Here is a 56,401-nt window from a genome sequence, read left to right as displayed (position 1 = left end):
TCCGCGAGGCAAAGGCAAAGAATGTCGGGGTGATTGTCCGTGTGCCGCTGGCGTCAGGCCTTTTGACCGGCAAGATGACCAAGGACACCGCCTTTGCTGCAGACGACCACCGTGCGTTTAACCGCAATGGCGAGGCGTTTGACAAAGGCGAAACATTCGCCGGTGTGCCGTTTGATGTTGCGCTTGAAGCTGTTGAGGAAATCCGCCGGCTGGTTCCCGACAATATCACCATGGCGCAGTTTGCCCTGCGCTGGATTTTGATGGAAGAAGCCGTTGGTGTTGTGATCCCGGGGGCAAAGAATGCAGCCCAGGCCGCGGCAAATGCGGCGGCAAGTGATGTGGCACCGCTGCCCTCAGAGGTGATCGGTGAATTGCGCAACATCTATGAGCAGCGCATCGCCCCGCACGTTCATCATTTGTGGTGATCACACGTTTCCATCGGCCTTAAACGGCGATCATACAGAAAAAGGGGCACCATACCGTTGGTGCCTCTTTTTGCGTTTCAGGCGGATTTGCGGACTTCGCTTACGATTTCCGGGCGGCTTTTGCGTTCGATCTTATAGACTGACGAGGGCGGGACATTGCGCACCGTGGTGCCGATGCGTGTTGCCTGAAGATCAAGGCGGGCCAGGATGGCCTCAGGAACCGGGCAGCGCGGGCCATAGGTGAACTGGTAAAACGCACCATCTTCGCGCAGATATTCAAAACTGCCCGACAAGATTCCCATGATCTGGCGCGGTGACATCGACAGAAGCGGCAGGCCGCTAATCGCGCTTGCCAGTTCGCCGGCGCCAAACAGGCCCTTTTTACCCAAACGGCAGGCATCCATTTGCAGGATGCGGGCCTTTGGATAGCGTTCGGAAAGCAGGCGGGAGAAACCCGGTCCGGCTTCGATCAATGTCAGGTCATCTTCACGCAAGCCGCGATCAAGAAGTGCACGGGTAAACACACCTGTCCCCGGTCCGAGTTCCAGAACCGGGGTGCTTTGGGTGTTGATTTCGGATGTGATCAGCCGCGCCAGCGCCGGGCTTGAGGGCGAAATGGCGGATATTTTTCTGGGATCGGTGACCCAGGCGCGAATGAAAGGCAAAAAGTCCGACATCGAATGAAATGCCCCACTTGGTAAAGGGATGGCGCTTAAACTGCCTACCCTTTATGTCGCTTCGGGCTCTTATTTGTGTTCATTTTGCGAAATGCCACCCGGCAATTTGTCCATATGGGAACGTGCAAGGTGGCGTTCAACGCAATTGGTTACGCAGCCCGATTACGGCGCAGAACATCAATGATTTCGGCCTTGTGCGGATCGGCATGAAATGCATCGGCCATGATCATCACACCCTTGGTGCCATCATTGGCCTCGATCATGAACAGGGTTGCCTCGTCACCCGGATCGGTGCCTTGGTCGGTACTGTTGGAATGGACAAGGCGCAGCTCGTCCGGGGTATAAAGCTTGCCGGTGCCGTCACTGCGTACACCGCCCTCCTCGGCCATGAAATGATGTTCAAAACCGTGTTCTTTGGCGTTTGCCTGAAGATCAGCCAAGGTCATTGCGGGCCTCCTCGATCAAAAATTGTCTGATAAAGGCAAAACGCAAATCCTGGCTGCTTGTTCCGAAATCAGCTGTGCTTGCGGCGAAGACTGTCGATCAGATCGGCCTTGTTGCGGTCGGTATCAAAGCTGTTGGGCACAATCAGCATGCCGCGCGTGCCATCGCTGGCCTCGATCATGTAAAGGGTGGCGTCATCGCCCGGGTCGGTTCCGGCATCGACAGAACGGGAATCGATGATCGTCAAATCATCGGCGCTATATTTCGCCTGTTTGCCATCGCATGTGACATGGTTGTCCGATGCGCTGAACACATGCGAAAAGCCGCGTTCACGGGCCAAATCCTGTAATTCGCTCAAGTTCATGATGGTCCTCCGTTCGATGGATGCAGCCGTAAGGCCAACAATCATCAGACCCTATCACGAAATGCGCCCGGCGTATTTGCGTGTGCGCAATCTGGCAGAAATCCGGGGCCTATTTGGGGTCAAGAGCCATCTTCATGCCCTCGTGGCTGGCGACAAATCCAAGCCGTTCATAGAAGCGATGAGCATCCTTGCGGGTTTTATCCGTGGTGAACTGTATCAACGCCGCGCCAAGTGATTTCGAAATCGAAATGGATTGCTTGATCAGTTTTTCGCCGATCTTCTGGCCGCGGGTACGGCTTGCCACCCGCACCCCTTCGATCTGGGCGCGCAGTTGGCCACGGCGCGACAAACCGGCAATCAGGGTCAGCTGCAAACAGCCGACAATATCCGTGCCCTGAAGGGCAAGCAGATACTTGTTGGGCAGCGCATCGGTTGACTGGGACGCCATGGCATCAAATGCGGCGTAATAGGCATCCGGAAGCGGATCGCCAAGTTCCTCGCGGGTTTTGCCTTTTTCATCATCGGCCAGAAGGGTAACGATGGCAGGCAAATCATCGCGGGTGGCATAGCGAAACGTGATGTCATCGGATTTTGTGGTGGTGGTAGTGGTGGCGGCGGCGTTCGACATTGCGGGATCCCTTTGCTGATGGCGGGCCATCATGGGCAAAGCCGGGGATCAAGGCAATATGGCAATGACGCCGCCGTTTGTGCACCAGGCGGCGTCATTGCCGGTAATGCGGGGCCCAAGGCCAAAGACCGGCACGGGGATGGGGGAAATCATGCCAATATCAAACCAGGAACCCCGGCAAGCAGGGTTTGTGGAGGTCAGGCAAGGCCGCCATTGGCACGGATGGTCTGACCATCGACCCAGCCGGAATCCGGCCCGGCGAGGAAGGACACCACACCGGCGATGTCATCAGGTTCACCAAGCCGTTCGAGCGGGGGCATCTTTGCGAAATTGGCAATCTGTTCGTCGGTCTTACCGTTCAGGAACAGTTCGGTTGCCACCGGGCCCGGCGCAACGGCATTGACCGTGATCTGGCGACCGCGCAGTTCCTTGGCGAAAACGCCAGTCATTGCCTCGACCGCGGCCTTGGTGGCGTTATAGACGGCATAGCCCGGCAGTTTGAGGTGAAGTGCGGTAGTCGAGAAATTGATCACCCGACCATGGTCACGCAGGTGTTTTGCACCTTCGCGCAACATGTTGAAGGTGCCGCGCACATTGATGTCCATCATCGCGTCATAGGTGGCATCATCCATGTCGGCAATCGGGGTGGTCGTCATGACACCGGCGTTATTGACGATGACATCAACGCCGCCAAACTCGGCGATGGTTTTGTCAAACAGGGCCTTAACCGCATCCGGCCGGGCAATATCCGCCTTGATTGCGAGGGCCTTGTGGCCCTGGGATTTCAGGGTTTCAGCCAGTTCTTCTGCCGGGGCGGCAGAGCTGGCATAGTTGATGACAACGTTAAAGCCATCCGCCGCCAGACGTTTGGCAAGCGCCACGCCAATGCCGCGTGATGCGCCGGTGATGATGGCAGTTTTGTTTTCAGGGACAGACATAAAAAGTCTCCTTGGTGGTTAAGGGGGCCTCAAGGGCATGGGCCCACTATGCCCAAGATGACTTTTTGGATAATTAGGTTATATTCGACATCATTATTCGAAATTGAATAACAATCAGGATGGCGAATGGACCGGTTTGAGGAAATGCGCAACTTCGTGCGCGTGGTGGAGCGCAAAAGCTTCACCAAGGCGGCGAGTGATCTTTTGATTCCGCGTGCGACCATGACCAATTCCATTCAGCGGTTGGAAGAACGGCTGGGCACCCGGTTGCTGGAACGCACAACGCGCACCGTCAACCCGACCCGCGACGGGGATGCCTACTACCAACGCTGTGTGCGGATCCTGGCCGATCTGGAAGAGGCCGATGGCAGCTTTACCAATGCCGATCCCAAAGGGTTGCTCAGGGTTAATTTGCAAGGCACGCTGGCGCGGACCTTTATCATCCCGGCACTCTCGGAATTTCGCGATCGCTATCCGGGGATTGAGCTGGTGCTGGCCGATGGTGACCGGTTTGTTGATTTGGTGCATGAAGGGTTTGATTGCGTGTTGCGCAGTGGTGATCTTGCCAGTTCATCGATGATTGGGCGCAGGCTTGCCCTTCTGCACGAGGCCACCGTTGCCAGCCCCGATTACATTGCGCGCATCGGTATGCCCGAAACCCTTTCCGACCTTAAAAGCCAGGGCCACCAGATGGTTTGTTTTTTATCCGGTGCGGATGACAAGCCGATCCCGCTTGATTTCAGGGTCGATGGCAAACTTTGCGAGATCATGCTGCCGGCCAGTATTTCAGTGACCGGAGCGGACAGCTATGCCGCCTGTGCCACGGCAGGTTTGGGGATTGTCCAGGTGCCGCGCTATCGCGTGGCCGATGACCTTAAATCCGGCAAACTGATTGAAATCCTGCCCGATTTCCCGCCCGATCCGATGCCGGTTTCGGTGCTGTATCCGCAAAACCGGCAGCTTTCGGCGCGTGTGCGGGTGTTTGTCGACTGGCTGACTGAATTGCTGGCCGGGCTTGATTTTGCCGGGTCAGGCTAGGTTTGAGCCGCGTGAAAGCAGTTTGATCCGGTTTCGTAATGATACTAGATGCGCCTGCCAGTAATGGGTCATCATCGGCTTGAAACGGTTGTCATTCAGGCCATTGCGCCCGGGATGGGCTATCGAAAGCTTTTCAAGGCTAAGATGTTCAAGCGTGATGCGGGTGTAATCGCCAAGCCCGCTAAAGCGGATATCGACCAATGTTGCCGGTTCTTTTGGGTCGGCCATAGGCCATTGCCATTCAAAGGCAAGGCGTTTGGCGGGCTCCCATTTGGTGACCTTACCGGCGCGCACGATGAAATCCGGACGGCGTTTATCGACTTCCTGCAAATAGCGCACGCCATTTTCCGTCCCAAATTCCATGATGCCCGGACGATTGCCAAGCAGGCGGTTGCGCGGCCCCTGTTTCCACCACTGATCAATGTCGCCTGTGAACTGTTCAAAGGCGGTGGCGGCATCGCATTCAACACGAAGCGCAACAAAGGTTTTGGCTGACATCGAAAATCCCGTTTAACAGCAATGACGCCGACCTCGCGGGTGGCTGTTCCTGTTTTGCAGAAAGCCCGTGGGCGGACAAGCAAAACCCGATCCGGCAGGCATAATGCGCCGGATCGGGTTTGAAGGGTGTGTGGTTTGACGTCTAGCGGCTTAGTAGCCGACCTCGCGGTTCACAAGCCCGCGCGGGGTTTCGCCGCGGGCCAGACGATCAAGGTTTTCGGCAATCTGATCGACCGATTCTTCAAACCGGGTGGCGGCCGCGATGTGCGGCGTAATGCGGATTTTGGCATGGTCCCAGAACGGGTGGCTTTCAGGCAGCGGTTCGGTTGCCGCAACATCCAGAAACGCGCCACGCAGATGGCCGGTATCAATGGCACGCAGCAAGTCGGCCTCATTGATCATCGCCCCACGGGCGGCATTGATGATCGCGGCCCCCTTGGGCAGGAAGGATAGCGTGCTGCTATTAAGCACATTTTCGGTTTCCGATGTGCGTGGCAGAAGGCAGATCAGGATATCGGACTGACCGAGGAATTCGGCCAGCGTTTCCTTGCCGGCATAGGTTGAAATGCCTTCAATCGCCTTCATCGAGCGGCTCCAGCCCGAAACGGTAAAGCCGAGATTGGAAAGGGATGTCGCAACCGCCGAGCCCAGTGCGCCAAGCCCCATGACACCGACCCGGCACCGCGAAATGCGTGCGACGTCATGCTGGGTCCAGTCGGCCTTGGCCTGCTGGGCGCTATAAACATCAAAGTCGCGCATGAAATGAAGCGCGGCATAAAGGTGATATTGCACCATCTGATCGGCCATCCCGGCATCTTCCAGACGAATGACCGGCAGTTCCTTGGGCAGGCTGGGGGAGGAAACAACATGATCGACCCCGGCACCGAGCGAGAAGATGGCCTTAAGGTTCGGAAGCGTCTTGATCAGACCCTGCGGCTGTTTCCAGAACAGGGCATAGTCAATCGTTTCAGGATCGTAATCGTCTTCCTCGGTCACGATATTGGCGTCCGGCAGGCGGTCAACCATCACGCTTTTCCACTTTTGATCGTCGCCGGCAGCGGAAATCAGAATATTGAGCGGGGCGTTGGTGGTTGCCATCGGGGTCTCCTGGTCAAAACGTCGAAAGTTGGGGCGATGAAAAAGGTTTGCACATATCAAACGCGCCAGAGCGCAAAGCGTTCCGGCGCGTCAATTAGGCGCTTAATTCACAGTCTGTCACGGACCGGCCTGCTTTCACAAGGCCGGGTCGGCACTGGGTTTGTGCAGACTAAAGCGTTTTGCATTTAATCTGCACCATTTTGCCGGAGATAACCTTTTGTCCAGCTAGGAAGGGGCCGCCGGACGTAGCGGGGCTACGTTCAAGGGCCTTGACGCTGCGGGGGGAGAAGGTTATCCCGGCCCGAAGGGTTTGATTTTGGCGGCGTTTCGCAGCGTTACACCGTTTGACCGATGCGCCGCATCGCTCTGCACGTTGTGCCTTGCCAAACGGTACGCCAAAAACAAACATAATGGAGCAGATTAAACGCAAAACGCTTTAATGGGCAAAGATCATCGCCGGATCGCGGAAGGTTTTGAATTCAAGACCATTTCCCGCCGGGTCTTCGACAAAGAAGGTGCCCTGCTCGCCCGGTTCACCCTTGAAGCGGATCTTGGGTTCCAGCAGGAATTTGACATTGGCCGCCTTCAGCTTGTCGGCCAATTCGTGCCATTTTTTCCATTCCAGAACCGCCCCGAAATGCGGGATCGGCACTGCATCACCATCGACATTACCGGCGCCGCTGTTCTGACCCGCTTCCGGGCGGACATGGGCAGAAAGCTGATGTCCGAAGAAATCAAAATCAATCCAGGCCTCGGTCGAGCGGCCCTCATCACAGCCGAGGATATCGATATAGAACGCGCGGGTGTCAGCTATCGATTTGATCAGGAAGGCCAGATGGAACGGGGGCAGCGACATGGGTGTCTCCTAGATAATCTAATGCTGTGTTGTTAGAGACAGTCTAAATCAGCATAATACCGGGCGTAAAATCAGAAGTTCTGAATTTAGGATCAGGAAAACTATCGATATGGCGCTGCGCCCGACCACCCCACCGCTCAATGCCCTGCGTGCGTTCGAAGCCGCTGCCCGGCTTGGCAGTTTTGCCCGTGCGGCCGAGGAGCTTTCTGTGACATCGGGCGCGATCAGCCAGCAGGTCGCCAATCTGGAAGCCAGCCTTGGCATGACTTTGTTCGAGCGAAATGGCCCGAAACTTACCTTGCGCGAAGCCGGACGGGCGTACTTGCCCAGTCTGCGCCGGGCGCTGGACGAGATTGAGGCCGCCACCCTTGATCTGGTCACCCATGGCGCGGGGGAGCGGAAACTTGTCATTGGTGCACTGCATACCTTGGCCAGCAGCTGGTTGATTCCCAGATTAAATCGATTTCAAAACGAACATCCCGATATCCGCCCAGTGATCGAAACCCTGGCGCTTAATTTCGCCACCCCGGAACGCAGCCCGGACCTAGGTGCGCGCCAGATGGATGTCGGGCTTTATTTCGGTGATGGTCGCTGGCCCGGGATGATCTGCGACAAGCTTTTTGATGAAATTCAAGTGGTTGTTGGCAAACCCGGATATGTTGCCTTAGGTGATGCGACAGGCGAAAACCGCCCTGTTGATCCGTCAGAATTGATCGGTCGCTACCCGCGACTGGTCCACACCACCCGGCCCAAGGCATGGCATGACTGGGCGCAGGCCAATGGTGTTGCCATCACCGGTGCCCCCGGTCCCGCGTTCGAGCACTTCTTCATGCTGATCGAAGCCGCCAAGGCTGGCATGGGAATCGCCCTGTTACCAAGGGTTTTGATTGAAGGACCTCTTGCCAAAGGCAGTCTTGAAATCGTCAGCGAGGCACGGCTGAGATCCAGCGGCGCATATTATCTGATCACGCCGGAAAACCGTCAGGACGTGCCGGAAGTCCGCGCCTTTCGCCACTGGGTGCTCGGTTTGGAAAGTCAATCTGGATTGTCAGAATAAAGCGGCAAGTATTTGAAATTATGGACAAATATTCCGTATTTCTGGATGCTAGGCGCGGCGATAGATGCTGTGCAGCAGGTGATCCTTCTTCGGACCGGTGATTTTTATTTTTGTTTCGAAATGATCTGGCCCGTTCCAGATCATGCAATGGTGATAGAAGTCCTCCCCACAGGGGTGAATGTCGCGGGCACAAACACCCTCTTCTCCCTCTTCGCCAAATTGCAGCAGCACATAGCGATTGCCGAAACTCAAAGGGTCGCGAAACAGAAGTTCGATTGCTGCGGGGTCCTCGTGCAGGACAAAGTCATATTCCCGATAGCCATCAAACCGCTTGCCGTCCGGGCGGGTCAGAAACCCTTCCTCACGATAGCGCAGCACATTGGGTTGGGCCGGATCGGCGGCATGAAACGTGACATCGCCGGTAAACTGCCCGGCTTCGCCCAGATCGCGCACAAGCTTCCAGTTGCCCGGAATGGCTTGGAAAATCTCGGATGCGTTGGGGATGTTGGATGCCATCGGTGATTTCAGATACATGTCAGGACAAAAAAGGCAGGGCGCGGAATGCGGAGCCCTGCCTTTTTAACGGGTTTCCAGTCGCTTAGGCGCCCGGCAGCATCCGCGGGAGTTTCTCACCGCCAAGGATATGCACATGCAGGTGCGGGACGTCCTGGCGGCCGTGTTCGCGGGTGTTGGCGATCAGGCGGTAGCCGTCTTCAACGACGCCAGCTTCCTTGGAGATTTTACCAATCGCGCGGGTATAGGCGACGATTTCGGCGTCCGAGGCATTAAGCGCAAAGTCGTCATAGCTGGTGTAGGACCCTTTGGGGATGACCAGCACATGGGTCGGGGCCTGCGGCGCGATATCGTTAAACGCCAGCACATGGTCATCTTCATAGACCTTGGTGCACGGGATTTCACCGCGCAGGATTTTGGCAAAGATGTTTTCCGGATCGTAGGGCTGAACGGCCATGGTGATGCTCCTGATACCTTGTCGGGACATTGCCCGGATAGTTGAGGCTTTATGCCTTAATCTTTGCTGCGCGATGCCTTTTCGGCAATACCTGAAATGCCCTGCCGTTCCGCCAGGATCTTCCAGACGTCTTCGGGCGTCACCCCCTGATCGGCCCAAAGTACGGTCAGATGATAAAGCAGGTCTGCACTTTCGGATGCGACCTTTTCCGGGGTTTCGGCAAGGGCGGCAATCACGGTTTCAAAGCCCTCTTCGCCGACTTTCTGGGCGATTTTGGCGGTACCCTTGGCAAACAGCTTGGCGGTATAGCTGGTGTCCGGATCGGCCCCCTTGCGGGCAGAAACGGTTGCGTAAAGCGCATCAAGGATGTGTTGGCCTTTATCGGTGTCAGCCATTTTTCAGTCCTCTCTGACCGGGATACCGGCGGCTTTCATGTGGTCTTTGACCTCGCGAATGCGGTAGGTGCCGAAATGGAAGATCGAGGCAGCAAGAACCGCTGATGCATGCGCATCGCGCACGCCTTCGACCATGTGATCAAGCGTCCCCACCCCGCCCGAGGCAATGACGGGCACATGCACGGCATCGGCAATGGTTTTGGTCAGCGGGATGTTAAAGCCCGACTGGGTGCCATCGCGATCCATCGAGGTGACAAGAAGCTCACCCGCACCGTATTCCACCATTTGTTTCGCAAATGCAACGGCATCAATCCCGGTCGGTTCACGCCCGCCATGGGTAAAGATTTCAAACGTGTCCGGGCCGGTTGATTTGGCATCAATCGAGACCACAATGCATTGCGATCCGAACTTGCGCGCGGCTTCGCGCACGAAATCGGGGTTTTTGACGGCGGCCGTGTTGATCGAAACCTTGTCCGCACCGGCCAGAAGCAGTTTGCGGATGTCTTCAAGGGTGCGCACGCCGCCACCCACCGTGACCGGCATAAAGCAGGCCTCGGCAGTGCGGGCGACCACGTCAAAGATAGTATCGCGGTTATCGCTTGATGCGGTGATATCAAGGAAGCAGAGCTCGTCCGCGCCCTCGGCATCGTAAATCCGGGCCTGTTCGACCGGATCGCCGGCATCGATCAGATCGACGAAATTGACCCCTTTGACGACGCGGCCGTCCTTGACGTCAAGACAGGGAATGACACGGGTTTTCAGCATGGTCTGTTTCCTGTTGGGTCGGTTACGAAAGGGCCGCGATGGCCTCTGCCAGATCAATGCGGCCATCATAAAGCGCACGACCGGAAATCGCGCCATCAATGCCGGCATCTGTGTGTTTTTTGACCGCGATCAGATCATCCAGCGATGAAACCCCGCCCGATACAATTACCGGGGTCGAGATTTCCGATGCTAGGGCCACGGTGCTCTCGATATTCGGGCCGCCCATCGCACCATCCCGGTCGATGTCGGTAAAGATGATGGCAGCCACACCGCAATCCTCAAATTTCTTGGCGAGCTCTAGGGCCGTGACCTCAGACGTCTCCGCCCAGCCTTCAACCGCGACATAGCCATCACGGGCATCAATGCCGACAGCCACCCGGCCCGGCCATTTTGCGCAGGCTTCCTTAACAAAATCCGGATTGCGAAGGGCGACGGTACCCAGGATCACACGCGTGATACCTTTATTGAGCCAATAATCAACTGTTTCCATGGTGCGGATGCCGCCACCAAGCTGCGTCTGGGCCTTGCCCGACACGGCGGCAAGGATGGAGTCCACAGCCGCCCCATTAACCGGTTCACCGGCAAAGGCGCCGTTCAGATCAACGATATGAACCCAATGGCAGCCCGCTTGCACAAATTCACCGGCCTGTGCGCCCGGATCGTCGTTAAACACGGTTGCCTTGTCCATGTCGCCGCGAAGCAGGCGCACGCATGCGCCATCTTTCAGGTCAATTGCGGGATAAAGGTTCACTGATCGGTGTCCTGTATTTTCTTGGTGTAGTAATAGCCTTCGACCATCTTGCCATCGACCATCGCGTAATAGGGATTGATGCCCCAACGGACATATCCAAGCCCGTTATAGAGTGCGATGGCGGCTTCCTGGGTTTCGCGAAGGTCGAGTTTCAAAACGCTATAGCCCGCTTCACGGGCGAAATATTCAATCGAACGTACGATCGCCTTGCCGTTGCCGCGCCCACGCGCCCAAGGGGCGACGAAATGGCCGGAAATCTGGGCGGAATGACGCTGTGCTTCGAGGTTGGCCGGTGTTTCGATCAACTGGGCGGCACCGGAAATAATGCCATCAACGCGCGACACAAAAAGATGACGACCGGGCATCAGCAACACACCGCGCCAGTATTTTTCCATGTCCGGACGGTCCGGCGGTGTCAACCAGCCAAAGCCGCCACCTTCGACAATCGCCTGCGTACAGGCATCGACGATATCGGAAATGTCGCCTGCGGTCAGTTCGGTCACGCGTTCGGCAATGACGCCCGGCTGAATGGTATCAGATGGTGCGATCATGGCTTCCACCCCAGGAAGTTCCCGATGATGGTAAGCCCGGTTTTCTGGCTTTTTTCCGGGTGGAACTGGGTGCCGATCATGTTGTCACGCCCGATCATTGCGGTGATGTTCCCGCCATAGGAAACCGATGCCAGTCGCTGATCGGGGTTGGAGACATGCATGTGATAGCTGTGCACGAAATAGGCGTGATCGCCATCCGAAATGCCGTTAAGCACCGGGTGTGCTTTGCCCGCTGGATCAAGAACCAGTTCGTTCCAGCCCATATGCGGGATTTTAAGGCTCGGGTCGCTGGGCTCGATGGCCACGACTTCGCCAGAAATCCAGTCAAGGCCGTCAGTGACGACAAATTCGCGACCGACGGTCGACATCAACTGCATTCCAACACAGATGCCAAAGAACGGCTTGCCGCCTTTGATCACCTGTTCGGTGAGGACATCAACCATGCCGGTCACAGCATCAAGACCCGCACGGCAATCGGCATAGGCGCCAACGCCCGGAAGCACGATATGGCTGGCGTTGCGGACCTTTTCCGGGTCATCGGTGACAATGATCTCGTCAGAAAAGCCGGTTTCACGTGCAGCACGCTCGAACGCCTTGGCGCACGAGCGCAGATTGCCGGAACCGTAATCTATAATCGCAACACTCATGGGTAGGATGGGCTCCCGGTTGAGGGGGTGGAGGGTGCGGCTGACATGGCGTGTGGGACGCGCAGCCGTGAATTTTTTGAACGCTCAAAGCAGCGATGTTCGGCGTCAGTCTCATCATGGCCTGCGACGATATCGACCATCTTCCAGCCTTTTGCGGCCAGTTTGCGCCGACGCAGGTCATTGGCGATCAGGCCAAAGCCGATGCCGGTCACAAGGGCGAGCGCAAAGTCCATTTCAGGCCCGCCGTCAAATAGCTCGACAGCAAAGGTGCAAAGAAATGAAACCGCGACAAGGCCGAAAAAGCCCAGCCAAAGCCGATGGTACAACGCCCAAAGGCCCGAAAGCAGAAAGGCCCAGAAGTTGAAGCCTTCGCGGATCAGGATGGCGTTTTCCATCGGGTCGGCATCGCCGGGATGGGTATGGACTGTGTAAACCTTCATCGAAAACCGGTTCTCTGGACCGGTGGCAGAGTTTTGTCTGCTGTGCCACCGGTGTATTTTCGATCAGATCGAACTGACCTGCTTACAAGGAGCCGCCAAGCGTGCCCTTGGTCGAGGGGATGGCATCGGACTTGCGCGGATCAATTTCGATTGCCACGCGCAGCGACCGTGCAAGCGCCTTAAAGGCACTTTCGATGATATGGTGATTGTTCTCGCCATACAGGTTCTCGACATGCAGCGTGATGCCAGCCGCCTGGGCAAAGCCCTGGAACCATTCACGGAACAGCTCGGTATCCATATCGCCCAGCTTGTCGCGGGTGAATTCGACATTCCAGATCAGATAGGGACGGCTTGAAATATCCAGTGCGACACGGGTCAGCGCCTCGTCCATCGGCAGCAGGCAACTGCCATAACGCGTGATGCCCTTCTTGTCGCCAAGCGCCTTGGCAAAGGCTTCGCCGATTGCAATGCCGCTATCTTCGGTGGTGTGGTGGAAATCAATATGCAGGTCGCCCTTGGCCCGGACTTTAAGGTCCATCAGGCTGTGACGCGAAAGCTGTTCGAGCATGTGATCAAGGAACCCGACCCCGGTCTCGACGTCATAAACGCCGGTCCCGTCAAGGTTCAGTTCGACCATGATCTGGGTTTCGTTTGTGTTACGCTCAACGCGGGCCTTGCGCATGCAAAGCTCCTTTCCTGCAGATATTGATGCATATGACGGGTCGTATGTAGCAATAAAGTCCGACAAAAGCCAGTTCTAGGTGGCTACGCAATGGCCGCAAACAGTGGTTTTCGCGCCCGGATCAGGCCGCCAATCGGGCTGTGCGGTGATATTGGGGCTATTTACGGGTCATGTGATTGACTTCATCCCAGTTTTTTTCGGGCGGATGATCGATAAATTCCCGGCATCTTTCGATATAGATTTCAACCAGCTTTGGTGTGGTTGAAGCTTCCAGATGTGCCTTGAAGGCGTCATGTGCTTCGGCCCATTTCTGATCGTGATAGAGGTCCATGCAGGCATCCCATGCCGCGATCTCGATTTCCTGCGCGGCGATATCGACAAGGGCGTTGGTCGTATCGTCGCGATCCCCGATCAGCTCAAAGATATCAATTGGCACGCTTGTACCAAGGGGAACGACCCGGTCGACATATCTGAGCAGGAAGTTATCGGATGCGCGTTTTTCAATGGCCTCACTGACAAGGATGCGTGTGCCATAGATCTTGTTAAGCCCCTCGATCCGCGAGGCAAGGTTCACCGCCTCGCCAAGGGCAGTGTATTGCAGGCGATGTTCGGAGCCTACATTGCCGACAACCACCTGATCGGTGTGCAGGCCAAATCGGGTGTAGAGTGGAAACAGGCGTGAATCCTTTGAGATGGAATTCAGCCGTCGACCGGCCAACCGGCAGGCCAGTGCAGCCTTGCAGGCATGGTCGACATGGTCGGGATCGTCGGTTGGCGCATTCCAGAACGCCATGATGGCATCACCGATATATTTGTCGATGGTGCCATTTCCGTTGATGGTGATCTGCTGTTCCATGGCGGCAAAATAGTTCGAAAGCTCAAGCGCCAGATCGGTCGGGGAATAGTTTTCGGTCTTCGCAGTAAAGCCCTCGATATCGGTAAACATGATCGATAATTCGCGGGCCTCACCGCCGATTTCGACTGGATTGCCGGCTGACATGATTGATTTCACCACATCTGCCGGAACATAGGCGCCAAAGCTTTTGAGGCTGAGCTTCATGTTCGCCACGGCCTTGGACAGGGCATCGACCTCGTAGATGTGGGATTCCATATCGAAATCACCGCCGAGATCAAATTGACCGATCTTTTCGGCTTCTTCGGCGACGGCATTGATCTGGCGGCTTAATATCCGCGAAATGATAGCGATCAGGACGACGGTAAAGACAAGGATTGCGGTTGCGATCTGCAGCACATTGCGGGTTGTTGCCTTGATGTCGCCAACAAATTCATCCTCGGGCACGATCAGACCCAGAACCGGCGCGACGCCAAAGATTTCCGGTATCGGTGCCGCCGAGCCGAGATATTTTTTCCCGTCGGTTTCATCAATGAATTCAAAGAAGGTGCCGGGGTTATTGGTCCAGCTTACGATGGCGCGGCTGACAATCGGGTCGCTGATGGTTCGATTGTCGATCTTGAAAAGTGTCTCATTCTCATTGCCACCATAGGGGCCGTTATAGGCAAGAACCCGCTGTTGCGCATCGAGCATAAAGACCCGGCCCTGTTCGCCGATCCGGATATCGCCAAGGATCTTGTTGACGCTTTCCAGTGTCAGATCCGCACCGACGATCCCCATCAGGCTGCGATCCGGGTTCAGGACGCGCTTTGCAAAGGTTACGCCGGGCTTGTTTGTGCTGTTGAAGGTATAGAAAGGACTGACAAAAATACCGTCCTTGTCCTTTGCGCCTTCGTACCAGGCGCGGGTTCTGGGGTCATAGGTGGCAGCACTTTCTTCCTTACCGGTAATGGTGCCCCAGTCCGATTGATAGAGATAGCTGTCAGTTTTTTCGCCCGACAGGGCGTCATCAATCGTGCGATAGATGATTTTGCTGTCTTTGGGGATCGGCGCATTGCGGGGGCCAAAGGTTTTCAGGCCATCGGGAATTTTGATCACCTGAAAGAACCGGCCATCGTCTTCGAACCCGAAAAACAGGCCATAGATTTGCGGTAATCCCTTGATCTGGCTGGCCATCACTGAACCGCCGGTGGGCTCGGATATCGCACCGGGAAAGGACGTGATCATGTCGGCGGTGGTGGTAACAACCTGCCCGACCGGCAGGATGACGTTGATCAGGCCATCGACCGATTTCTGCCGGGCGCTTTCCATTTCGGCACGGGCGGTTTGCAGGGCAAGATTGCGGTTGCTGTTATACAGAAACGCAACGGTCACCCCCAGCATCACGACCGCAATCGTCGTAAACGCAGCGGTAACGCCAATCTGAAGCCTGATTTTCACCTGATCGTATATCCATCATGCCAGGCGACAGGGTGCCGGCTGTTCACAGAGCGATACTTGAAAGATTTAAGTCGCGGCCGATGAAAAACAACAATACGTTGAGTGATCAGGTAAAAAAAATCGCAATGGTTATTCGGAGTTATTCTAAACAAAGTCGAACTTATCGACATCAAACAGGCCGCGGTCGGTCATTTTCAGGTGCGGTATCACCGGCAGGGCCAGGAAGGCGACTTGCAGGAACGGTTCGGGCAAAACACATCCCAGATCCTTGGCCGCCTTGCGCAGATCAATCAGGTGTTCCTCGACGATTTCAAACGGCTCGAGGCTCATAAGGCCCGCAACCGGCAGGGCCAGTTCGGCCGTGACCTTGCCGCCATCGGCAACCGCAAAGCCGCCGCCCATTTCAATCAGGCGATTGACGGCAGCTGCCATGTCGGCATCGCTGGCACCGACCACGGTGATGTTGTGGCTGTCATGCCCGACGGAGGAGGCTATCGCCCCGCGTTTGAGGCCAAAGCCGCGCACGAAGCTGCGCCCGATATTGCCATTGATGCCGTGGCGTTCGACGACGGCGACCTTGATCACGTCATTGTCCAGATCGGGTTTGAGGCCATTTTCGCCAATTTCAAGCGTTGCTTCATCCCGGAAGGTCAGGATAAGGCCCGGTTTGACCTTGATCACCGGGGTCTGGTTCTGACCCGGTTTGGGATCGCAGGCAAAGGCCTCTGCCGTGACCGGGGTGGCCTTCATCGACGTCAAACCGACCGGTGCAATTTCTTTGCGTTTGGCAAACAGATCCTTGGTGACAAGGCGGCCACCTGCGATGACGTCGGTGACGTGGCAGGCTTCCAGATCATCAAGGATGGCGATATCGGCCCGCCAGCCCGGCCCGATTAAACCGCGATCACGCAGGCCGAAAATGCGGGCCGCCGAATGCGATGCCGCGCGATAGGCATGATGGATCGGGCAATTACGTGCCTTCAAATGACCGATTAATCGCGAAACAAGACTATCAAGATGACCTTCTTCGCCGATATCAAGCGGGTTGCGGTCATCAGTGCAGAGTGCGACGAAGCTTGAGCTGTTTTCATCAAGAATCTCTGCCAAAGCCTCTAGATCCTTGGACACCGAACCTTCGCGGATCAGGATCGCCATACCCTTGGCAAGCTTTTCGCGGGCTTCCTCGGCCGAGGTGGCTTCGTGATCGGTACGGATGCCAGCGGCCATATAGCCGTTCAGGTCCATTCCGCGCACCAGCGGCGCATGCCCATCAATATGACCATCCTGAAAGGCTTCGAGCTTGGCCATGATGCCCGGATCAAGGTTGAGTACGCCGGGATAGTTCATCATTTCCGCCAGCCCGACGACCTTTTCGTGCGACCGGAACGGCAGAAGGTCTTCGATTTCAAGCCGCGCACCGGCGGTCTCGAACGCGGTGGCCGGTACGCAGGATGACAGATTAACCCGCACATCCATCACGGTCTGCTCGGCGCAATCCAGGAAGTATTTGATGCCCTCGGACCCCAGCACATTGGCAATTTCGTGCGGGTCACACAGGACCGTGGTGACACCATGGGGCAGCACACAACGATCAAACTCGAGCGGGGTAACGAGCGAGCTTTCAATATGCAGGTGGGTATCGATAAAGCCCGGCACGGCGAACTTGCCGGTGCAATCAATCTCGGTCTCGCCAGCATAGCTGTCATGGGTGCCGACAATCCGGTCGCCGACAATGGCGATATCGGTTTCGGTGACCTTGCCGGTGATGACGTCAAGCAAGCCGATATTCCGCAGAACCAGATCGGCCTTGATTTTGCCCTGACCGGCAAGAATGCATTTGCCAAGATGGGTTTGGGTAAGATCGCTGCTCATGGGCTCTGGTCCTGTCTTCTTGAAATTCTTTTACCATCAAATTCTTTTACCATCACCAAGGGTAAAGCATGTGGCGCGGGTATGCCTTGAATTTTTTGGGTATCTCAGCGTTGAAACTGTGTTTTGGTCGACATGAAGGTCGCGCGGTCAGCGGAAGCGGCGGTTGCGGGTGGCTTCTGCCCTTGACCGGGGCGTCTGCCGTGCTAACTCTTGGGCGAAGCAATCGATGAGATTCAAGGATAATTCATGAGCGAACAACAAAGCTGGCATGGCACGACAATTCTTTCCGTGCGCAAGGGCAATGAAGTCGTGGTGGCCGGTGATGGTCAGGTCTCGCTTGGTCCGACGGTGATCAAGGGCAATGCCCGCAAGGTGCGCCGGATCGGCCAGAAGGGCGAGATCATGGTGGGCTTTGCCGGGGCAACGGCGGATGCCTTTACCCTGCTGGAACGGCTTGAAGCCAAGCTTGATCGTCATCCGGGCCAGACGATGCGCGCCTGTGTAGAGTTGGCCAAGGACTGGCGGACAGATCGTTACCTTCGCAAGCTCGAAGCCATGATGGCGGTGGCCGATAAGGACGTGTCACTGGTTCTGACTGGTCAGGGCGATGTTCTTGAACCCGAAGATGGCATCATTGCCATCGGATCGGGTGGCAACTATGCGCTTGCTGCGGCACGGGCCCTGCTTGATCAGGACCTCAGTGCCGAGGAAATTGCCCGCAAGGCCATGGCGATTGCCGGTGAGATTTGCGTTTACACCAACGGCAATGTCTTGCTTGAAAAAATTGATCTTGAGGATGCGAAATAATCAAGGTGCCAAACCGGGCCTTGCTTCTGCATTCGTCGCAAAAAGATACGGAATAAATCATGACCCAACATTACAGCCCGCGCGAAATTGTTTCCGAACTGGACCGTCACATCATCGGTCAGAAGGATGCCAAGCGCGCGGTCGCCATTGCGCTGCGCAACCGCTGGCGCCGTCAGCAGCTTGACGAAACCATGCGCAATGAGGTGCTTCCGAAAAACATCCTGATGATCGGCCCGACCGGTGTCGGTAAAACCGAAATCGCGCGTCGCCTTGCCAAATTGGCCGAGGCCCCGTTCATCAAGATCGAAGCAACCAAATTCACCGAAGTCGGCTATGTCGGACGCGATGTTGAACAGATCGTGCGTGATCTGGTGGAAGTGTCGATTGATCTGACCCGCGAAAGCATGCGCAAGAAAGTCCGCGCCAAGGCCGAAATGCAGGCCGAGGAACGCATTCTGGATGGTCTGGTCGGTGAAAATGCCTCCTCCGATACCCGTCAGAAGTTCCGCAAGATGCTGCGCGAAGGCGAACTTCAGCACAAGGAAATCGAGATTAACGTGCAGGAAAGCAGCGCGGCCTCAATGCCGACCATCGATATCCCGGGCATGCCCGGTGCACAGATGGGAATGCTGAACCTCAATGACATGTTCGGCAAGGCGTTTGGTGGCAATACCAAGCCCAAGCGCATGACGGTCGAAGAAGCCTTTGAGCGCCTGATCGATGAAGAAGGTGACAAGCTTCTTGATAATGACAAGGTCACCGCAGAGGCGATTGAAAATGTCGAACAGAACGGCATCGTGTTCCTGGATGAAATCGACAAGATCACCGCGCGGTCCGAACGTGGTGGCGACGTATCGCGCGAAGGTGTTCAGCGCGATCTGTTGCCGCTGATCGAAGGCACGAACGTTTCAACCAAGCATGGCACGGTCAAAACCGACCATATCCTGTTCATCTGTTCTGGTGCTTTCCACCTTGCAAAGCCGTCTGACCTTCTGCCGGAATTGCAGGGGCGTCTGCCGATCCGCGTTGAGCTTAAGGCGCTGACCGAGGGCGACTTCCGCCGCATCCTGATGGAACCGGAAGCATCGCTGATCAAACAGTATATTGCGCTTATGAAGACCGAGGACGTGACACTCGACTTCACCGAAGATGCGGTCGATGAAATTGCCCGTATTTCGGCCAATGTGAATGAATCGGTCGAAAATATCGGGGCGCGCCGCCTGCATACGGTGCTCGAAAAGTTGCTGGATGATATCAGCTTTACTGCCACCGACCGAGGTGGTGAGACGTTCAAGGTCGATGCCGATTATGTCCGCGAACAGGTTGAAGACCTGGCCAAGGATACCGACCTTTCGAAGTTTATTCTGTAATCGAAACGTTCAATCGGACCAGATATGCTAAAGGCCAGCACGATGTTGCTGGCCTTTTGTTTTTGCAGGTTTTCCGGTCGCTTAGGCGGAATGCAGTTTCCGGACATTGTCGCCGGTTTTGGCCGGGAGATAGACCGTAAAGACCGAACCGACACCCTGTTCGCTTTCGATCTGCATGGTACCGCGGTGGCGTTGCACCAGATGTTTGACGATGGCGAGACCGAGGCCGGTGCCGCCAACCGCGCGGGAGCGTGCAGTATCAACGCGATAGAAACGTTCCGTCAGGCGCGGCAGGTGTTCACGGGCGATGCCATCGGAATGATCACGGATGGCAACGGCCATGATGCGGTCATGGCGGAAACGGGCCAGTGCACCCGGCGGGTTTTTCGCCAGACTGATTGAAACTTCGACATCGGTATTGGCGTGGCCGTATTTGATGGCGTTTTCGACCAGATTGACAAAGACCTGGGTCAGTTCCTTTTCCTCGCCAACCATTTCCGTGTCGTCAAGCGTGCTGGTGACACGGATGTTCATGCCCTTGGATTCGGCCTTCAGGGCGAGGCTTTTGGCGACCTTGCCGATGATCTTTCCGACATCGCAATCTTCGGACGGCGGGGTATGTTCATTAAGCTCGATCCGGGCAAGCGACAGCAGGTCTTCGATCAGATGCTGCATGCGCTGTGCCTGATCGCGCATCACCGGCAGGAACTGGTTGAGCGCATCGGGATCGTCCTTGGCGGGGCCTTCAAGTGTTTCGATAAAGCCCAGCAGCACCGAAAGCGGGGTGCGCAGTTCATGCCCGGCATCGGTCGCGAAGTCGGCGCGCATCTGTTCAAGTTTGCGAAGCTCGGTCAAATCGGAGAATGTCAGAACGAAGTTCCGATCGCCGGCAGCGGCAGGCAGGCGCGCGGTCAGTACGTCAAAATGACGGTGCGCATCAGCCGCCAGCACGAATTCCGCATGCTTCATGGTTTCGCGCGCGCTTGCGACATCGTCAAAGGCATCCAGCAGGATCGGGTCACGGATAAAACGCGTCAGATCACGGCCGGTTTCAAGGTTGTGAAACAGGCCCTTGGCCGCCCGGTTAAACCCGGTAACCACGCGATGGCGATTGACCATCACCACCGGGTTGGGCAGGTGATCAAGGATTTCGGCATCGGTGCTGGTTTGTGCCTCAAGCAGGGCGATGCGATCACGAAATGCCGTGGCAATCTGGGTATAGAGCGATGAAAGCTCGGACGCGGCGGCAAAGCTGATATGTTGCGGCGGGGTGCCTTTATAGCGGTCGCGCAGATCGGTCGCGTAGCGTGCCACCCGGCGCAGATCGCCAAAATAGATGCGCAAGATCGCCGCAGCCCCGAGCCAGGCGGCGGTCGCAGACAGGATCGCTGTGCCCCAGCCAAGCTGCTCCATCGCCGCAAGGACGACAAAGACAACACCTGCCGGAAAGGCAACGGCCAAAGCCGTAAGTATCAATTGGCGGAAACCCAATTAACGCTCCTGTTTAAACGGGGTGACGGCGGTTTATCACGCGTGTGATCAAAAGTGGACCTAAAATGGTTATGGGCCAGTAAAGATCAAATAAAACTTTGATGACAGTTTTCTAAGCACTGAAGTGATTGAAAATATCTGTCGGGTGCGTGGTGATGCCGTCCTCTGCCCAACGCCTTTGGGCAAGATGCTCATGTGGGGAGCGTATCGGTTTGCGCCAACCGGCAGGCGGGTGTTTTAGCGCCCGCCGGCCAGGTTCTTGTTTGGTGTGATCAGAAGACTGATCAGATGATTTCAGCACCCTGATCGAAGCTCAGGCGCGGCTGGCGTTCAAACAGCCTGCTGCCATCGCCATAGCCGATATTGAGCAGGAAATTGCTTTTATACGGGGTTCCAGCAAAGAATTCGGCATCGACCTTGGCATTATCAAAGCCCGACATCCCGCCACAATCAAGGCCAACGGCCCGAAGGGCGAGGATGAAATAGCCTGCCTGCAGCGTGCCATTACGGAATGCGGTGGTTTTGATGGCCTCTTCCTTGCCAGCAAACCACGACCGGGCATCGGTATGCGGGAACAGGTCGGGCAGCTTTTCGTAAAATTCCATGTCATGGGCGATGATGGCTGTCACCGGTGCTGTCATGGTTTTTTCGATATTGCCCTCTGCCAGGCAGGGTTTAAGGCGTGCACGGGCCTCATCGGTGGTGACAAAGGTAATGCGCATCGGTTCGCAATTGGCACTTGTCGGTCCCAGTACGGTGAGGTCCCAAGCCTTTTTGAGAAGTGCCGGGTCAACCGGTTTGTCGTGCCAGACATTGTGAGTGCGGCCATTGTGAAAAAGAAGGTCAAGTCCATCAGAATTAAGCATGCATCCTCATCAATCAGAAGTGGTTGCCAAAAGTTCGATATGGTTACCATTAGATTTGTAATGTGGCGGACAATTGGCAAGAGCTCATATGAACTGTGGAAAAACAATCGGTTCACTGGTATTTTCGAAGTCAAAATGACCCTGCAAAACGCATTGCGTGGGGCAGGAGCCGGGTTTTCTACTGGGGGAGATCCGAGGGCGCGAATGAGTTGCGCCCCGGCGTGGGTGGATCGCAAGATACTGGAAACAGATATGGCAGTTGAGACCAAAGGGCACAGCGCAATTTCGGCAGTGATGCGGGTGAAACCGCCGCGCAGGATGCACGGCCTTATTGTCGGTGTCTCCTTCGCGGTTGGGCTTACTTTTGGTGCTACGGCGGGCTTTGCCCAGATCGCGTCGGATAGTGCACCTGCAACCGATGAAACGGTTGAGGCGACAACGGCTGAGCCAGCGGTGACGGGTGCAGATGGTGCCGAAACCCCGGAAGCCCCGACGACCGAGGCAACAGCACAGGACGCGACCCAGTCCGATGCGCCGCAAAGTGCGGATCAGGAAATGGTTGCGCAAAGCGGAGACGCGACCTCGGCCGTGGTGTTTATGTATCATCGCTTTGGCGAGGGAGAATATCCTTCGACCAACATCACGATGGAACAGTTCGACCAGCACGTCAAAGAACTGACCAGTGGCCCCTATACCGTCATGGGCGTTCCGCAGATCGTCAGTGCGCTTGCCGATGGCAAGGGGCTTCCGGATCGCACCATCGGCATTACGGTCGATGATGCCTATCGTTCAGTTTACGAAAAGGCCTGGCCGGTGTTTCGTGAACACAACCTGCCCTTCACAGTGTTTGTTTCCACCGAACAACTTGATTCGGGCTATGCCAACTACATGACCTGGGACATGGTGCGCGAATTGTCCAAGGCGGGTGTCACGATTGGCGGTCACAGCCAGAACCATGCTCATTTGCCTGATTTCGACATTGATCGCGTCAAGTCAGAGCTCGCCAATTCTGCCGCCCGGTTTGAGGAAGAGCTCGGCTATGTGCCGGAAATCTTTGCTTATCCCTATGGGGAGGCCAATGGCGAAGTGATCGCTGCGGTCAAGGAAGCCGGTTATCGCGCGGCATTTGGTCAGCAAAGCGGTGCGATGCATACAGAATCCGATTTTATGTATCTGCCACGCTATGCCCTGAACGAGCATTACGGCGCGATGGACCGGTTTAATCTGGCGGCGAATTCCCTGCCGCTTGTGGTCAGTGATGTCACACCGGCCGATTATACCCTGACCCGTAATCCGCCGGCCTTTGGCTTTACGCTGGCAGAACCGGCTCCGTCGATGAACTGTTACCCGTCCGAAGGGGAGCCGACCATGTCGCGCCTTGGCGAAGAACGGGTTGAAATCCGCCTCGATGGTCCGGTTTCAAGCGGGCGCTGGCGGATCAACTGCACCGCCATGGGGCCAGATTCACGCTGGCGCTGGTTCGGAATGCTTTATACCGTTCCATAAGCAACCACTTGATGGTGCAAAACCCGATATTCAGCGTCGGGATCTGAAATCCAAATAAAATCAACGCCATGTCCAGATACCGGGCATGGCGTTTTTCAAACTAGCCTGTGGCTTTCATCCTGTTCTTGATTGGGTTCTTGCGCCCGATTAGGGGACAATGTAGGTTAACCACACTTCTTAACCGTAATTAATTGGTAATCACAGTGCCAAGTGACTTAAATCGAAAGAGTGTCCTTCTGATCATCTCGGGCGGCATTGCCGCCTATAAGGTGCTTGAGGTGATCCGCCGGTTGCGTGATCGCGGGATCCATATCCGCGCCATCCTGACCAAGGGCGGGGCCGAGTTCGTGACACCGCTTTCGGTTGCGGCACTGACCGAAAACAAGGTCTATCAGGATCTGTTTTCCCTGACCGACGAAGCGGAAATGGGCCATATCCGCCTGTCGCGTGAGGCGGACCTTGTGCTGGTCGCCCCGGCAAGTGCCGATATTCTGGCCAAGATGGCGACCGGACAGGCAGGTGATCTGGCGACAACTGCGTTACTTGCGACCAACAAGCCGGTGATGACTGCCCCAGCGATGAATGTCGAGATGTGGAACCATCCGGCGACGCAAGCCAATATCGCCACCCTTGAAAGCCGTGGCGTGTTGCGCGTCGGCCCAGCGTCTGGCGACCTGGCCTGCGGCGAATTCGGATCGGGCCGGTTGGCCGAACCGGCCGAGATCATCGCAAGTGTTGTTGATTTCCTGGAACAGCAAGACGCGCCCAAACCCCTTGCCGGTAAAAAGGCGGTGGTCACCAGCGGCCCGACGCACGAGCCGATTGATCCGGTGCGCTATATCGCCAACCGGTCCTCGGGCAAGCAGGGCCATGCCATCGCCGAGGCGCTGGCACAGGCCGGTGCAGATGTGACGCTGGTGACGGGTCCGGTAACCCTGCCCGATCCCGCAGGGGTTAAGGTCGTGCGCATCGAAACTGCACGCGAGATGCTGGAGGCCGTGCAGGCCGCCCTTCCCGCCGATATTGCCGTGTGTGCCGCGGCGGTCGCCGATTGGCGCACGGCTGATGAAGCCGGTCAGAAGCTTAAGAAAGATGGATCGGGGGTGATCCCCGACCTGAAGCTTTCGGAAAATCCCGACATTCTGGCAACCATCAGCAAATCCGGGCCAATGCGCCCGGGGCTCGTCATTGGTTTTGCCGCCGAAACCGAAAATGTCACCGCCCATGCGCGCGCCAAACGCTTGCGCAAGGGGTGTGACTGGATCCTGGCCAATGATGTGGCGCCCGCGACCGGGACCTTTGGCGGGGATGATAACGAGATTTGCCTGATTTCAGGCGATGACGAAACCAGTGATGAACGGTGGGAACGCCAAAGCAAGACCGGGGTTGCCCGCGCGTTAAGTGCGCGCATCATCAAACATTTTTCCTGACGGGCGTATCCCGGAAGGCATACAGAACGATTAGAACGGCAGACGATCCTGCCGGGACAAGACAAGGATAGACGATGTCGCTTTTAAGCGTTGATTTAAAGCAGCTTCCGCACGGGGCGGATTTGCCGTTACCGGAATACGCAACCGCGCAGTCAGCCGCGGTTGATTTGCAGGCCGCGATTGACGGGACGCTGGTTCTGGCACCGGGCAAACGTGCCATGGTCGAAACCGGTATCGCCATCGCCCTGCCCGCCGGGTTTGAGGCACAGGTGCGTCCGCGGTCGGGTCTGGCTGCGAAAAACGGGGTCACGGTCCTGAATAGCCCCGGCACGATTGATGCCGATTATCGCGGCGAGATCAAAGTCATCCTGATCAATCATGGTGACGAGGCCTTTGAAATCGAGCGCGGCATGCGCATTGCCCAGCTGGTCGTCGCACCTGTGACGCAAGTGAAATGGAACGCCGTAGAAGACTTGAATGAAACCGCGCGCGGTGCGGGTGGTTTCGGTTCGACCGGAACAGCCAGCCCGGCCCGATAGGCCTGGAAAAGCATGCTGGTCGATCCGGTTTGACGCTATCTGGTTATGCCGTCTGGGGGGATGGCTGAACCGCAAGGGGAGTTGAGTGAAAAGATGCTGAAGCTTTCTAAGAAGATGCTGTTTGCGATCGAGGCGGTCGTGGACATTGCCTATAACGCGGCGGGTGAGCCGGTCCAGAGCCGGGATATCACCGCGCGTCAGGGCATCCCGAAACGCTATCTTGAACAGACGTTGCAACAGTTGGTGCGTGCCGACATTCTGGTCGGCGTGCGTGGCCCACGCGGGGGGTATCGGCTGGCGCGTGAACGCCGTCGCATTACGCTTGCCGATATCGTTTCGGTGATCCGGTCGATGGAAACATCTGATGACCCGATCGAGGACCCGGCAGGATCACCATTGGGCAAGGAAGTCGTCCGTCCGCTGTGGCGGGAATTGCAGGACGAAATGATGAAGCAGCTTGAAAAAATCACGGTCGAAGACCTGTGCAACCGGGCACGTGATGCTGGCCTGCGCAGCGGGATTGAAGAGTCCCCGGATTTCATCATTTGATCTTATCGGGGTGCAGCGGTTTGGTGTATCGTCATTGCACAAGAAACTGCTGCTATTGAAGGTAAAACTACAAGTTTATGGAACGTTGCCCGTCACAGGATCTGTAAAAAATCTTTCAATCCGTTTGACCCGGATAAATAGCGAGATAAATACAGATCAAAGATGTGCTTGATGGCAAAAATACAGAAACGTGCGAGGAAAACATGACTGAGTTTCGCGGCAAGATTTACGACAGCATCATCGACACCATTGGCGCAACGCCGCTGGTGCGCCTTTCGCGACTGGCAGAGGCCGAAGGTGTCAAAGCCGATCTGATCGGCAAGCTTGAATTCTTTAACCCGCTGGCCTCGGTCAAGGACCGTATTGGTCTGGCGATGATCGAAAATGCCGAGAAATCCGGCAAGATCAAGCCGGGCGCAACCCTGGTGGAGCCGACCTCGGGCAATACCGGTATTGCGCTGGCCTTCGTGGCGGCGGCCAAGGGTTACAAGCTGATCCTGACCATGCCCGAAAGCATGTCGCTGGAACGTCGCAAGATGCTGATGCTTCTGGGTGCGCAGATTGATCTGACCCCGGCGGCCAAGGGCATGAAAGGTGCGGTTGCCCGTGCCGAGGAACTGGTTTCGGAAATTGACGGTGCGGTCATGCTTCAGCAGTTTGACAACCCGGCCAACCCGGAAATCCACCGCAGTACCACGGCCGAGGAAATCATCAAGGATACCGCCGGCAAGGTGGATATCTTTGTTGCCGGTGTCGGGACTGGCGGGACCCTGACCGGGGTGGGTGAAGTGCTTAAAAAGCATAACCCGAACATTCAGATCGTTGCTGTTGAGCCCGAAGACAGCCCGGTTATTTCCGGTGGCGCGCCCGGCCCGCATAAAATTCAGGGCATTGGTGCCGGTTTCATTCCGGGCAACCTTAATATCGATGTCATCGACAAGGTCATGACCATCGGCAACGAGACCGCCTTTGCCACTGCGCGCAAGCTTGCCAGCATCGAAGGCCTTCCGACCGGCATTTCGTCCGGTGCAGCGGTTGCAGCCGGGATCGAGCTTGGCCAGCTGCCGGAAAACGAAGGCAAGCGCATTGTTGTGATCATACCGAGCTTTGCCGAACGGTATCTTTCGACCCCGTTGTTCGAAGGCCTGCAATAAGCAGCCTGAAAGACCAAAGATTTCAAAGGGTCCGGCACGATGTGCCGGGCCTTTTTCATTGGCGGAATGCGGGGCTTTGGCGTGGTTGCGTGCGCAAGCAAAGCATTTCGTTGCGATATGGATATGAAATCTTTGCTTGAGGCCACTGTTCCATGGGCTATATGCAAAAGCCTAATGGATTACCATCTGATTTGATGACCGACGTTCTGACAGGAAGCCCACCCGCGTGAGTGATTTCGATTTCAGCGAAAATGAAGTGCAACGCTATGCCCGCCACATCGTCCTTAAGGAGGTTGGCGGCACGGGGCAGATGAAGCTCAAACGCGGTCGGGTTCTGATCGTTGGTGCGGGGGGGCTTGGATCGCCTCTTGCGATGTATCTGGCCGCCGCCGGGGTCGGGACGATTGGCATTGTCGATGCCGATACGGTCGAACTTTCAAACCTGCAACGCCAGATCGCGCATGGCATGAAAGATATCGGAACGCCGAAGGTCGACAGTGCCAAGGCGACCATGGCGGATATGAACCCCGAAGTCACCGTGCAGGCCCATAACACCCGGCTTGATGCCAGCAACGTCTTGGATCTGATTGCCGATTATGATGTGATTGCCGACGGGTCGGATAATTTCGATACGCGCTTTTTACTCAATGATGCCTGCTACCACGCGGGCAAGACGCTGGTTTCCGGTGCAGCCCTTCGTTTTGACGGGCAGGTATCGACCTTCAAGGCCCATCTGGGTGCGCCGCATCCCTGTTATCGCTGCATTTATCACGCCCCGCCGCCCGAAGACGCCATTCCGTCCTGTGCGCAGGGAGGCGTTTTGGGATCTGTCGTTGGCATGGTTGGCGGCATTCAGGCGACGGAGGTGCTTAAGGAACTGATGGGCATTGGTGATGGCCTTTCAGGCCAGCTTTTGATTATCGATGCGCTGTCCGCCTCGTTCCGCAAGATCAGGGTGCCCCGCGATCCGGGCTGCCCGACCTGTTCAGAAAACGCCACAATCAAGGACCTGTCTATTCATGAGCACTGAGTCTGATACGCCCAAAAAGCTCTCCCTCGTGGTGTTTTCCGGGACCTATGAAAAGGTTCATTACGCCCTCGTAATGGCGTCTGCCGCCTTGGCATCGGGCCGTGAAGTGACACTGTTCTTCACCATGGATGCCAGCCGGGCGCTGTTTGCACCGTCGGGTTGGCGTCATCTGCGCACTGAGGTTGACGGGGCGACGGCGACATCGATTGACCTTAGTTACTCAACGCGCGGCATCGGCACTTTCGAAGAACTGTTGTCGGCCTGTGCCAGCCTCAATGCCAAGTTCATGATCTGCGAGATGGGCCTGCGCGCCCTTGGCCTTGAAAATCAGGCAAAGCGTGAAGAATTGGCGATTGAGACCGGCGGTGTTGTTACGTTCCTGAATGATGCGAAACAGAATGGCGAGATGCTGTTCATCTGATCTTTAAGGTTCGCGTTCGCCCTAGCTTGCCAGAAGTTTGACACCCAGGCCGGCAAGGCAGATGCCAACACCGCGTTCGATCCATGACTTGATCGCGGCAATGCGCGCCTGCACCGATGGCAGGGTCAGGGCTGTTGCAACAAGCGCAAACCAGATCATGTGGCAGGCGGCGATATAAACACCATACGCGACTTCCTGAATGATCGCTGTGTCTGGTGAAATCACCTGACTGAACAGCGATACGATGAACAGCATTGTTTTGGGGTTTAGCGCATTGCAGGCAAAACCGATCCAAAACGCCGATCCGCTGTTCTGTGCCGGACGGGTTTGGTTTTGGTCCGGCTGATCAGAGTTTGTGACCCCCGAAGCACTTTTGCTGTGATCCGGCCTGCCCAGCAGGCGTCGAATATCCGGCCAAAGGGCCGACAGGCCAAGCCAGATCAGATAAGCCGCCCCAAGGTAGCGCAAAGCCGACAAAACCCAGACATTGCTGGCAAAAACAACACCAAGCCCGATCAGAGTGTAGCCGAGATGCACCGAAACACCGGTGCCGATCCCGATGGCGCAAAGCACGCCTGCCCGCCGCCCGCGTGCAAGGGCGATCCGGGTCACCATCGCAAAGTCCGGGCCGGGGCTGATCACGGCGAGAATGGTGATGATGCCAACGGCAATGATTTCCATCGATAAGATATCGCCTGTCCATTCCGGCATGATGTGATCCCTTGTGAATGACGAATTCATTTGATGTGTGAGTGAATTCAGTATCAAACTGTTCAGATCGCCGGAAAATCGAAAAATACTGGTATTTATTGTGAGTAATATTCACAGAAAACGCAGTTTGCCGCCCTTGGCGGCCCTGCCCGCCTTTGAGGCCTCAGCCCGCCATCAAAGCTTTTCGCGTGCGGCGGATGAGCTTAATCTGACGCACGGTGCGATCAGTCGCGCGGTCGCACAAATCGAGGAACGTCTGGGGGTTAAGCTGTTTGTTCGGCGCAATCGGCGTGTCTGGCTGACGGCCGCAGGCGAGCGGTTGTTGAAGGCAACAACGGTTGCGCTTGATGGGCTTGATCAGGCAATTGAGGATATCCATCGCCATGACAAGTCGTCCCCGATATTGACCGTATCGTGCGAGCCCAGCCTTGCGATGCGTTGGTTGATGCCGCTTCTTGGCGATTTTCGCGAGGCCAACCCGGATCTGAATATTGATCTGAGGCTGGCAGGCGGGCCGGTGGATTTGTTGGCGGATGGTTGTGATGTTGCCATCCGGCGTGCGGATTACGGCATTTCCGAGCATTACATCACCACCCGACTTTGGCCGGAATATGCGGGGCCGGTTTGCGATCCGGAATGCTGGGAAACCATCCTTTCAAGGGATTTGTCCAACGCCCGCTGGCTTCATACGCGAACGCGCCCCGATGCCTGGGATGACTGGAAACGCTCAAGCGGCAGCACGGCAACCCCGGCCAGCGAGCAGTATTTCGATCATTTCTTTTTCGCCCTGCAGGCAGCCGTGAACCGGCTTGGTACAGCGATTGGTCCCTTGCCGCTTGTGGCTGATGATCTGGCGTCCGGGAGGCTGATAGCGCCGCATGGCATGGCCCCGACGGGCTATGATTATGTCCTGATCACGCTTGACCCGCCCAAGCGTGACCCGCGGGTTGCGCTGTTCTTTGACTGGTTGATGGCTAAGGCAGCTGACATGGAGCATGCGATATCACCAGCCTGACTGTGATCAGCGAACTGTTCGGCTGTGCATCACCTCGGAACATTGATTGCGTGCGAAGCGTTTGGGGATTGTTTGAATGGCAAGGGTTTATCGCATGCTGACCGACCTTCCCTATTTCGCCACGGCGGAAAAATACTTCGATATTGGCGTGATCGATATGATTGCGCGTCTGGTGGCGGCGACAGTTATTGGCATGATGATCGGGTTGAACCGTGATGTAAATGGCAAGCCGACCGGCATGCGCACCCTTGCCCTTGTGTCACTTGGTGCGGCGGTCGTGTCGGTCGTGGCGGTCCATTTTCAGGATCTGATCGATCACCCCGACGCGCTTTCACGCGTGGTTCAAGGGATTTTGCAAGGTGTTCTGACCGGGATCGGCTTCATCGGTGCCGGTGTTATTTTGCGTGAGCCAAAAAACATGTCGGTCACGGGGCTAACCACTGCTGCGACCGTCTGGATGACGGCAGCGCTTGGCATCGCCTGTGCGCTTGCGGCCTGGCATATCGTGATTATTGCAACCGTCTTGACCTTTATTATCCTGGTCGCGCTGAAACCGGTCGAGCTCATGCTGGTGCGCTGGGTCGGCAATTCAGAGGCCGCCAAGGACGCCAAGGAGAGCTAGGGGCAATTTAGGGTAATCCGCGCCCTGACTGGGTTGCACTTAGAAATCCTCGCCCTCGCGGAAGGCGGCAAGGTCGTCAATGCGATGATAGGGCAGAAGCGTCTGAAGGTTTTCGGGCGGTGTGCCGTTCATCAGGTCATGCAGATGGCGGGCAAGAACTTCGCCGACATGGCGCTGCGGCTGGTAGTAATAGGCAAGTTTTTGTTTCGAAAGCATGCGAAACGGCATGCCGCCAAAGCCGACAACACCAATTCCGTCGCGGATGGTGTCCATGCCAAGTTCCATCAATGCTTCAAGCGCGCCGATCATCGTCATCTGACTTGCGCAGACAACAGCCGTGACATCGCGCTGATTGGCAAAAAGCCGTGTTGTTGATTCGCGCGCAGCCCGCACGGAAATTTCCGACGGCATCCAGATCAGGCTGTCGGGATCAAGGCCGGCATCAACCATGGCCCGGCGCGCGCCCTGTTTGCGATATCCGAAAAATGTCAGGGCTTCGGGCGGGTCGATCATGCCGATATTGCGGTGGCCATCATCAAGCAACCGTTTCACCGCGTCATAGGCGGCCTGTTCGTCATCATGATCGACAAAGGCATGCGGGGTCAGAAGTTCTGTCCGGCCAAAGCTGACAAATGGAAAGTCATGTTGCAGGCAGTATTTCGCGCGACTGTCTTGCAAGGTTGTGCGTGAAAACACCACAGCATCGGCAAGGCGTTGGGTATGGACCTTGCGCACCGGATCAAGCGGATCTTCGCCGCGCGTCTGGGCCAGCACCAACAGGGAATAATTATCGGCTTCAAGACCCTGGGTCAGGCTTTCGACCTGTGCCAGAAAGCCCGGGTCGCCGTAATCACCGACTTCGGGGGAATACAGAATGGAACAGACCTGCATGGTTTTGCCGGTTCGAAGCATGACACCACGGGCATCTGGCTGATAACCGATTTCTGCTGCGGCTGCCTTAACGCGGGCGACGGTGTCGGGTTTGACTTCCGGCCCGTCTTTAAGCGCACGTGATACCGTCGTGATCGATAGACCAAGGCGATCGGCAATCGTACGCAAATTGGGGCGAGCAGCAGGCATATACAGGTCCGTTCCATTCAAATTTCGGACAATCTAAGCGCCCGGTTGGCCTAAGGCAATGCGTTCTGTGAAATCACCTTGCGCATGAAATCATAGGATGCCTTGGGGGTGCGTTTCTGGGTGGTGTAATCAACATGCACCAGCCCGAAACGCTTTTCATAGCCATATGCCCACTCGAAATTATCCAGAAGCGACCAGGGCATGTAGCCCCGGATATCGGCACCCTCGGACTTCGCGCGAAGCAGGGCTTCGAGATATTCGGTGTAATAGGCAATGCGGTCCTGATCATCAATCTGGCCGTTTGCCTTCGGGATATCGGTAAAGGCACCACCGTTTTCGGTAATGAAAACAGGCGGGTTACCATAATCATCCTGAAGGATTTTCATGGTCTGATAGAAGCAATCCCCGTCAATCGCCCAGCCCATTTCCGTGCGGCGGAAATAGTTTGGCGGCTGGGCATGTTTGAACGGCCATGCAGCGCCTTCGGCGGCCTGAATGTAGCTTGGGAAATACTGGTTTAGCCCCTGGAAATCGACCTTGGTCTTGATGGCTTCAAGGTCGCCATCCTGAATATGGGGCTCGATCCGGTCGATAATCAGTTCCGGATAGCGGCCATAATAAACAGGGTCCAAAAAGACGCCGTTCCATTTGGCTTCGAACAGATCAATCAGATGCGCATCCTGTTCACGACGGTGCGGCAGCGTATAGCCCTTGTGCATCGGCAACACGAAACCGACCGGCACATCGGGATAATGGTTCTTGATCACCCGGGTTGCGCGTGCGTGACACAGGTTCAGGTGGTGGGCAACGCGCATTGCCGCACGCGGATCGGTAATTCCCGGTGCGTGGCGGCCTTCTTCATGGCCGACCCAGGCAACGACATTCGGCTCATTGAAGGTGACCCATGATTTCACCCGGTCACCAAGTCGGGTGACCAGAAGTTCCGTATAGTCGCCAAACCAGTCAACAATGTCACGGTTGGTCCAGCCACCACGATCCTGAAGCGCCTGTGGCAGATCCCAGTGATAAAGGCACAGCCACGGATCCAGCCCGCGTTCAAGCATGCCGTCAATCAGGCGGCTGTAAAAATCAATGCCGGTTTCGTTCACCTTGCCGGTGCCCTCGGGCATCACGCGTGGCCACATTATCGAAAACCGGTAATGGGTTGCGCCCAATCCTTTGATCAGATCAAGGTCTTCGGCCCAGCGATGGTAATGGTCGCACGCGACACTGCCATCATCGCCATTGGCAACGCGGCCCGGCGTTGCGCAATATGTGTCCCAGATGCTGGCACCGCGTCCGTCATCTTTTGCGCCGCCTTCAATCTGATAACTTGATGTCGAGACCCCCCAGCGGAAACCGTCAGGAAATGATTTGGTCATGTTCGCTTCCTTGCCCTAGCTTTGGATGTCTTTTATTGAACGCATCCAAAATCGTAACGTTTCGAAAAGCACAGCAAAAAAGCTTCCGTACTTTCATCTTGGCCTATTATGGTAAGGTTTTCGTGATTGACAAGGGTGAATAAAGCGCTTATCAAAAAAATCGTAACGTTACGATTTTCCGGTCATATCACTTAACAAGAAGCCGGGCGTGATCGTGTCCATTAGGGAGGAACATCCGTTATGATGAAATTTTCAAAGATTGCCGCAAGCGTGGCATTTCTGAGCGTCGGTGTATCTGCCGGTGCACTTCATGCCCAGACTGCCGAAGTCCTGCACTGGTGGACTTCGGGAAGTGAACAGGCGGCCCTTGGCGAAATCCGCAAGGCGTTCGAGGCCAAAGGCGGCACCTGGGTTGATACCCCGATTGCCGGTGGCGGCAATGCGCGTGCAGCGGCCGTGAACCGTATGCTGGGTGGTGACCCGGCCGCCGTATTTCAGTTTTCCATTGGTCAGCAATTGCGTGAATTGGCTGATCAGGGGCTTCTGGCCAATGTCGGTGACGTTGCCACGGCAGAAAACTGGGATGAAAAGCTGCCGCCGCTGATCGTCAAAGCTGCGAAATATGATGGCAACTACATTGCCGCACCGATCAACATCCATGGTGAAAACTGGATGTTCTATAACACGTCGGTTCTTGAAGAGGCCGGGATCGAGGTTCCGAAAACCTGGGATGATTTCATTGCTGCGGCAGAAAAGCTCAAGGCCGCTGGCGTTACGCCGATTGGCTTGGGTGGCCAGCCCTGGCAGGAGCGCATCATGTTCAACAGCGTCCTTTTGGGTGTTGCCGGTCGTGAGTTTTATGCCGAGCTTTACAGCACGCTTGATGATGACCTTCTGAAATCCGATACCATGCGCAAGGTGTTTGAAACCTTTGCTGCGCTCAAGCCGTTTGTCGACGAAGCAAGTCCGGGACGTAACTGGAACGAAGCAACCAACATGGTCGCCAAGGGCGAGGCCGCCTTCCAGTTCATGGGTGACTGGGCCAAGGGTGAAATCATCGCAGCCGGGATTGAGCCCGGCACGACAGTCGGATGTGCCTTCGCCCCGGCGATTGACACGGCCTATATCATGACTGTGGATGCCTTTGCCTTCTCCGCCATGGATGGTGAAGACGCAACGCCTGCACAGACCTTGATGGCGCAGGTGATGCTTGAGCCGGACGTGCAGATTGCCTTTAACAAGAAAAAGGGATCGATCCCGGCCCGTCTTGATGTGCCTGCTGACAGCTTTGATGTCTGTGCCCAAACCGCCATCAAAACCCTTCAGGACAAGAAAACCCACCTTGTCAGCACCGGTTTGTTTGGTGTGCCAAGTGCGGTTTCGGGTGCGATTGATGACACCATCTCCAATTTCTGGAACAGTGCAGATATGAGCCCCGAAGAGGGTCAGGCACAATTCCAGCAAGCGATTTCCTACGCAAAATAACGATTTTGCGAAATTCTGGATATTGCGGAAAAGCGCCGCTGAAACCATGGATGTGGGTGCAGCGGCGCCTCCATAAATAGGCGAGAATGTCATGGCCGAACCGGCACCGGACGTGTTGCAGCGTTCCGAAGATCGAAAATTCACACTCAAGTCTGGAAAAAAGCGTTGGCGGCCGCAATGGAGTGCGGGGATGGCGCTTTTCCCGGCGATGACAATCACGATTGTCTGCTTTTACGGGTTCATCATCTGGACTTTCGTCATTTCACTGACCCGTTCACGGCTTTTGCCTGTCTATAAATTCACCGGCTTTGAGCAGTATGTCCGGCTGTTCGCCAACGAGCGCTGGTGGACGGCAATGCAGAACCTGGCCATTCATGGGTTCCTGTTTATCGGTGGCTGCGTTGTTTTTGGCTATTTTCTGGCGATTCTGATTGATCGCGGTGTCAAGGCAGAGGGGATGTTTCGAACGCTCTTCATGTTGCCGCTTTCGATGTCGTTCATTGTCACCGGTGTGATTTGGCAATGGGTGATGAATCCGGGGCTTGGCCTGCAAGAGGCCGTGCGTGCCCTTGGTTGGACCGGGTTTGAATTCAACTGGATCGTGCGCCCCGACAGGTCGATTTATACGCTGGCGATTGCCGGAATCTGGCAGCAGGTCGGGCTGTGCATGGCGCTGTTTCTGGCCGGTCTTCGCAACATTGATCCCAATATCTGGAAAGCATCGCGCGTCGATGGCATCCCGGTATGGCGGGTTTACCTGCACATCATCACCCCGATGATGCGCACGGTTTTCTTCACGGTCTTTATTCTGATGAGCGCGATTGTGATGAAGGCGTTTGATCTGGTGGTCGCCCTTACCGGTGGTGGACCGGGCTTCTCATCGGATCTGCCGGCACGGTTTGTTGTCGATCATATCCTGAACCGTCAGGAACTTGGTCTGGGGGCGGCCGGTGCGTTTGTCCTGCTGTGCACCGTGATTGCCGTGATTTCCCCTTATATCTATTTCGAGCTCAAAAAAGAGCGCGGCGGGCGGGGGCATTGATCATGCGATATAATCGTTGGGCCCTTTATGGATTGCTTTGCCTGGCGGCCATTATGATCATGGCCCCTGTTTTCATCATGATTTCGACATCGCTGAAATCAATGGATGAAATCAGGAATGGCAGCATCTTCACTCTGCCAGCCGACCCAAGCTTTGCCGCCTGGAGCAAAGCCTGGTTTGGTGACTGCACGCAGACACTTGGCGAAAAATGCGGCGGGTTGTCATCTTCGTTCATGACCTCGGTACAGATCGTCATCCCGGCCTTGTTCCTGTCGGTCGGGCTTGGGGCGGTGACGGGCTATTCGCTGGCAGTGTGGAAGATGAAGGGGGCGAATGTGATGTTTGCAGCCCTTCTGGTGGGCATGTTCATTCCCCCGCAAGTAACGCTTTATCCCCTAATCATCATGATCCGCGAATTGGGGATTTTCGGATCCATTCCGGGTCTTATTCTGGTGCATGTCATTTGGGGTGTTGCGTTTACCACGATGATGTTCAGAAACTTTTTCAAAACCGTTCCGCAGGATCTTTTGAAGGCAGCCCGCATTGACGGGGCCGGGTTCTGGCGATTGTTCTGGCATGTGATGTTGCCATTGTCGCTGCCGATCCTCGGTGTCGCGATGATTTTGCAGTTCACCTACATCTGGAACGACTTCCTGTTGGGGCTGACATTTGGCGGGCGATCTGGCCAGCCGATGACGGTGGCACTGAACAACCTTGTCGGATCCCAGTTCGGCGAGAAGGAATACAATGTTGATATGGCTGCAACCATGCTGACGGCCTTGCCCACACTGGCGGTTTATCTGCTTTCTGGGCGGCTGTTTGTGCGCGGCATTGCCGCAGGTGCAGTGAAAGGATAACGGGAATGAATGGCGTCGAACTGCGCAATGTGACCAAGGCCTATGCCGGGATCACGGTGATGGAAAACATCAATCTGGAAATCGCCGACGGGGATTTTCTGGTGCTATTGGGGCCATCGGGGTGCGGCAAATCAACATTGCTGAACATGATTGCCGGGCTGGAACCAGTGACGGGGGGCGCGATTGATATTAACGGGCGAGATGTAACAGCACTTGAGCCGGATGAGCGCGATATCGCGATGGTGTTTCAATCCTACGCCCTCTATCCAACCATGTCGGTGCGCAAGAATATTGGCTTTGGCCTTAAGATGGCGGGCATGCCCAAGCCCGAAATCGAAGAACGGGTGAACGAAGTCGCCGAACTTTTGCAGATCACGCCGCTTCTGGATCGCAAGCCATCGCAGCTTTCGGGGGGGCAGCAGCAACGTGTTGCCATTGGCCGGGCGCTGGTGCGCGAACCCGCGGTCTTTCTGTTTGATGAGCCATTGTCGAACCTTGATGCCAAGCTGCGCGCGGATATGCGGATCGAGCTCAAGCGTTTGCATGAACGTCTTGGCCGTACGATTGTCTATGTCACCCATGATCAGATCGAAGCAATGACACTGGCAACCAAGGTTGTCGTGCTTGATCGCGGCAGCATCCAGCAGGCCGACACCCCGGAAAATGTATATCGTCGGCCGGCAAACCGGTTTGTCGCAAGCTTCGTCGGGGCGCCGACGATGAATTTCGTCGATGGCACCCTTGTTCGCGATGGTGATCAGGTCTTTTTCGATACCGGTAACGGGAAATTGCCGCTGGTTGATGTTCCCGCCGAGGCCAGCGATCTGGTCGGGCGTTCGATGACGCTGGGCGCACGTCCGGAACATTTGATGTTTGATGATGCCGGAATTTCGGCGCGCGTCGTGCTGGCGGAGCCGACCGGCCCCGATCAATATGTGCGCCTGGCGGTCGCCGGTGCGGAAATGACTGCCCGAAGCGGCCCGGAACAGGCCTTCAAGTCGGGATCAGATATCGGGGTCGTGATTGATGGCGCGCGGATGTCGCTGTTTGATGTGGAAAACGGCAAGGCGCTTTTGCACGGCTGAGTTTGATCGTTTGCGGGCCTTGGAATTGAAAAATGGCGGTGCCGCAATGCACCGCCATTTTGTTTATTTGACCATCATTGGTTCGGGCAGCGAACTGTCGGAAAACAGCGGATAGCGCGCCCGTGCGTTTGGCAACTGATAGTGCCACCATTCATGATCGTAATATTCGAACCCGGCGCTGACCATAATGCCAAGCAGCAGGAAGCGGTTGGCTTCGGCCTCTTTGGAGATCAAATCAGAGCCGTGATAGGACCGGATATGCATTTCATCAAACCCTGCCCCCATATCCAGTTCCTTGCCGTTTTGATCAATCAGCGTTAGATCAATGGCCACACCACGACCATGTGGCGATCCGAAATCCGGATTGGCGACGAAATCGGGGTTGGGCGAATGGTTCCAAAGGGCCCGTTGGGCTTCCTGAGGACGAAACGCATCAAGAATGCGTAATTTCACCCCCTGACGACGCGCCATGGCGGCGGCCTTTTTCAGACAGGTAGCGGCATCCGCGTGAAGATAGCAGGCAGGTCGTGTATAAATCGGTGCCCCGGTGAAATTGCGATCCGTGGCATAGACGATATCAATTTCGACATCATATTCGTAAGGCGTAATTTCGACCAGCGCCATCGCCGGAGGCTCCCTGTTCTTGTCGTTCACCGATTACATAAAGAAGATGCTGACTGGACAGTCGCGCATATCAGATCGCGCCGACCATAGCGCATCAGACGCTGCAAAGACAAAGGCGGAAAAGTCCGGTCCGACAATTTTGGCGATTGATACGGCATCAACGTCGCTGTCGACGGCCGTCTTGATAAATGGCGAGGTCAAAGGCGAACTTTATGAAGATATGGAACGCGGTCAGGCAGAGCACCTGATGGGTTTCATTGCCAAGACGCTTGAGACCGCGAAAGTCGACCTTGTCGATCTTGACGGGATTGCGGTGACGGTTGGTCCGGGGGCGTTTACCGGCATGCGTATTGGCCTTTCGACGGCGCGTGCGCTTGGTCTGGCGCGCAAGATCCCGGTGGTCGGCGTCAGTTCGCTTGAAGCGGTCGCCTATGGCGTGACGGAGCGCGATCATCAGGGCCGCAACATCCTGGTCGCGCTTGATAGCAAACGAAACGAGATCTTTGCCCAGGCCTTTGATGGCAAAAAACGCCCGCTTAGCAATGCCGAATGTGTCGCCCCGCGTCAGGCCCTGATGATGGCGCCACCCGGTGATACCTTGCTTGCCGGGGATGCGACCCCGCGCCTTCTGACCGCAGCCGCCCATGCGCCGGACGCCTTTTATGATTGCACCGCACCCGGCCTTCCGCGGGCGGGCAATGTGGCAAGGATCGCGGCCGCACGTTGGGAAACCGGAGAAAACCTGGCGCCGGTGCCGCTTTACCTGCGCGCGCCAGATGCAAGACGCATCGAAGATCAGGGACCGCAGAAAAAGAAATGAGCCCGGCCAATTCCAACGATGGCAGTTCTGGTTATGATGCCTCGCAGATTGTGCTGGTGCCTTTGACGGCGGCCTTTGCGACGGTGGCAAGTGCGCTTCATGCCGAGGGGTTTGATGATGCCTGGGATGAGGATGCGATTATCCGGTTGCTTGATGTGCCCGGTGCGTTTGGCATTCTGGCTTATCGACCCGGCGATCAGGCCAAAAATGCGAAAGACCAGCCACTTGGCTTTGTTCTGATGCAGACTGTGCTCGATGAGGCGGAAATCAATACCATCACGGTTGCCCCGGACGCCCGGCGCATGGGGGTTGGACGCGCATTGCTTGATGCGGTCAAGGGTCGCCTCGTGGCGGCGGGTGTTAACCGCATCTTGCTGGAAGTCGCAGTCGATAATGATGGCGCGATTGCGCTTTATCGTCAGAACGGCTTTGCCGAAATCGGGCGTCGCAAGGGCTACTATGCCCGGCCCGATGGCCGAAAAGTTGATGCCTTGGTCCTCGAACGACTGATCTAGATAATTTTTTCGACGCCGTTGACCTTTTCGATCTATGGCAGGAATTTTTGTTTGCCAATAGGGTGTTAGGTAATCTGGAACAATTTTAATCGATTATACCCACATAATGAGTGTGGTTTTGAGCGCCAACCTGTTGTAGTGTAAGCCTGCATCGGAACTGGCGGTTTTATGATCCCTTGCGGATTATGAGTCGGTAGGTTCCCGGTGTATCAGTGATTTCGGCCAGTTCGACGACTTCGTCGCCCATCTCGGTTACCGAGCGCGGAACGTTGTTTAACGGTTCACCAGCGCCAAGGGTAACCTCCAGAACCTGACCCGGTGTCATGGTTTCAAGTTTGAGGCGGGTGCGCACAAATGTCATCGGGCAGACGTCGTTTGTGATGTCTATTTTATGGTCGGGGGTTACGGTGGCCATGTTGGTCTCCTGCCTTGATGCGTAACTTTGAAGTAGCGCCCTTCATCGCAGGTAGCAAGTGGCCAGAAGAATGCCGATATGATTGTGATTGCAGGGTGTTAGTACCGGCGATCTACAGGAAGCGGAATTTATCGCGAATTCAACCTTGCGATATGTGGCGGATTTTTCAATATTGAGCCACAAGAGATCGACGCCAGAGACACGTCTCGGCTGGGGACAGGTGGAACCGGAAACGGAAACGAGAAACAAGACAATGCTTGCAGAATCAACTATCGAGCAGAAATGCATCGACGCGGGCCTGAAAATGACGGGCCAACGCCGGGTGATTGCCCGTGTGCTCTCTGAGTCCGAAGACCACCCGGACGTTGAACTGGTTTATCGTCGGGCGACCGACATTGATCCGAAGATTTCGATTGCGACCGTATATCGTACCGTGCGCCTGTTCGAAGAGGCGGACATCCTTGAAAAACATGATTTCGGCGATGGCCGTGCGCGTTACGAGGAACTGACCGAAGAACATCACGATCACCTGATCGACATGCGTTCGGGCGAAGTGATCGAGTTTTCGAACGACAAAATCGAAAAGCTTCAGGAAGAGATCGCCAAGGAACTGGGCTTCCGTCTGGTGGGGCATCGTCTTGAGCTTTACGGTGTTCCTTTGAAAGACGGCAAGTAATTCCGTCGTTCAATCGCGCACTGAACTTACACTTTTTAAGGCCACTTGCTGAAACAGGCAAGTGGCCTTCATAATTTTGTTACCTGTTCTTCACAAAGCCTTCACTCGCTCTTCACGCCGTTCTTGCGCAAAATCCGTGCAGTTGAACGAAAGGGTGTTGTCATGCGTGACGAAAAACAGCTTCAGCGGCTTGAGGTTCGCCTTGCCGAGAATGAAAACGAAATTCTCGCCAGCCAGAAGCTTCGCTACAAAGTGTTCTATGAAGAACGCGGCGCCAAACCGACCGAGGAAATGGCAGCCGAAAAGCGCGACTTCGATCACTATGATCCGCTCTGCGATCATCTGCTTGTTCTCGATCACAATCGCGGTGCCGGTGCCGATGCGGTTGTTGGTACCTATCGCCTACTGCGCCAGTCAGTAGCCAACGAGCATGGCGGCTTTTACAGTGCTGATGAATACCATATAGAAAGCATGCTTAATGCGGTGAAAGATACCGGCGAGATCATGGAACTGGGTCGTTCCTGTGTCGAAGCCGAATACCGCACCATGCCGACCTTGCAGCTTCTGTGGCAGGGGATCGCGGCCTATGTTTTCAAATACGACATCAAACTGATGTTTGGCTGCGCGTCCTTCCATGGCACCGATCCGGATGCCTTCAAGGATGTCCTGACCTATCTGCATCACAATCACCTTGCCCCCGAAGACATGCGTCCGCGTGCGATTGCTGATCGTTACGAGCCAATGATGCGTGCCGAGATCGATGGCATTGATCAGCGCCAAGCACTTCGTGATTTGCCGCCACTGATCAAGGGCTATCTGCGTCTGGGTGGTTTTGTCGGTGACGGGGCGGTGGTCGACCATCAGTTCAACACCACCGACATTTGCATCGTGTTGCCGACCGAAAAGGTAACTGATCGCTATTACAAGCATTACGAACGTACCGCGAGGGTATCGTGAACTGCTATGGGTGCGCTGCCATCCGCCTGATGGCCTATGTGCTTCTGACACTGGTTTTTTTGCCGGTGCAGATCGTTGCCATTGCAGCACGCTTGAAGCTGGCTGAAGAATTGCCGCGGTTCTATCACGCACTTTGCCTTCGCATCCTGCATATCGAAGTTCGGGTTTCGGGCGTTGATATGATGGACGGGCCGGGCGTTATCGTTGCCAATCACGCATCCTATCTTGATATCCCGGTGCTGGGTGCTTTGACCCGTGGCAGCTTTATCGCCAAGACCGAAGTCGCCGACTGGCCGGTGTTTGGTTTGCTCGCCAAACTTTCACGCACCACCTTTATCGAACGCCGTGCAACCCGATCCCGTGAACAGAACGATCAACTGAGCCAGCGTTTGGGAAATGGTGACAAACTGATCCTGTTCCCGGAAGGGACAAGCAACGATGGTAACCGGGTGTTGCCGTTTAAGTCGACCCTGTTTGCCGCGGCAGAGCGGGTTATGCCGGATGGATCGCCGGTCAAATTCCAGCCGATTTCGATTGCCGCCACCCGTCTTGACGGCGCGCCGATTGGTCGCGATTTGCGGGCATTTTATTCCTGGTACGGGGATATGGACTTGGCACCGCATTTGTGGCAGTTTCTCGCGCTTGGCAAGGTGACGGTCGAGATTGTCGTCCATTCACCCGTGACGCTGGCAGATGCGGCCGGATCACGCAAGGAACTTGCCCGGATGTGTGAAGCCCGCGTTGCCCAGGGACATCAGGCAGCTTTGCGTGGCCTGCATCAGGGTGTGCCGGTTCAGTTGATTGACAGCGATCTTTCGGGCGAGCTGATTGGGTTTTCGCCGCTTGCGATCATTTCGGAAGATTTTCGACTGTTTGGTCCGGATCGACAGTTCGGCTCCTGACCGTTTTGCCGTATAATGCCCCGGTTGATGTGAAATTCGGTTTCACCTGACCGGGATTTCAGATAACGAGATGTCCGAGGAGTTCCGATCACCGATTGTTCGGAACTCAGGCGCGGTGTGAGTGATCACACCGCTTTTCGGCGTTTTGAGAGAGCGAAACGGATCTGGCGTGACTGAACCGAAGAAACTTTTTGTAAAAACATATGGCTGTCAGATGAATGTCTATGACAGCCAGCGCATGCAGGATGTTCTGGCGCCGCTGGGTTACCAGCCGGTCGACAGTGCCGAGGGGGCCGATATGGTCATCCTCAATACCTGCCATATCCGCGAAAAGGCCGCCGAAAAGGTATTTTCCGATCTGGGCCGCGTGCGCAAGCACAAGGAAGCCAAGGAAGCCAATGGCGGCGACAAGATGATTGTCGCCGTTGCCGGATGCGTCGCGCAGGCCGAAGGGGCCGAATTGATGAAGCGCGAACCGATGGTCGATATGGTGTTTGGTCCGCAGACCTATCATCGCCTGCCGGAAATGGTTGCCCGTGCCAATCGCGCGGTTGGTCGTAATCGCATCGTCGATACCGACTTCCCAGCCGAAGAAAAGTTTGATCATCTGCCAGAGCAGGTTTCAAAACAGGGCTATTCAGCGTTTCTGGCCATTCAGGAAGGCTGTGACAAGTTCTGCACGTTCTGTGTTGTGCCTTATACCCGCGGTGCGGAATATTCGCGTCCCGGTGCCGATGTCATCCGCGAAGCCAAGCAGCTTGTCGCCCATGGCACGCGTGAACTGACCCTGTTGGGGCAGAACGTGAATGCCTATCACGGCGAGGCACCGAATGGCGGCGAATGGACGCTGGGCCGGTTGTTGCGTGAACTGGCTGAAATCGACGGGCTTGATCGCATTCGTTACACCACCTCGCACCCGCGCGATGTCGATGAGGATCTGATTTCGGCGCATCGCGATCTTAAAAAGCTGATGCCGTTCCTGCATTTGCCGGTTCAGGCCGGTGGCGACCGTGTTTTGCAGGCGATGAACCGCAAACACACCAACGCGGATTATCGTGATATCGCCAAGCGGCTGAAAGATGTCTGCCCTGACCTTGCACTGTCTTCGGACTTTATCGTTGGCTTCCCTGGTGAATCCGACAAGGATTTCGAAGACACGATGGAAATCGTGCGCGACATCACTTTCATTCAGGCGTTTAGTTTCAAATACAGCCCGCGCCCGGGTACCCCGGCGTCGGCGATGGAGCTGCAGGTGCCTGAAAAAGTCAAAACCGAACGCATCATGCGCCTGCAGGCGCTACTGGCGGAACAGCAGTTGGTGTTCAACCAGAACAGTGTTGGCAAGGAGATGGATGTCCTTCTGGAACGCCGGGGTAAGTATGAAGGCCAGTTGGTGGGCAAAAGCCCCTATATGCAGCCGGTTCATGTCAGCGGTTTGCCTGAATCAGCCCTAGGACAGATCGTTCGCTTGAAAATCACCGAAGCGCTGCCTAATTCCCTTGGCGGCGAACTGGTCGACGCCACCCGAAACGACCAGAAATCTGAAAGGAACGTTGCGTGAGCGGCACCCCTACGAAAAGCAAGACCAACACCAAAACCAAACACGCCCCAAAGGATTCCGATCAGATCGAGTTTCAGGACAACGCGATTGCGCAAGTGTTGTACGGCCCGCAGGCCGAAAATCTGACGCGTTTGTCTGAACGGACCGGTGTACAGGTTTCAAGCCGCGGGCTTGTGGTGATGCTGGCCGGTGATCCGGCCAAGGTTGCACAGGCCAAAAAGGTTCTTGCGCAACTTTATGCGCGTCTGCGTGACAAGGAAATAGATCATATCGATGTCGAAACGGTGGAAGGTGCTGTGCGTCTTTCCGAACCGGACGACACCGATCCCTGGAGCGGCCAAACCAAGGATATGTTTGGTGCATCACGTTTGACGATCCAGACCAAAAAACGTCGTATTTCGCCGCGCTCCAAACGCCAGAAGGACTATGTCGAGGCGATCCTTGATAACGAGCTGATCTTTGGCATCGGCCCGGCCGGTACTGGTAAGACCTATCTGGCGGTCGCGATGGCGGTGCAGGCGTTTATTCTGGGTCAGGTGGATCGTATTATTCTGTCGCGACCGGCGGTCGAAGCCGGTGAACGCCTTGGCTTCTTGCCGGGTGATCTGAAAGACAAGGTCGATCCGTATCTGCGCCCGCTTTATGACGCGCTGCATGACACGCTTCCGGGGGATGTGGTGATCAAACGCATGGAAAGTGGCGAGATCGAAGTTGCCCCGCTGGCCTTCATGCGTGGTCGTACCCTTTCGCACGCCTTTGTCATTCTGGACGAGGCGCAAAACACCACGCCGATGCAGATGAAAATGTTCCTGACCCGTCTGGGCGAAGGATCGCGCATGGTGGTGACCGGCGACATGACCCAGATCGATTTGCCCGATGGCACGAAATCAGGTTTGCGCGATGCACTTGAAACCATTGGTGATGTCAAAGGTGTTGCCACGATCAAGTTCGATCAGCGTGACGTGGTGCGCCATCACCTTGTGACCAAGATTGTCCAGGCCTATGACGCGGCGGATGCCCTGCGTGATCGCCTGAAAAAGGGCTATCGCGGGGACAAGGACAGCGCTGCCAAGGATGCGGGTGATGACGGCACCGCTTGAACTGGACCTTGAGGTCGAAGCGGGCGACTGGCATCAGGACGAGATCGCGGCCATCGAAGCCGCCGTGATCGCGGCCCTGGATGGTGCGCTTGGCGACGGTGCCCTTTGGGATGACAACGCGGTGCCGACCGACGGGACCGAAGATGAAGGCGATGGTGCATCGCTTCTATCGGTTGCCCCGGTGATCGAGATCGGGGTGCGTTTGTCAGATGATGCATCGGTTCAGATCCTCAATCGTGATTATCGCGACAAGGACAAACCGACCAATGTGTTGTCCTTTGCCGCCCTTGAAAGTGCCGAGGATACTGATGCGTTTATGATGGCGCCTGATATGCCGCTTATGCTGGGTGATATCGTGATTGCGCGTGAAACATGCGCACGTGAAGCCATCGAACAGCAAAAGCCACTGAAAAATCATCTTGTTCATCTTGCAGTTCATGGCACGCTGCATCTTGTCGGCTACGATCATATGGTTGATGATGAAGCCGAGGAGATGGAAGAGCTTGAACGTCAAATTCTTGCCGGACTTGGGATTGATGATCCCTATGCACCGATTGAAGATGAGCCTAACTAGATAACGGTTTGTTTGAATTAAAGGATGTCGAACCCGACCCATGAACGACTCTAGTCAACGCGACGACGACCACGAGAGTATGCGCCCTCGCACTGGCGAGGATACAATTCAGGACGCTGAAAACGGCTCCTTATGGGATAACGTGGCCTCGGCCTTGGGGTTCAAGCGTGGCAAATCCCGCAACGGCGAAGCTTCGCTCAGCGATACGCTTGAAGAACTCGCCGAGCGGACCGAACAGGATGAAGAGCCGGTCTCGCTGCACGAACGTTCCCTGTTTGAAAACATCATTGCACTTCGCGACATGACGGCAGAAGACGTCATGATTCCGCGCGCCGATATTGTGGCGGTTCCCAAGACCATCGCACTTGAAGAACTGGTCGAAGTGATGGTCAAGAAGGCCCATTCACGGCTTCCGGTGTATGGCGATACCCTTGATGACATTGCCGGCATGGTTCACATCAAGGATGTGCTGGGCTGTGTTGCTGCCGGTCGGGAATTCAGCCTGCAGTCACTGCTGCGTCGGGTTTTGTTCGTGTCGCCGGCCATTCGGGTTCTTGATCTTCTGTCGGAAATGCGGCTGTCGCGCACGCACATGGCGCTTGTCGTTGATGAATTTGGCGGGATTGATGGTTTGATCACCATTGAGGATCTGGTGGAAGAAATTGTCGGCGAGATTGATGACGAGCACGATATCGACCAGACACCGAAACTTATCCGCCTTTCGGATGGTTGCTATATCGCTGATGCCCGGTTCGAGGTTGAAGACCTTGAAGAAAAGCTGTCCTTTGGACTGCTTGACGAGGATGAAGACGAAGACATCGACACGCTTGGCGGGCTTGTCTTCTCGTTGGCGGGGCGCGTTCCGGCGCGTGGGGAATTGATTGAACATCCAAGCGGTATTCAGTTCGAAGTCCTTGATGCAGATCCAAGGCGTATCCGTCGCCTGCGTATTCATATGATACGCCGGGAGGATGGGGATCCTGCCGCTGCCTTCGAAAAGCAGGAAAAAGCGGATGATTGAGGCCATGGCGCGCCGACTTGCCGGTCTTTCAGGCTGGCGCAGGCGTTTTGTGTGGTTGTTGTCCGGCGCGGTGGCGGTTTTGGCGCTGCCGCCTTTCTTTATCATCCCTGTTTTACCAATCTGCTTTGCGGTTTTGCTCTGGAGCCTTGAGGGTGTCCGCTGCAACAAGGGGGCGCTTTCTGCTGGCTGGTGGTTTGGCACCGGCCATTTTGCTGCAGGCTTTTACTGGGTCAGTCATGCCTTTCTGGTGCAGCCCGAAATCTATGGCTGGATGATTCCGTTTGCCCTTTTGGGGCTTGGCGGCGGATTAGCGATTTTTCCGATGCTTGCCGTTTGGGCGAGCTGGCGTTTGGGCAATGGCCTGATCCGGCGTGCCGTGTTGCTGGCCGTTTTCTGGGTGGTGGTGGAATATCTGCGTGGTCATATCCTGACCGGTTTTCCATGGAACCTTTTGGGCCATGTTTGGGCCATTGATGCGGCACCGATGCAGTTTGCCTCGGTTGTCGGGGTTTATGGCCTTTCTTTCGTCACGGCCCTTTTTGCAACTTTGCCTGCGACCTTTGTTGCCGGAAAATCCGGCAAGATAGCAGCCCTTGGCGGGATCATGATTGCGGTGGCCCTTTGGGGTGGCGGTGCGGTGCGCCTGATGATGGTTGGGCCCGCAGAGACCGAAGTTGCCCTTTCAGAGTTGCCAGCCGATGTGCCGATTTTGCAAATTGTTCAGCCCAATATCCCCCAACGGGAAAAATGGCTGCCCGAACTGCAAAACCAACATTTCTCGCTGCTGCTTGATATGTCGCGCCGACCGGAAACCCTGCGTCCGGATCAAAAACGCATCGTGATCTGGCCGGAAACGGCCGCGACCTTTTTTGTTGAGACCCAGACAGAGGCCCGCATGCAAATGGCCGGTGTGTTGGGGCCTGAAGACATCCTGATTACCGGGGCACCAAGGACCTATCCACGTGACACGGATGAATACAAGGTCTGGAACGCCATTCAGGTAATCGATGCCACCGGTCATATTGTCGCCAGCTTTGACAAGTTTCATCTGGTGCCATTTGGTGAATATGTACCGTTCAGATCCATCCTGCCATTCCCGAAACTGACAGCGGGCCGGACGGATTTCTCTGCCGGACCGGGGCCGCAGACCTTGTCTGTCAACGGGATGCCGAGTTTCTCGCCGCTGATTTGTTATGAGGTTATTTTCCCCGGAGCGGTGATTGACGACGATCATCAACCCGACTGGCTCTTAAATGTCACCAATGACGGGTGGTTTGGGCGCAGCGCAGGCCCATATCAACATATGGCCGCAGCCCGTTTTCGTACCATTGAGGAGGGGCGCCCCCTCGTAAGGGCAGCCTATACCGGGGTATCGGTTGCTTTTGATGCCTACGGGCGCAAGCTCACAGAGTTGGGTTTAGGGGAGAGGGGAATCTTGGTGCACCCCCTTTCGAGTAACAAAAACCATACAACAGTATATTATTTGTGGCGTGACTTGCTATTTTACGGTATTGTTACCTTCTTTGCCGTTCTCGCTATGGGATATAAACGCAACGCAAAATCCCTCTAGGCGGCTGAAAATTTTGCCAAACCGTCCAGAAATTGTCCCTCAAAACAAGGACGGATAGGCCGGAGTGAGAGAAGGAACTGCCATAAAATGTCGCCTAAGGATGAAACTAAGATGGTAAAGAACACACGCGGTCGGGGCCGTGGCCGGACCGCAAGTGGTGCTCCAAATCCTGTCGATATTCACGTTGGTGCGCGTGTTCGCTTGCGCAGGACTCTTCTTGGCATGAGCCAGGAGAAGCTTGGTGAAGCGATCGGCCTGACATTCCAGCAAGTACAGAAGTATGAGCGTGGTGCCAACCGCGTTGGTGCATCGCGTCTGTATGACTTGTCGAGGGTTCTTGAAGTGCCTGTATCATTCTTCTTTGACGACATGCCCGACGAGATTTCGTCGAAATCGGTGCATGAACGTCGGGAAATGTCGGAAAGTCCGGACCCGTTTGACAACGATCCGATGAACCGTCGCGAGACACTTGAACTGGTGCGTGCCTACTACCGGATTACCGATCCGAACCAGCGCAAGAAAATCTTTGAACTCGTCAAATCGATGGGTGCATTGCAAGGTACTGATTCCGATCAGAAATAGTCGGTTTGACCGATGGTTTTGGGCAAAAGACGTATTTCACAGACCGTGAATTACGTCTTTGTCTTTTGAGCACGACCACCCCTGATGCACTGCCATCGGGATTACGGTTTTGCGTCAATGATGCTTGACCTTCAAATAGCGATCGGGCACAACCGACGAAACAGTTCGACCCGGACTGACCATTGTGGACGGATTTGGACCGCTTGCCACCACATAAAAAAAGGCTAAGTGGGCGCTATCGATACGGCCTCGTATCGGGAGCCCTCCGGTCCAGTTTTGGAAACCCATTACCGGAGAAGGTCTTATATGTCTCTTTCCGATTATCTATTTACCAGTGAATCCGTCTCGGAAGGTCATCCGGACAAAGTCTGTGACCGCATTTCCGATTCCATCGTTGATGCTTTTCTTGCTGCGGATGAAGATTCGCGCGTCGCCGTCGAAACTCTTGCCACCACCAACCGTGTGGTTCTGGCAGGCGAAGTTCGTGGCCCTGAAAGCGTGACCAAAGAGGTCATGGTCGAAAAGGCCCGTCAGGCAATCCGTGATATCGGTTACGAGCAGGATGGCTTCCACTGGAAGACGGCCGAGATCGAATGCCACGTGCATGAACAGTCTGTTGATATTGCTCAGGGCGTTGACTCCGCTGGTGAAAAAGACCTTGGCGCTGGTGACCAGGGCATCATGTTTGGTTACGCTTGTAATGAAACCGATGAACTGATGCCGGCCCCGATCCAGTTTTCGCATCGTATCCTGCGCGCCATGGCCGCTGACCGCCACTCCGGCAAGGTGCCGCAGTTCGGTCCGGATGCCAAAAGCCAGGTAACCCTGCGCTATGCTGCTGGCAAGCCGGTTGCGGCAACGTCGGTTGTTGTATCAACCCAGCATGCCGACGGCCTTTCGCAGCGCGATGTTCATGAGCTGGTTATGCCCTATATCGAAGCAGCCCTTCCGCAAGGTTGGATGCCGCCGGCTGATGAAATCTACATCAACCCGACAGGTCGTTTCGTGATTGGTGGTCCTGACGGTGATGCCGGCCTTACCGGTCGTAAGATCATCGTTGATACCTATGGTGGTGCGGCCCCGCATGGTGGCGGTGCGTTCTCGGGCAAGGATCCGACCAAGGTTGACCGTTCGGCGGCTTACGCTGCGCGTTATCTTGCGAAAAACGTTGTTGCGGCTGGTCTGGCCGAGAAATGCACCATTCAGCTCGCCTATGCGATTGGCGTTTCCAAGCCGCTGGCACTGTACGTTAACAACCATGATACCGGCAATGTTGACGAACTGAAGCTTGGCGACGTTCTGCGTCAGCTGATGGATCTCAGCCCGCGTGGGATTCGTGAACATCTGTCGCTGTGCCGTCCGATCTACACGCCGTCTTCTGCTTATGGTCACTTTGGCCGTCAGCCGACCGAAGATGGTGGCTTCTCCTGGGAGCGGACCGATCTGGTCAGCGACCTGAAATCGGCATTTGGTGCTTGATTGGCACAAAGCGCGTTAAAAAGTGCGATTTGCCAAAATCGCATGACGTGATAAGAGGCGGGCGGCCCGGACATTTCGGGCCGCCCGTTTTGATTTTCAGTCCCGCTGATCCACAAATTCCGACCCTGATCGACAGAAACGACCATGCGCAACAAAGACCGTCCGCTTCCGACCCCTGATCGCCCGAATTTCTATGGCCGACGTGGCAGCCGTCCGCTTAAGGATTCTCGCAAGGCTCTTGTGGATGCCATGCTGCCAAAGATCGGGATTACCTATCCGGAGGGAGCCGGGGTCGATCCCAACAGCTATTTCGATGGCACGCCCGAACAGCTGTGGCTTGAAATCGGTTTTGGCGGCGGGGAGCATCTGGCCGGTCAGGCCGAGGCCAATCCGACGGTGGGGATTATCGGTGCGGAGCCGTTTATGGACGGGGTTGGCAGCCTGCTGCGCCATCTTGATGAGCGGAATCTGACCAATGTGCGCGTGGTGGCGGATGATTCGCGCCCGCTGCTTTATAAGCTGATTAATGCCTGTTTTGATCGGGCCTTTTTGCTGTTTCCCGATCCCTGGCCTAAGAAGCGCCACGCCGAGCGCCGCTTTATCGGGCCCAAGAATCTGGCGCTGCTTGCCCGTCTTCTGAAAGACGGGGCCGAGTTCCGGGTTGCCAGTGACGACATGCAGTATATTTCCTGGACGTTGCAGCACATGCATAACCATCCGGATTTCGAATGGCTGGCCGAAGGCCCGGATGATTGGCGCACGCCGCCAAGCGATTGGGTCAAAACCCGCTATGAGCAAAAGGCGCTGCGTCAGGGCAAGAAATGCAACTATCTCCGGTTCCGCCGCAAGCCACGTCAGTCCTGATTCTTGCCTGATTTGGATTCTGTCTGACGGGAGTCGGCAGGTTCAGGGCAGAGCTGCGATTCCGGCATGACGGGTTGATCACGGCACCCTGACTTTACTGTTTCATGAAGATAGGCAAAGCATGTTCGTCCCGACGGTTTGGATGTGTATGAGGCATCTATGCGCCCCAAACATGTTTTGTCCGACGTCCTCGAACGAGACAAAAGTCAGGCTGTGCAGGCGTTTGCCGGGTTGGTAGCGCACAGTGTCCGCCGGGCTATCGGGGGCGGGTGTTTTGATGTCGTCTATGATGCATGTCCGCAGTTTGCTGTCACGGGCGGAATCCTTAGGTTGAATGGCATCGGCAGCCGGTATCCTGACTTGATTTTTGCGTAAACCGGCTGTATAAGGCCGCCAAGCTTTTTGTAAATTCTGACAAAGAGTGGGCCCTGCGCCCGCTCTTTTGTGCTTTTTGGGGTATGGCATCGCTTTATGGCTGAGCTGATTGGACAACAGTTAAAAGACCCGTTGATGGCGAAAATCGTTGAGATTATCGAGCCGTCAATCAACGCGCTGGGCTTTGAGCTGGTTCGGGTTTCGATGACAGGTCAGGACCATAACATCCTGCAGATCATGGCAGATCGCCCGGGTGCGAAGGGCAGCATCAATGTTGAAGATTGCGCCCAAATCAGCCGTACGGTTTCTGCCCTGATGGATGTCGAGGACCCGATTTCAGGTGCCTATCACCTTGAAGTCAGTTCCCCGGGTATCGACCGCCCGCTGACCCGTGCCGCGCATTTTGACGTGTGGAAGGGATTCGAGGCGAAGGTCGAACTGGTGATGGCCAAGGATGGTCGTCGCCGTTTCAGCGGTGTGCTGGATGGGATTGAAGATAATGCGGTCGCCCTGATTGTAGATGGCGAACGTGTCTTGTTGCCGTTGGCCGATATCGCAAAAGCGAAATTGGTCCTGACAGATGAATTGATCGCGCACGTCACCGGCGACCGCCGGAACGACGATAACGCAGAATAGAGGTTGGATATGGAAGCAACTTCGGGAATGCCGCGGCCGGAACTTTTGCAGGTCGCAGATGCCGTTGCCCGTGAAAAGGGCATTGATCGTGACGAGGTTCTCGGTGCTATGGAGCAGGCCATCCAGAAGGCCGGCCGTTCCAGATATGGTCACGAGCATGACATTCGTGCACATATCGACCGCAAAACCGGTGAAATCAAACTCGCTCGTTACATCGAAGTCACCGATGAAATCGAAAACGATTTCACCCAGATGTCGCTCGAACAGGCACGTATTCGTGACGAGAACATCAATCTTGGTGAATTCCTGATTGATCCGCTGCCGCCGATCGATTTTGGTCGTATTGCCGCCCAGACCGCGAAACAGGTCATCGTGCAGAAAGTGCGCGACGCAGAACGCGAACGCCAGTACGAGGAATACAAGGACCGTGCCGACGAAGTTATCAACGGCGTCGTCAAGCGTGTCGAGTTTGGCAACGTTCTTGTCGATATCGGTCGTGCCGAAGCCATCCTGCGCCGTGAAGAACTGATCCCGCGTGAGACGGTTCGTCAAGGTGACCGGGTACGTGCCCTGATCCTTGATGTCCGTCGTGAACAGCGTGGTCCGCAGATCTTCCTGTCACGTACCCACCCGACCTTCATGGCAAAACTGTTTGCCCAGGAAGTACCGGAAATCTACGACGGCATCATCGAAATCAAATCGGTTGCCCGTGACCCGGGTTCGCGCGCGAAAATTTCAGTTCTGTCTTCGGACAGCTCGATCGACCCGGTCGGCGCCTGCGTTGGTATGCGCGGTTCGCGCGTCCAGGCCGTTGTTGCCGAACTTCAGGGCGAAAAAATCGACATCATCCAGTGGTCGGAAGACCCGGCGACCTTTGTTGTGAATGCTTTGGCCCCGGCCGAAGTCACCAAGGTTGTGATTGATGAAGAAACCAACCGTATCGAAGTCGTCGTTCCGGACGATCAGCTGAGCCTTGCCATTGGCCGTCGTGGTCAGAATGTGCGTCTGGCATCCCAGCTGACCGGTTGGGATATCGATATTCTGACCGAGGAAGACGAAAGCGAACGTCGTCAGGAAGAAGCACGCAAGCGTGCGGAAATGTTCATCAAGGCGCTTGATGTTGACGAAGTTATCGCCCATCTCCTCGTCGCCGAAGGCTTCACCTCGATCGAGGAAGTCGGTTACGTGCCGCTGGCAGAACTGGCCGAGATCGAAGGTTTCGAAGAAGAAATTGCCGAAGAGCTGCGCAACCGCGCACGTACCTTCCTTGCCGAAGAGGCCGAGCGTCTTCAGAAACGTCGCGAAGAGCTTAAGGTTGCCGATGATCTGGTTGAATTCCCGGGTCTGTCGCTGGCTGTTGTTGTTCGCCTTGGTGAAAACGACGTCAAAAACCTTGAAGATTTCGCGGATCTCGCCAGTGACGAGCTGATCGAATATGTCGGGGATGCCGATTCCATTACCATGGATCAGGCCAACGACATGATCATGGAAGCCCGTCGCAAGCTTGGCTGGTTCGAAGGTCTTGAAGAAGAGACCGAAGAATCGGCGGAAAGCGAAGAGGCCTAAGGTCGATCGGAGGATGCCATGTCGCATCGTAAAGGCGGCAAGGTAGCCGAGGTTCCGGAACGCCGGTGCATTGTCACCGGCGAAGTCCGGCACAAGGAAGATCTTCTCAGGGTTGTGATCGGGCCGGATGGTTCGGTTGTTCCCGACCTTGAGGAACGGCTGCCGGGACGGGGATTATGGTTGTGCCCGTCGCGGGATGTGGTAAATACCGCCTGTGCAAAGAACGCCTTTGCCCGGGCGGCCCGGCAAAAAGTCGTGGTCGACACCGCACTTGCAGACCGGATCGAAGAGCTGCTGACGCGCAAATGCATCGATCTGTTGTCGCTGGCGCGGCGTGCAGGACAGGCTGTTGCAGGATTTGAAAAGGCCCGTGCCCAGATTGCCGAGGGCGCAGCCTTAGTATTGGCGGCACGCGATGGTGCCGCAGACGGAAAATCAAAGATCGAGGCCAAGGCCCGGGATCTGCCGATTTATTCCGTTCTGGATGCTGCTGAAATCGGCGCGGCCTTTGGTCGCGAAAAAGCAGTACATGTGGCCGTTGCGCCAGGAGGTCTTGCCAATCGGTTGGGGCGTTCGTGCAAGCGGCTTGAAGGATTTCGCGCTGTCTGAGATCAGACGAGCGCCAGACGGACAGGACAGGGTCGGCGTATGTGCCCGATCCCGCAGGAAATGAGGAAGTTGAACGGATTATGAGTGATCGCGATCAGGAGAAGAAACCGCTGAGCCTCAACAGATCGAAGCTTGAATTGAGCAAGACGGTCGAGGCAGGGCAGGTTCGTCAAAACTTCTCGCATGGACGGTCAAAATCTGTGACCGTCGAAGTGCGCAAGAAGCGTACATTCGAAAAGAACGAATCCGGTCGCTTCCGTGAAGTGAAGAAGGATCTCGTTGAAGAACAGTCCCCGGCAGCAGAAAAGCCGGCACCGGAAGCAAAAAAAGAGCCGGTTGAAGAGCCGAAACCGCGTCCGGCGGTTGATGATCATGGCAATCTGACCGACAGCGAACGCGCTGCCCGTATGGCTGCTTTGAAGGCTGCTGAAGAGCGCCGCAAGCAGGACGAGGCGGATGCGGAAATCCGCGCCCGCGAAGAAGCTGCGCGCAAGGCCGAGGAAGAAGCACGCAAGGCAGAAGAAGCCAAGGCTGCTGCCGAAGCCAAACAGGAAGAAGCGCCTGCTGCGTCTGAAAACGAGTCTCCGTCTGTGGAAGAAGTCGAACAGCGCCTTGCCGCTTCGACGGCAAAAGGTAAAACTTCCAAGCCGAAGCCGGCTGCCAAACCGAAGGCCGAGGAAACCGTTATTCAAGGCGAACCGGCAGAGCCGCTTGTCCCCGAAGAACGTCGTCGTTCCGCCCCGGCAGATGGAAAATCCAAAAGCCGCAAGGAAATCGACGAGGAAAATGCCCGCGTGGCAGCCCGCAAACGTGCCGAAGAAGAAGCCGGCCGTGCGGCGCGCACCAAGGGTGACGAAGGCCGTCGTCGTGGCAAACTTTCGATCAATAATGCAATGAGCGGTGACGAAGGTGGTCGCCGTCGTTCCATGGCATCGATCAAACGCCAGCAAGCCAAAGCCAAAGCGCGTGCCCAGGGCCCGCAGAAACCGAAGGAAAAAGTCGTGCGTGATGTGGTAATCCCGGACGTTATTACTGTCCAGGAACTGGCCAACCGTATGGCTGAACGTGCCGCAGACGTGATCAAGACCCTGATGAGTCTTGGCGTCATGGCAACGATTAACCAGTCGCTTGATCCGGATACCGCACAGCTCGTGGTCGAAGAATTCGGTCACAACGTCAAACGTGTATCTGATGCCGACGTTGAAGAGTCACTGGTCAGCGTAGATGACAATGACGCGAAGCTCGTTGGCCGTCCGCCGGTCGTGACCGTCATGGGCCACGTTGACCATGGTAAAACCTCGTTGCTTGATGCCCTGCGCTCCACCGATGTTGCCGGTGGCGAGGCTGGCGGTATTACCCAGCATATCGGTGCTTATCAGGTCACCATGGCAACCGGTGCCAAGATCACCTTCATTGATACTCCGGGCCACGCCGCATTTACCGAAATGCGTTCGCGCGGTGCGAAAGTTACCGATATCGTAGTTCTGGTTGTTGCAGCCGATGATTCGGTCATGCCGCAGACCATCGAGGCAATCAGCCACGCGAAAGCTGCTGGCGTTCCGATGATTGTTGCCATCAACAAGGTCGACAAGCCGGGTGCAAATCCGAGCAAGGTGAAAACCGAACTTCTTCAGCACGAAGTTGTGGTCGAGGAAATGGGTGGTGACGTCCAAGCTGTTGAGGTCTCGGCCAAACAGCGCACCGGCCTGACCGAACTTGAAGAA

General features: G+C 55.8%; 61 protein-coding genes (2 of these 61 cut by a window edge). 35 read left to right on the top strand and 26 right to left on the bottom strand.

The window, feature by feature from the left end:
- A protein-coding gene (locus DY252_RS01355; protein WP_063086190.1) for an aldo/keto reductase crosses the window boundary here: on the top strand, positions 1-425 show its 3' portion. Its footprint begins 562 nt before the window's first position; only the last 425 of its 987 coding nucleotides appear in the window; its start codon lies beyond the left edge, outside the window; its stop codon occupies positions 423-425.
- A 77-nt stretch (positions 426-502) separates the two neighbouring features.
- Here DY252_RS01355 and DY252_RS01350 read toward each other — a convergent pair whose 3' ends face one another.
- The 5 genes from DY252_RS01350 to DY252_RS01330 all read right to left on the bottom strand — a co-directional run bounded on the left by DY252_RS01350 (position 503) and on the right by DY252_RS01330 (position 3,476).
- The gene (locus tag DY252_RS01350; RefSeq protein WP_064787952.1) at positions 503-1,102 is read right to left on the bottom strand and encodes a class I SAM-dependent methyltransferase; all 600 of its coding nucleotides are present in this window, start codon (positions 1,100-1,102) and stop codon (positions 503-505) included.
- A gap of 149 nt (positions 1,103-1,251) precedes the next feature.
- Positions 1,252-1,548 (bottom strand): hypothetical protein, encoded by a 297-nt coding sequence (locus DY252_RS01345; RefSeq protein ID WP_008888804.1) that lies wholly within the window; start codon positions 1,546-1,548, stop codon positions 1,252-1,254.
- 68 nt (positions 1,549-1,616) lie between these two features.
- Positions 1,617-1,910 (bottom strand): hypothetical protein, encoded by a 294-nt coding sequence (locus tag DY252_RS01340; RefSeq protein ID WP_064788297.1) that lies wholly within the window; start codon positions 1,908-1,910, stop codon positions 1,617-1,619.
- A gap of 109 nt (positions 1,911-2,019) precedes the next feature.
- Positions 2,020-2,538: a GNAT family N-acetyltransferase gene (locus DY252_RS01335; protein ID WP_082923370.1), complete on the bottom strand. Its 519-nt coding sequence runs from the start codon at positions 2,536-2,538 to the stop codon at positions 2,020-2,022.
- Positions 2,539-2,735: 197 nt separating this feature from the next.
- Entirely contained in the window at positions 2,736-3,476 is a 741-nt protein-coding gene (locus DY252_RS01330) for an SDR family oxidoreductase (protein ID WP_064787953.1), read from the bottom strand.
- A 126-nt stretch (positions 3,477-3,602) separates the two neighbouring features.
- On the opposite strand from DY252_RS01330, the gene DY252_RS01325 reads away from it, so the two are divergent.
- Entirely contained in the window at positions 3,603-4,514 is a 912-nt protein-coding gene (locus DY252_RS01325) for a LysR family transcriptional regulator (protein WP_064787954.1), read from the top strand.
- Here the strand turns inward: DY252_RS01325 and DY252_RS01320 are convergent.
- The 3 genes from DY252_RS01320 to DY252_RS01310 form a co-directional block, all read right to left on the bottom strand.
- Positions 4,506-5,012 carry an SRPBCC domain-containing protein gene (locus DY252_RS01320; protein WP_064787955.1) on the bottom strand — a complete coding sequence of 169 codons (507 nt, stop codon included), beginning with the start codon at positions 5,010-5,012 and terminating at the stop codon, positions 4,506-4,508. The two genes, DY252_RS01325 and DY252_RS01320, sit on opposite strands and share 9 nt — an antisense overlap.
- Positions 5,013-5,162: 150 nt before the next feature.
- Positions 5,163-6,110 carry a 2-hydroxyacid dehydrogenase gene (locus DY252_RS01315; RefSeq protein ID WP_064787956.1) on the bottom strand — a complete coding sequence of 316 codons (948 nt, stop codon included), beginning with the start codon at positions 6,108-6,110 and terminating at the stop codon, positions 5,163-5,165.
- A gap of 436 nt (positions 6,111-6,546) precedes the next feature.
- Positions 6,547-6,966, bottom strand: coding sequence for a VOC family protein (locus DY252_RS01310; RefSeq protein ID WP_064787957.1), 420 nt, complete (start codon positions 6,964-6,966; stop codon positions 6,547-6,549).
- A gap of 109 nt (positions 6,967-7,075) precedes the next feature.
- On the opposite strand from DY252_RS01310, the gene DY252_RS01305 reads away from it, so the two are divergent.
- Entirely contained in the window at positions 7,076-8,023 is a 948-nt protein-coding gene (locus DY252_RS01305; RefSeq protein WP_082923371.1) for a LysR substrate-binding domain-containing protein, read from the top strand.
- A 48-nt stretch (positions 8,024-8,071) separates the two neighbouring features.
- On the opposite strand, the gene DY252_RS01300 is transcribed toward DY252_RS01305, so the two are convergent.
- From DY252_RS01300 to ade, 11 genes are all read right to left on the bottom strand, one after another.
- Complete coding sequence (locus DY252_RS01300; RefSeq protein WP_231959647.1) at positions 8,072-8,539, bottom strand: DUF6314 family protein; 468 nt, start codon at positions 8,537-8,539, stop codon at positions 8,072-8,074.
- Positions 8,540-8,621: 82 nt separating this feature from the next.
- Positions 8,622-8,993 (bottom strand): histidine triad nucleotide-binding protein, encoded by a 372-nt coding sequence (locus DY252_RS01295; RefSeq protein ID WP_064787958.1) that lies wholly within the window; start codon positions 8,991-8,993, stop codon positions 8,622-8,624.
- A 56-nt stretch (positions 8,994-9,049) separates the two neighbouring features.
- Positions 9,050-9,388, bottom strand: coding sequence for a phosphoribosyl-ATP diphosphatase (locus tag DY252_RS01290; RefSeq protein WP_064787959.1), 339 nt, complete (start codon positions 9,386-9,388; stop codon positions 9,050-9,052).
- A gap of 3 nt (positions 9,389-9,391) precedes the next feature.
- A complete protein-coding gene (gene hisF / locus DY252_RS01285) occupies positions 9,392-10,153 on the bottom strand; it encodes an imidazole glycerol phosphate synthase subunit HisF (protein ID WP_064787960.1) in 762 nt (253 codons plus the stop codon).
- A gap of 22 nt (positions 10,154-10,175) precedes the next feature.
- Positions 10,176-10,904: a 1-(5-phosphoribosyl)-5-[(5-phosphoribosylamino)methylideneamino]imidazole-4-carboxamide isomerase gene (gene hisA / locus DY252_RS01280; RefSeq protein ID WP_064787961.1), complete on the bottom strand. Its 729-nt coding sequence runs from the start codon at positions 10,902-10,904 to the stop codon at positions 10,176-10,178.
- A complete protein-coding gene (locus DY252_RS01275; protein WP_040822270.1) occupies positions 10,901-11,455 on the bottom strand; it encodes a GNAT family N-acetyltransferase in 555 nt (184 codons plus the stop codon). The genes hisA and DY252_RS01275 overlap by 4 nt, the downstream gene beginning before the upstream one ends.
- On the bottom strand, positions 11,452-12,102 hold the full coding sequence (hisH, locus tag DY252_RS01270; protein ID WP_064787962.1) for an imidazole glycerol phosphate synthase subunit HisH: 651 nt from the start codon (positions 12,100-12,102) through the stop codon (positions 11,452-11,454). Before hisH ends, DY252_RS01275 begins: the two co-directional genes overlap by 4 nt.
- A complete protein-coding gene (locus DY252_RS01265) occupies positions 12,099-12,542 on the bottom strand; it encodes a DUF2628 domain-containing protein (protein ID WP_064787963.1) in 444 nt (147 codons plus the stop codon). The genes hisH and DY252_RS01265 overlap by 4 nt, the downstream gene beginning before the upstream one ends.
- Positions 12,543-12,624: 82 nt before the next feature.
- Complete coding sequence (hisB, locus tag DY252_RS01260) at positions 12,625-13,224, bottom strand: imidazoleglycerol-phosphate dehydratase HisB (RefSeq protein WP_008888824.1); 600 nt, start codon at positions 13,222-13,224, stop codon at positions 12,625-12,627.
- A gap of 157 nt (positions 13,225-13,381) precedes the next feature.
- Positions 13,382-15,517 (bottom strand): cache domain-containing protein, encoded by a 2,136-nt coding sequence (locus DY252_RS01255; protein WP_064787964.1) that lies wholly within the window; start codon positions 15,515-15,517, stop codon positions 13,382-13,384.
- A 144-nt stretch (positions 15,518-15,661) separates the two neighbouring features.
- Positions 15,662-17,389 carry an adenine deaminase gene (gene ade / locus DY252_RS01250; protein WP_064787965.1) on the bottom strand — a complete coding sequence of 576 codons (1,728 nt, stop codon included), beginning with the start codon at positions 17,387-17,389 and terminating at the stop codon, positions 15,662-15,664.
- A gap of 246 nt (positions 17,390-17,635) precedes the next feature.
- Between ade and hslV the strand changes: the two genes are divergently transcribed.
- Positions 17,636-18,196 (top strand): ATP-dependent protease subunit HslV, encoded by a 561-nt coding sequence (hslV, locus tag DY252_RS01245; RefSeq protein WP_008888827.1) that lies wholly within the window; start codon positions 17,636-17,638, stop codon positions 18,194-18,196.
- 59 nt (positions 18,197-18,255) lie between these two features.
- Positions 18,256-19,566: an ATP-dependent protease ATPase subunit HslU gene (hslU, locus tag DY252_RS01240; RefSeq protein WP_064787966.1), complete on the top strand. Its 1,311-nt coding sequence runs from the start codon at positions 18,256-18,258 to the stop codon at positions 19,564-19,566.
- An 81-nt stretch (positions 19,567-19,647) separates the two neighbouring features.
- Here the strand turns inward: hslU and DY252_RS01235 are convergent, their stop codons facing one another.
- Both DY252_RS01235 and DY252_RS01230 read right to left on the bottom strand, forming a co-directional pair.
- Entirely contained in the window at positions 19,648-21,057 is a 1,410-nt protein-coding gene (locus tag DY252_RS01235) for an ATP-binding protein (RefSeq protein ID WP_064787967.1), read from the bottom strand.
- A gap of 284 nt (positions 21,058-21,341) precedes the next feature.
- The gene (locus DY252_RS01230; RefSeq protein ID WP_064787968.1) at positions 21,342-21,923 is read right to left on the bottom strand and encodes a malonic semialdehyde reductase; all 582 of its coding nucleotides are present in this window, start codon (positions 21,921-21,923) and stop codon (positions 21,342-21,344) included.
- Positions 21,924-22,175: 252 nt separating this feature from the next.
- On the opposite strand from DY252_RS01230, the gene DY252_RS01225 reads away from it, so the two are divergent.
- The 7 genes from DY252_RS01225 (at position 22,176) to DY252_RS01195 (ending at position 28,552) form a co-directional block, all read left to right on the top strand.
- Positions 22,176-23,429, top strand: coding sequence for a polysaccharide deacetylase family protein (locus tag DY252_RS01225; protein ID WP_064787969.1), 1,254 nt, complete (start codon positions 22,176-22,178; stop codon positions 23,427-23,429).
- A gap of 203 nt (positions 23,430-23,632) precedes the next feature.
- Entirely contained in the window at positions 23,633-24,859 is a 1,227-nt protein-coding gene (coaBC, locus tag DY252_RS01220; protein ID WP_064787970.1) for a bifunctional phosphopantothenoylcysteine decarboxylase/phosphopantothenate--cysteine ligase CoaBC, read from the top strand.
- A 74-nt stretch (positions 24,860-24,933) separates the two neighbouring features.
- On the top strand, positions 24,934-25,398 hold the full coding sequence (gene dut / locus DY252_RS01215; RefSeq protein WP_064787971.1) for a dUTP diphosphatase: 465 nt from the start codon (positions 24,934-24,936) through the stop codon (positions 25,396-25,398).
- Positions 25,399-25,491: 93 nt separating this feature from the next.
- Positions 25,492-25,947, top strand: a complete 456-nt coding sequence (locus DY252_RS01210; protein WP_008888834.1) for an RrF2 family transcriptional regulator — start codon at positions 25,492-25,494, stop codon at positions 25,945-25,947.
- A gap of 203 nt (positions 25,948-26,150) precedes the next feature.
- Positions 26,151-27,101 carry a cysteine synthase A gene (gene cysK / locus DY252_RS01205; RefSeq protein WP_064788301.1) on the top strand — a complete coding sequence of 317 codons (951 nt, stop codon included), beginning with the start codon at positions 26,151-26,153 and terminating at the stop codon, positions 27,099-27,101.
- 226 nt (positions 27,102-27,327) lie between these two features.
- Positions 27,328-28,131, top strand: coding sequence for a HesA/MoeB/ThiF family protein (locus DY252_RS01200; RefSeq protein ID WP_064787972.1), 804 nt, complete (start codon positions 27,328-27,330; stop codon positions 28,129-28,131).
- Positions 28,121-28,552: a DsrE family protein gene (locus DY252_RS01195; RefSeq protein WP_008888837.1), complete on the top strand. Its 432-nt coding sequence runs from the start codon at positions 28,121-28,123 to the stop codon at positions 28,550-28,552. The genes DY252_RS01200 and DY252_RS01195 overlap by 11 nt, the downstream gene beginning before the upstream one ends.
- Positions 28,553-28,573: 21 nt before the next feature.
- Here DY252_RS01195 and DY252_RS01190 read toward each other — a convergent pair whose 3' ends face one another.
- Positions 28,574-29,263, bottom strand: coding sequence for a LysE family translocator (locus tag DY252_RS01190; protein WP_064787973.1), 690 nt, complete (start codon positions 29,261-29,263; stop codon positions 28,574-28,576).
- A gap of 100 nt (positions 29,264-29,363) precedes the next feature.
- Between DY252_RS01190 and DY252_RS01185 the strand changes: the two genes are divergently transcribed.
- Both DY252_RS01185 and DY252_RS01180 read left to right on the top strand, forming a co-directional pair.
- The gene (locus DY252_RS01185; RefSeq protein ID WP_064787974.1) at positions 29,364-30,278 is read left to right on the top strand and encodes a LysR substrate-binding domain-containing protein; all 915 of its coding nucleotides are present in this window, start codon (positions 29,364-29,366) and stop codon (positions 30,276-30,278) included.
- 76 nt (positions 30,279-30,354) lie between these two features.
- Positions 30,355-30,900 (top strand): MgtC/SapB family protein, encoded by a 546-nt coding sequence (locus DY252_RS01180; RefSeq protein ID WP_064787975.1) that lies wholly within the window; start codon positions 30,355-30,357, stop codon positions 30,898-30,900.
- Between the two features lie 39 nt (positions 30,901-30,939).
- Here DY252_RS01180 and DY252_RS01175 read toward each other — a convergent pair whose 3' ends face one another.
- Positions 30,940-31,980, bottom strand: a complete 1,041-nt coding sequence (locus DY252_RS01175; protein ID WP_063086132.1) for a LacI family DNA-binding transcriptional regulator — start codon at positions 31,978-31,980, stop codon at positions 30,940-30,942.
- A gap of 50 nt (positions 31,981-32,030) precedes the next feature.
- Complete coding sequence (locus tag DY252_RS01170) at positions 32,031-33,362, bottom strand: GH1 family beta-glucosidase (RefSeq protein WP_064787976.1); 1,332 nt, start codon at positions 33,360-33,362, stop codon at positions 32,031-32,033.
- 240 nt (positions 33,363-33,602) lie between these two features.
- On the opposite strand from DY252_RS01170, the gene DY252_RS01165 reads away from it, so the two are divergent.
- From DY252_RS01165 to DY252_RS01150, 4 genes are all read left to right on the top strand, one after another.
- A complete protein-coding gene (locus DY252_RS01165) occupies positions 33,603-34,847 on the top strand; it encodes an ABC transporter substrate-binding protein (RefSeq protein ID WP_064787977.1) in 1,245 nt (414 codons plus the stop codon).
- 91 nt (positions 34,848-34,938) lie between these two features.
- Complete coding sequence (locus DY252_RS01160; RefSeq protein ID WP_082923372.1) at positions 34,939-35,889, top strand: carbohydrate ABC transporter permease; 951 nt, start codon at positions 34,939-34,941, stop codon at positions 35,887-35,889.
- A 2-nt stretch (positions 35,890-35,891) separates the two neighbouring features.
- Positions 35,892-36,746 carry a carbohydrate ABC transporter permease gene (locus DY252_RS01155; RefSeq protein WP_063086125.1) on the top strand — a complete coding sequence of 285 codons (855 nt, stop codon included), beginning with the start codon at positions 35,892-35,894 and terminating at the stop codon, positions 36,744-36,746.
- A gap of 5 nt (positions 36,747-36,751) precedes the next feature.
- The gene (locus DY252_RS01150; RefSeq protein WP_064787978.1) at positions 36,752-37,831 is read left to right on the top strand and encodes an ABC transporter ATP-binding protein; all 1,080 of its coding nucleotides are present in this window, start codon (positions 36,752-36,754) and stop codon (positions 37,829-37,831) included.
- 63 nt (positions 37,832-37,894) lie between these two features.
- Here DY252_RS01150 and ddpX read toward each other — a convergent pair whose 3' ends face one another.
- The gene (gene ddpX / locus DY252_RS01145; protein ID WP_064787979.1) at positions 37,895-38,455 is read right to left on the bottom strand and encodes a D-alanyl-D-alanine dipeptidase; all 561 of its coding nucleotides are present in this window, start codon (positions 38,453-38,455) and stop codon (positions 37,895-37,897) included.
- A gap of 19 nt (positions 38,456-38,474) precedes the next feature.
- Between ddpX and tsaB the strand changes: the two genes are divergently transcribed.
- Both tsaB and rimI read left to right on the top strand, forming a co-directional pair.
- Complete coding sequence (gene tsaB, locus DY252_RS01140) at positions 38,475-39,275, top strand: tRNA (adenosine(37)-N6)-threonylcarbamoyltransferase complex dimerization subunit type 1 TsaB (protein WP_082923373.1); 801 nt, start codon at positions 38,475-38,477, stop codon at positions 39,273-39,275.
- A complete protein-coding gene (gene rimI / locus DY252_RS01135; protein ID WP_064787980.1) occupies positions 39,272-39,790 on the top strand; it encodes a ribosomal protein S18-alanine N-acetyltransferase in 519 nt (172 codons plus the stop codon). Before tsaB ends, rimI begins: the two co-directional genes overlap by 4 nt.
- 166 nt (positions 39,791-39,956) lie before the next feature.
- Here the strand turns inward: rimI and DY252_RS01130 are convergent, their stop codons facing one another.
- Positions 39,957-40,205 (bottom strand): sulfurtransferase TusA family protein, encoded by a 249-nt coding sequence (locus DY252_RS01130; protein WP_064787981.1) that lies wholly within the window; start codon positions 40,203-40,205, stop codon positions 39,957-39,959.
- A 253-nt stretch (positions 40,206-40,458) separates the two neighbouring features.
- On the opposite strand from DY252_RS01130, the gene DY252_RS01125 reads away from it, so the two are divergent.
- The 15 genes from DY252_RS01125 to infB form a co-directional block, all read left to right on the top strand.
- Positions 40,459-40,881, top strand: coding sequence for a Fur family transcriptional regulator (locus DY252_RS01125; RefSeq protein ID WP_008888851.1), 423 nt, complete (start codon positions 40,459-40,461; stop codon positions 40,879-40,881).
- A gap of 162 nt (positions 40,882-41,043) precedes the next feature.
- Positions 41,044-41,838, top strand: coding sequence for a l-ornithine N(alpha)-acyltransferase (gene olsB, locus DY252_RS01120; protein WP_040822534.1), 795 nt, complete (start codon positions 41,044-41,046; stop codon positions 41,836-41,838).
- Positions 41,835-42,740, top strand: a complete 906-nt coding sequence (locus tag DY252_RS01115; protein ID WP_064787982.1) for a lysophospholipid acyltransferase family protein — start codon at positions 41,835-41,837, stop codon at positions 42,738-42,740. Before olsB ends, DY252_RS01115 begins: the two co-directional genes overlap by 4 nt.
- A gap of 169 nt (positions 42,741-42,909) precedes the next feature.
- On the top strand, positions 42,910-44,301 hold the full coding sequence (gene miaB, locus DY252_RS01110) for a tRNA (N6-isopentenyl adenosine(37)-C2)-methylthiotransferase MiaB (RefSeq protein WP_082923374.1): 1,392 nt from the start codon (positions 42,910-42,912) through the stop codon (positions 44,299-44,301).
- Entirely contained in the window at positions 44,298-45,401 is a 1,104-nt protein-coding gene (locus DY252_RS01105; protein WP_082923375.1) for a PhoH family protein, read from the top strand. The genes miaB and DY252_RS01105 overlap by 4 nt, the downstream gene beginning before the upstream one ends.
- Positions 45,385-45,975 (top strand): rRNA maturation RNase YbeY, encoded by a 591-nt coding sequence (gene ybeY, locus DY252_RS01100; RefSeq protein WP_064788306.1) that lies wholly within the window; start codon positions 45,385-45,387, stop codon positions 45,973-45,975. The genes DY252_RS01105 and ybeY overlap by 17 nt, the downstream gene beginning before the upstream one ends.
- 79 nt (positions 45,976-46,054) lie before the next feature.
- Complete coding sequence (locus DY252_RS01095; protein WP_064787983.1) at positions 46,055-46,996, top strand: hemolysin family protein; 942 nt, start codon at positions 46,055-46,057, stop codon at positions 46,994-46,996.
- Positions 46,989-48,566, top strand: a complete 1,578-nt coding sequence (lnt, locus tag DY252_RS01090; RefSeq protein WP_064787984.1) for an apolipoprotein N-acyltransferase — start codon at positions 46,989-46,991, stop codon at positions 48,564-48,566. The genes DY252_RS01095 and lnt overlap by 8 nt, the downstream gene beginning before the upstream one ends.
- A 111-nt stretch (positions 48,567-48,677) precedes the next feature.
- The gene (locus tag DY252_RS01085) at positions 48,678-49,148 is read left to right on the top strand and encodes a helix-turn-helix domain-containing protein (protein WP_008888859.1); all 471 of its coding nucleotides are present in this window, start codon (positions 48,678-48,680) and stop codon (positions 49,146-49,148) included.
- A 306-nt stretch (positions 49,149-49,454) separates the two neighbouring features.
- A complete protein-coding gene (gene metK, locus DY252_RS01080; RefSeq protein ID WP_064787985.1) occupies positions 49,455-50,627 on the top strand; it encodes a methionine adenosyltransferase in 1,173 nt (390 codons plus the stop codon).
- A 144-nt stretch (positions 50,628-50,771) separates the two neighbouring features.
- Positions 50,772-51,491 carry a tRNA (guanine(46)-N(7))-methyltransferase TrmB gene (gene trmB, locus DY252_RS01075; protein WP_064787986.1) on the top strand — a complete coding sequence of 240 codons (720 nt, stop codon included), beginning with the start codon at positions 50,772-50,774 and terminating at the stop codon, positions 51,489-51,491.
- A gap of 510 nt (positions 51,492-52,001) precedes the next feature.
- On the top strand, positions 52,002-52,502 hold the full coding sequence (gene rimP, locus DY252_RS01070) for a ribosome maturation factor RimP (RefSeq protein ID WP_008888869.1): 501 nt from the start codon (positions 52,002-52,004) through the stop codon (positions 52,500-52,502).
- A 9-nt stretch (positions 52,503-52,511) separates the two neighbouring features.
- A complete protein-coding gene (gene nusA, locus DY252_RS01065) occupies positions 52,512-54,068 on the top strand; it encodes a transcription termination factor NusA (RefSeq protein ID WP_063086093.1) in 1,557 nt (518 codons plus the stop codon).
- Between the two features lie 18 nt (positions 54,069-54,086).
- Positions 54,087-54,677 (top strand): RNA-binding protein, encoded by a 591-nt coding sequence (locus DY252_RS01060; RefSeq protein WP_008888871.1) that lies wholly within the window; start codon positions 54,087-54,089, stop codon positions 54,675-54,677.
- A gap of 80 nt (positions 54,678-54,757) precedes the next feature.
- Positions 54,758-56,401: the 5' portion of a translation initiation factor IF-2 gene (gene infB, locus DY252_RS01055; RefSeq protein WP_064787988.1), read on the top strand. It continues 1,023 nt past the right edge of the window; 1,644 of the gene's 2,667 nt are visible here — the first part of the coding sequence; its start codon is at positions 54,758-54,760; its stop codon lies off the right edge, out of view.

The organism is Thalassospira indica, from assembly GCF_003403095.1.
Taxonomy (GTDB): domain Bacteria; phylum Pseudomonadota; class Alphaproteobacteria; order Rhodospirillales; family Thalassospiraceae; genus Thalassospira; species Thalassospira indica.
The sequence above is the reverse complement of the archived record's forward strand: the minus strand, read 5'-3'. Positions and strand labels throughout refer to the sequence as shown.

Coding starts and splice junctions, on each gene's coding strand:
- DY252_RS01350 (WP_064787952.1), bottom strand. CDS start 1,102: ATGTCGGACTTTTTGCCTTTCATTCGCGCCTGGGTCACCGATCCCAGA.
- DY252_RS01345 (WP_008888804.1), bottom strand. CDS start 1,548: ATGACCTTGGCTGATCTTCAGGCAAACGCCAAAGAACACGGTTTTGAA.
- DY252_RS01340 (WP_064788297.1), bottom strand. CDS start 1,910: ATGAACTTGAGCGAATTACAGGATTTGGCCCGTGAACGCGGCTTTTCG.
- DY252_RS01335 (WP_082923370.1), bottom strand. CDS start 2,538: ATGTCGAACGCCGCCGCCACCACTACCACCACCACAAAATCCGATGAC.
- DY252_RS01330 (WP_064787953.1), bottom strand. CDS start 3,476: ATGTCTGTCCCTGAAAACAAAACTGCCATCATCACCGGCGCATCACGC.
- DY252_RS01325 (WP_064787954.1), top strand. CDS start 3,603: ATGGACCGGTTTGAGGAAATGCGCAACTTCGTGCGCGTGGTGGAGCGC.
- DY252_RS01320 (WP_064787955.1), bottom strand. CDS start 5,012: ATGTCAGCCAAAACCTTTGTTGCGCTTCGTGTTGAATGCGATGCCGCC.
- DY252_RS01315 (WP_064787956.1), bottom strand. CDS start 6,110: ATGGCAACCACCAACGCCCCGCTCAATATTCTGATTTCCGCTGCCGGC.
- DY252_RS01310 (WP_064787957.1), bottom strand. CDS start 6,966: ATGTCGCTGCCCCCGTTCCATCTGGCCTTCCTGATCAAATCGATAGCT.
- DY252_RS01305 (WP_082923371.1), top strand. CDS start 7,076: ATGGCGCTGCGCCCGACCACCCCACCGCTCAATGCCCTGCGTGCGTTC.
- DY252_RS01300 (WP_231959647.1), bottom strand. CDS start 8,539: ATGGCATCCAACATCCCCAACGCATCCGAGATTTTCCAAGCCATTCCG.
- DY252_RS01295 (WP_064787958.1), bottom strand. CDS start 8,993: ATGGCCGTTCAGCCCTACGATCCGGAAAACATCTTTGCCAAAATCCTG.
- DY252_RS01290 (WP_064787959.1), bottom strand. CDS start 9,388: ATGGCTGACACCGATAAAGGCCAACACATCCTTGATGCGCTTTACGCA.
- hisF (WP_064787960.1), bottom strand. CDS start 10,153: ATGCTGAAAACCCGTGTCATTCCCTGTCTTGACGTCAAGGACGGCCGC.
- DY252_RS01275 (WP_040822270.1), bottom strand. CDS start 11,455: ATGATCGCACCATCTGATACCATTCAGCCGGGCGTCATTGCCGAACGC.
- hisH (WP_064787962.1), bottom strand. CDS start 12,102: ATGAGTGTTGCGATTATAGATTACGGTTCCGGCAATCTGCGCTCGTGC.
- DY252_RS01265 (WP_064787963.1), bottom strand. CDS start 12,542: ATGAAGGTTTACACAGTCCATACCCATCCCGGCGATGCCGACCCGATG.
- hisB (WP_008888824.1), bottom strand. CDS start 13,224: ATGCGCAAGGCCCGCGTTGAGCGTAACACAAACGAAACCCAGATCATG.
- ade (WP_064787965.1), bottom strand. CDS start 17,389: ATGAGCAGCGATCTTACCCAAACCCATCTTGGCAAATGCATTCTTGCC.
- hslV (WP_008888827.1), top strand. CDS start 17,636: ATGAGCGAACAACAAAGCTGGCATGGCACGACAATTCTTTCCGTGCGC.
- hslU (WP_064787966.1), top strand. CDS start 18,256: ATGACCCAACATTACAGCCCGCGCGAAATTGTTTCCGAACTGGACCGT.
- DY252_RS01230 (WP_064787968.1), bottom strand. CDS start 21,923: ATGCTTAATTCTGATGGACTTGACCTTCTTTTTCACAATGGCCGCACT.
- DY252_RS01225 (WP_064787969.1), top strand. CDS start 22,176: ATGGCAGTTGAGACCAAAGGGCACAGCGCAATTTCGGCAGTGATGCGG.
- dut (WP_064787971.1), top strand. CDS start 24,934: ATGTCGCTTTTAAGCGTTGATTTAAAGCAGCTTCCGCACGGGGCGGAT.
- DY252_RS01210 (WP_008888834.1), top strand. CDS start 25,492: ATGCTGAAGCTTTCTAAGAAGATGCTGTTTGCGATCGAGGCGGTCGTG.
- cysK (WP_064788301.1), top strand. CDS start 26,151: ATGACTGAGTTTCGCGGCAAGATTTACGACAGCATCATCGACACCATT.
- DY252_RS01195 (WP_008888837.1), top strand. CDS start 28,121: ATGAGCACTGAGTCTGATACGCCCAAAAAGCTCTCCCTCGTGGTGTTT.
- DY252_RS01190 (WP_064787973.1), bottom strand. CDS start 29,263: ATGCCGGAATGGACAGGCGATATCTTATCGATGGAAATCATTGCCGTT.
- DY252_RS01180 (WP_064787975.1), top strand. CDS start 30,355: ATGGCAAGGGTTTATCGCATGCTGACCGACCTTCCCTATTTCGCCACG.
- DY252_RS01175 (WP_063086132.1), bottom strand. CDS start 31,980: ATGCCTGCTGCTCGCCCCAATTTGCGTACGATTGCCGATCGCCTTGGT.
- DY252_RS01170 (WP_064787976.1), bottom strand. CDS start 33,362: ATGACCAAATCATTTCCTGACGGTTTCCGCTGGGGGGTCTCGACATCA.
- DY252_RS01165 (WP_064787977.1), top strand. CDS start 33,603: ATGATGAAATTTTCAAAGATTGCCGCAAGCGTGGCATTTCTGAGCGTC.
- DY252_RS01160 (WP_082923372.1), top strand. CDS start 34,939: ATGGCCGAACCGGCACCGGACGTGTTGCAGCGTTCCGAAGATCGAAAA.
- DY252_RS01155 (WP_063086125.1), top strand. CDS start 35,892: ATGCGATATAATCGTTGGGCCCTTTATGGATTGCTTTGCCTGGCGGCC.
- DY252_RS01150 (WP_064787978.1), top strand. CDS start 36,752: ATGAATGGCGTCGAACTGCGCAATGTGACCAAGGCCTATGCCGGGATC.
- ddpX (WP_064787979.1), bottom strand. CDS start 38,455: ATGGCGCTGGTCGAAATTACGCCTTACGAATATGATGTCGAAATTGAT.
- rimI (WP_064787980.1), top strand. CDS start 39,272: ATGAGCCCGGCCAATTCCAACGATGGCAGTTCTGGTTATGATGCCTCG.
- DY252_RS01130 (WP_064787981.1), bottom strand. CDS start 40,205: ATGGCCACCGTAACCCCCGACCATAAAATAGACATCACAAACGACGTC.
- DY252_RS01125 (WP_008888851.1), top strand. CDS start 40,459: ATGCTTGCAGAATCAACTATCGAGCAGAAATGCATCGACGCGGGCCTG.
- olsB (WP_040822534.1), top strand. CDS start 41,044: ATGCGTGACGAAAAACAGCTTCAGCGGCTTGAGGTTCGCCTTGCCGAG.
- ybeY (WP_064788306.1), top strand. CDS start 45,385: ATGACGGCACCGCTTGAACTGGACCTTGAGGTCGAAGCGGGCGACTGG.
- DY252_RS01095 (WP_064787983.1), top strand. CDS start 46,055: ATGCGCCCTCGCACTGGCGAGGATACAATTCAGGACGCTGAAAACGGC.
- lnt (WP_064787984.1), top strand. CDS start 46,989: ATGATTGAGGCCATGGCGCGCCGACTTGCCGGTCTTTCAGGCTGGCGC.
- DY252_RS01085 (WP_008888859.1), top strand. CDS start 48,678: ATGGTAAAGAACACACGCGGTCGGGGCCGTGGCCGGACCGCAAGTGGT.
- metK (WP_064787985.1), top strand. CDS start 49,455: ATGTCTCTTTCCGATTATCTATTTACCAGTGAATCCGTCTCGGAAGGT.
- trmB (WP_064787986.1), top strand. CDS start 50,772: ATGCGCAACAAAGACCGTCCGCTTCCGACCCCTGATCGCCCGAATTTC.
- rimP (WP_008888869.1), top strand. CDS start 52,002: ATGGCGAAAATCGTTGAGATTATCGAGCCGTCAATCAACGCGCTGGGC.
- nusA (WP_063086093.1), top strand. CDS start 52,512: ATGGAAGCAACTTCGGGAATGCCGCGGCCGGAACTTTTGCAGGTCGCA.
- DY252_RS01060 (WP_008888871.1), top strand. CDS start 54,087: ATGTCGCATCGTAAAGGCGGCAAGGTAGCCGAGGTTCCGGAACGCCGG.